General features: G+C 35.3%; 51 protein-coding genes and 1 pseudogene. 43 read left to right on the forward strand and 9 right to left on the reverse strand.

The features are described from left to right. Positions 1-17: 17 nt before the first annotated feature. On the forward strand, positions 18-1,136 hold the full coding sequence (gene dnaN, locus AACZ49_RS11080; RefSeq protein WP_339654615.1) for a DNA polymerase III subunit beta: 1,119 nt from the start codon (positions 18-20) through the stop codon (positions 1,134-1,136). Positions 1,137-1,210: 74 nt separating this feature from the next. Here dnaN and AACZ49_RS11085 read toward each other — a convergent pair whose 3' ends face one another. Further along, entirely contained in the window at positions 1,211-1,576 is a 366-nt protein-coding gene (locus AACZ49_RS11085) for a DUF4870 domain-containing protein (RefSeq protein WP_339654617.1), read from the reverse strand. A 71-nt stretch (positions 1,577-1,647) separates the two neighbouring features. Next, positions 1,648-2,055: a hypothetical protein gene (locus tag AACZ49_RS11090; RefSeq protein WP_339654619.1), complete on the reverse strand. Its 408-nt coding sequence runs from the start codon at positions 2,053-2,055 to the stop codon at positions 1,648-1,650. A gap of 111 nt (positions 2,056-2,166) precedes the next feature. Between AACZ49_RS11090 and mnmE the strand changes: the two genes are divergently transcribed. The 11 genes from mnmE (at position 2,167) to AACZ49_RS11145 (ending at position 15,793) form a co-directional block, all read left to right on the forward strand. Continuing rightward, positions 2,167-3,564: a tRNA uridine-5-carboxymethylaminomethyl(34) synthesis GTPase MnmE gene (gene mnmE, locus AACZ49_RS11095; protein ID WP_339654621.1), complete on the forward strand. Its 1,398-nt coding sequence runs from the start codon at positions 2,167-2,169 to the stop codon at positions 3,562-3,564. 162 nt (positions 3,565-3,726) lie between these two features. Further along, positions 3,727-4,881 (forward strand): site-specific integrase, encoded by a 1,155-nt coding sequence (locus AACZ49_RS11100; protein WP_339654752.1) that lies wholly within the window; start codon positions 3,727-3,729, stop codon positions 4,879-4,881. 551 nt (positions 4,882-5,432) lie between these two features. Next, positions 5,433-6,362 (forward strand): transporter, encoded by a 930-nt coding sequence (locus tag AACZ49_RS11105; RefSeq protein WP_339654625.1) that lies wholly within the window; start codon positions 5,433-5,435, stop codon positions 6,360-6,362. After that, positions 6,352-7,893, forward strand: a complete 1,542-nt coding sequence (locus tag AACZ49_RS11110) for a phosphatase PAP2 family protein (protein WP_339654627.1) — start codon at positions 6,352-6,354, stop codon at positions 7,891-7,893. Before AACZ49_RS11105 ends, AACZ49_RS11110 begins: the two co-directional genes overlap by 11 nt. 92 nt (positions 7,894-7,985) lie before the next feature. Further along, entirely contained in the window at positions 7,986-10,637 is a 2,652-nt protein-coding gene (locus AACZ49_RS11115) for a carboxypeptidase-like regulatory domain-containing protein (RefSeq protein WP_339654629.1), read from the forward strand. 843 nt (positions 10,638-11,480) lie between these two features. Next, the gene (locus tag AACZ49_RS11120) at positions 11,481-11,765 is read left to right on the forward strand and encodes a helix-turn-helix domain-containing protein (RefSeq protein WP_339654632.1); all 285 of its coding nucleotides are present in this window, start codon (positions 11,481-11,483) and stop codon (positions 11,763-11,765) included. Then, positions 11,765-12,967 (forward strand): VapE domain-containing protein, encoded by a 1,203-nt coding sequence (locus AACZ49_RS11125; protein WP_339654635.1) that lies wholly within the window; start codon positions 11,765-11,767, stop codon positions 12,965-12,967. Before AACZ49_RS11120 ends, AACZ49_RS11125 begins: the two co-directional genes overlap by 1 nt. 215 nt (positions 12,968-13,182) lie before the next feature. Beyond that, positions 13,183-14,127, forward strand: a complete 945-nt coding sequence (locus AACZ49_RS11130; protein WP_339654638.1) for a toprim domain-containing protein — start codon at positions 13,183-13,185, stop codon at positions 14,125-14,127. A gap of 8 nt (positions 14,128-14,135) precedes the next feature. Beyond that, a complete protein-coding gene (gene mbpA / locus AACZ49_RS11135; protein ID WP_339654640.1) occupies positions 14,136-14,438 on the forward strand; it encodes a mobilization protein MbpA in 303 nt (100 codons plus the stop codon). After that, positions 14,438-15,307 (forward strand): relaxase/mobilization nuclease domain-containing protein, encoded by an 870-nt coding sequence (locus AACZ49_RS11140; RefSeq protein WP_339654641.1) that lies wholly within the window; start codon positions 14,438-14,440, stop codon positions 15,305-15,307. The genes mbpA (AACZ49_RS11135) and AACZ49_RS11140 overlap by 1 nt, the downstream gene beginning before the upstream one ends. Positions 15,308-15,319: 12 nt before the next feature. After that, a complete protein-coding gene (locus AACZ49_RS11145; RefSeq protein ID WP_339654642.1) occupies positions 15,320-15,793 on the forward strand; it encodes a DUF6730 family protein in 474 nt (157 codons plus the stop codon). A 106-nt stretch (positions 15,794-15,899) separates the two neighbouring features. Here AACZ49_RS11145 and AACZ49_RS11150 read toward each other — a convergent pair whose 3' ends face one another. Together AACZ49_RS11150 and AACZ49_RS11155 are read right to left on the reverse strand one after the other, a co-directional pair. Further along, entirely contained in the window at positions 15,900-16,877 is a 978-nt protein-coding gene (locus tag AACZ49_RS11150) for a nucleotidyl transferase AbiEii/AbiGii toxin family protein (protein ID WP_339654644.1), read from the reverse strand. Then, positions 16,874-17,605, reverse strand: coding sequence for a DUF6088 family protein (locus AACZ49_RS11155; protein ID WP_339654647.1), 732 nt, complete (start codon positions 17,603-17,605; stop codon positions 16,874-16,876). Before AACZ49_RS11155 ends, AACZ49_RS11150 begins: the two co-directional genes overlap by 4 nt. Before the next feature lie 499 nt (positions 17,606-18,104). On the opposite strand from AACZ49_RS11155, the gene AACZ49_RS11160 reads away from it, so the two are divergent. The 15 genes from AACZ49_RS11160 (at position 18,105) to AACZ49_RS11230 (ending at position 30,416) form a co-directional block, all read left to right on the forward strand. Further along, positions 18,105-21,074 (forward strand): DEAD/DEAH box helicase family protein, encoded by a 2,970-nt coding sequence (locus tag AACZ49_RS11160; protein ID WP_339654650.1) that lies wholly within the window; start codon positions 18,105-18,107, stop codon positions 21,072-21,074. A 33-nt stretch (positions 21,075-21,107) separates the two neighbouring features. Continuing rightward, a complete protein-coding gene (locus tag AACZ49_RS11165; RefSeq protein ID WP_339654653.1) occupies positions 21,108-21,479 on the forward strand; it encodes a helix-turn-helix domain-containing protein in 372 nt (123 codons plus the stop codon). 8 nt (positions 21,480-21,487) lie between these two features. Beyond that, positions 21,488-21,637: a hypothetical protein gene (locus AACZ49_RS11170; RefSeq protein WP_339654656.1), complete on the forward strand. Its 150-nt coding sequence runs from the start codon at positions 21,488-21,490 to the stop codon at positions 21,635-21,637. A gap of 3 nt (positions 21,638-21,640) precedes the next feature. After that, positions 21,641-21,961, forward strand: a complete 321-nt coding sequence (locus AACZ49_RS11175; protein ID WP_339654659.1) for a hypothetical protein — start codon at positions 21,641-21,643, stop codon at positions 21,959-21,961. Positions 21,962-22,179: 218 nt separating this feature from the next. Next, positions 22,180-23,316 (forward strand): site-specific integrase, encoded by a 1,137-nt coding sequence (locus tag AACZ49_RS11180; protein WP_339654662.1) that lies wholly within the window; start codon positions 22,180-22,182, stop codon positions 23,314-23,316. 204 nt (positions 23,317-23,520) lie between these two features. Further along, complete coding sequence (locus tag AACZ49_RS11185; RefSeq protein WP_339654665.1) at positions 23,521-24,318, forward strand: helix-turn-helix domain-containing protein; 798 nt, start codon at positions 23,521-23,523, stop codon at positions 24,316-24,318. Positions 24,319-24,391: 73 nt separating this feature from the next. After that, positions 24,392-25,342: a nitrilase family protein gene (locus AACZ49_RS11190; RefSeq protein WP_339654668.1), complete on the forward strand. Its 951-nt coding sequence runs from the start codon at positions 24,392-24,394 to the stop codon at positions 25,340-25,342. A gap of 427 nt (positions 25,343-25,769) precedes the next feature. After that, entirely contained in the window at positions 25,770-26,057 is a 288-nt protein-coding gene (locus AACZ49_RS11195) for a helix-turn-helix domain-containing protein (RefSeq protein ID WP_339654671.1), read from the forward strand. Positions 26,058-26,293: 236 nt separating this feature from the next. Next, complete coding sequence (locus AACZ49_RS11200) at positions 26,294-26,911, forward strand: toprim domain-containing protein (RefSeq protein ID WP_339654673.1); 618 nt, start codon at positions 26,294-26,296, stop codon at positions 26,909-26,911. A gap of 159 nt (positions 26,912-27,070) precedes the next feature. Further along, positions 27,071-27,367 (forward strand): mobilization protein MbpA, encoded by a 297-nt coding sequence (mbpA, locus tag AACZ49_RS11205; protein ID WP_339654675.1) that lies wholly within the window; start codon positions 27,071-27,073, stop codon positions 27,365-27,367. Positions 27,368-27,372: 5 nt separating this feature from the next. Next, on the forward strand, positions 27,373-28,233 hold the full coding sequence (locus tag AACZ49_RS11210) for a relaxase/mobilization nuclease domain-containing protein (RefSeq protein WP_339654677.1): 861 nt from the start codon (positions 27,373-27,375) through the stop codon (positions 28,231-28,233). Between the two features lie 4 nt (positions 28,234-28,237). Beyond that, on the forward strand, positions 28,238-28,693 hold the full coding sequence (locus AACZ49_RS11215; RefSeq protein WP_339654680.1) for a DUF6730 family protein: 456 nt from the start codon (positions 28,238-28,240) through the stop codon (positions 28,691-28,693). A 182-nt stretch (positions 28,694-28,875) separates the two neighbouring features. Continuing rightward, positions 28,876-29,172, forward strand: a complete 297-nt coding sequence (locus tag AACZ49_RS11220; protein ID WP_339654683.1) for a type II toxin-antitoxin system HigB family toxin — start codon at positions 28,876-28,878, stop codon at positions 29,170-29,172. 4 nt (positions 29,173-29,176) lie between these two features. Further along, on the forward strand, positions 29,177-29,539 hold the full coding sequence (locus tag AACZ49_RS11225) for a helix-turn-helix domain-containing protein (RefSeq protein ID WP_339654686.1): 363 nt from the start codon (positions 29,177-29,179) through the stop codon (positions 29,537-29,539). Between the two features lie 136 nt (positions 29,540-29,675). Next, positions 29,676-30,416, forward strand: coding sequence for a CpsB/CapC family capsule biosynthesis tyrosine phosphatase (locus AACZ49_RS11230; RefSeq protein ID WP_339654688.1), 741 nt, complete (start codon positions 29,676-29,678; stop codon positions 30,414-30,416). 6 nt (positions 30,417-30,422) lie between these two features. On the opposite strand, the gene AACZ49_RS11235 is transcribed toward AACZ49_RS11230, so the two are convergent. From AACZ49_RS11235 to AACZ49_RS11250, 4 genes are read right to left on the reverse strand one after another with little or no spacing between them, the layout of a single operon-like run. Beyond that, complete coding sequence (locus AACZ49_RS11235; protein WP_339654690.1) at positions 30,423-32,789, reverse strand: polysaccharide biosynthesis tyrosine autokinase; 2,367 nt, start codon at positions 32,787-32,789, stop codon at positions 30,423-30,425. A 35-nt stretch (positions 32,790-32,824) separates the two neighbouring features. Further along, entirely contained in the window at positions 32,825-33,607 is a 783-nt protein-coding gene (locus tag AACZ49_RS11240) for a polysaccharide biosynthesis/export family protein (protein WP_339654693.1), read from the reverse strand. Positions 33,608-33,647: 40 nt separating this feature from the next. Continuing rightward, positions 33,648-35,588 carry a nucleoside-diphosphate sugar epimerase/dehydratase gene (locus AACZ49_RS11245; protein ID WP_339654695.1) on the reverse strand — a complete coding sequence of 647 codons (1,941 nt, stop codon included), beginning with the start codon at positions 35,586-35,588 and terminating at the stop codon, positions 33,648-33,650. Next, a complete protein-coding gene (locus AACZ49_RS11250; protein ID WP_339654755.1) occupies positions 35,585-36,673 on the reverse strand; it encodes a DegT/DnrJ/EryC1/StrS family aminotransferase in 1,089 nt (362 codons plus the stop codon). Before AACZ49_RS11250 ends, AACZ49_RS11245 begins: the two co-directional genes overlap by 4 nt. A 289-nt stretch (positions 36,674-36,962) precedes the next feature. Here AACZ49_RS11250 and AACZ49_RS11255 point away from each other — a divergent pair, with 289 nt between their 5' ends. From AACZ49_RS11255 to AACZ49_RS11330, 16 genes are all read left to right on the forward strand, one after another. Further along, on the forward strand, positions 36,963-38,360 hold the full coding sequence (locus AACZ49_RS11255; protein WP_339654698.1) for a nucleotide sugar dehydrogenase: 1,398 nt from the start codon (positions 36,963-36,965) through the stop codon (positions 38,358-38,360). Next, entirely contained in the window at positions 38,357-39,379 is a 1,023-nt protein-coding gene (locus AACZ49_RS11260; protein ID WP_339654701.1) for an NAD-dependent epimerase, read from the forward strand. Before AACZ49_RS11255 ends, AACZ49_RS11260 begins: the two co-directional genes overlap by 4 nt. Positions 39,380-39,505: 126 nt before the next feature. Next, the gene (locus AACZ49_RS11265; protein ID WP_339654704.1) at positions 39,506-40,498 is read left to right on the forward strand and encodes an SDR family oxidoreductase; all 993 of its coding nucleotides are present in this window, start codon (positions 39,506-39,508) and stop codon (positions 40,496-40,498) included. Positions 40,499-40,589: 91 nt separating this feature from the next. Then, positions 40,590-41,870, forward strand: coding sequence for a nucleotide sugar dehydrogenase (locus tag AACZ49_RS11270; RefSeq protein ID WP_339654706.1), 1,281 nt, complete (start codon positions 40,590-40,592; stop codon positions 41,868-41,870). A 466-nt stretch (positions 41,871-42,336) separates the two neighbouring features. After that, positions 42,337-44,076 (forward strand): hypothetical protein, encoded by a 1,740-nt coding sequence (locus AACZ49_RS11275; protein ID WP_339654708.1) that lies wholly within the window; start codon positions 42,337-42,339, stop codon positions 44,074-44,076. 263 nt (positions 44,077-44,339) lie between these two features. Then, positions 44,340-45,437, forward strand: a complete 1,098-nt coding sequence (locus AACZ49_RS11280; RefSeq protein WP_339654710.1) for a glycosyltransferase family 4 protein — start codon at positions 44,340-44,342, stop codon at positions 45,435-45,437. Next, on the forward strand, positions 45,434-46,762 hold the full coding sequence (locus AACZ49_RS11285; protein ID WP_339654713.1) for a lipid II flippase MurJ: 1,329 nt from the start codon (positions 45,434-45,436) through the stop codon (positions 46,760-46,762). Before AACZ49_RS11280 ends, AACZ49_RS11285 begins: the two co-directional genes overlap by 4 nt. A gap of 25 nt (positions 46,763-46,787) precedes the next feature. Beyond that, entirely contained in the window at positions 46,788-47,723 is a 936-nt protein-coding gene (locus AACZ49_RS11290) for an ATP-grasp fold amidoligase family protein (RefSeq protein ID WP_339654716.1), read from the forward strand. 11 nt (positions 47,724-47,734) lie between these two features. Beyond that, a complete protein-coding gene (locus tag AACZ49_RS11295; protein ID WP_339654719.1) occupies positions 47,735-48,877 on the forward strand; it encodes an O-antigen ligase family protein in 1,143 nt (380 codons plus the stop codon). A 156-nt stretch (positions 48,878-49,033) separates the two neighbouring features. Further along, complete coding sequence (locus tag AACZ49_RS11300) at positions 49,034-50,116, forward strand: glycosyltransferase family 4 protein (RefSeq protein WP_339654722.1); 1,083 nt, start codon at positions 49,034-49,036, stop codon at positions 50,114-50,116. Positions 50,117-50,127: 11 nt separating this feature from the next. Then, the gene (gene asnB, locus AACZ49_RS11305; RefSeq protein ID WP_339654724.1) at positions 50,128-51,978 is read left to right on the forward strand and encodes an asparagine synthase (glutamine-hydrolyzing); all 1,851 of its coding nucleotides are present in this window, start codon (positions 50,128-50,130) and stop codon (positions 51,976-51,978) included. Between the two features lie 6 nt (positions 51,979-51,984). Beyond that, a complete protein-coding gene (locus tag AACZ49_RS11310) occupies positions 51,985-53,121 on the forward strand; it encodes a glycosyltransferase (RefSeq protein ID WP_339654727.1) in 1,137 nt (378 codons plus the stop codon). 3 nt (positions 53,122-53,124) lie between these two features. Beyond that, on the forward strand, positions 53,125-54,303 hold the full coding sequence (locus tag AACZ49_RS11315; protein WP_339654730.1) for a glycosyltransferase family 4 protein: 1,179 nt from the start codon (positions 53,125-53,127) through the stop codon (positions 54,301-54,303). A gap of 109 nt (positions 54,304-54,412) precedes the next feature. Further along, entirely contained in the window at positions 54,413-55,492 is a 1,080-nt protein-coding gene (locus AACZ49_RS11320; RefSeq protein WP_339654732.1) for a hypothetical protein, read from the forward strand. Next, the gene (locus tag AACZ49_RS11325) at positions 55,485-56,135 is read left to right on the forward strand and encodes a sugar transferase (protein ID WP_339654734.1); all 651 of its coding nucleotides are present in this window, start codon (positions 55,485-55,487) and stop codon (positions 56,133-56,135) included. The genes AACZ49_RS11320 and AACZ49_RS11325 overlap by 8 nt, the downstream gene beginning before the upstream one ends. Further along, entirely contained in the window at positions 56,132-57,268 is a 1,137-nt protein-coding gene (locus AACZ49_RS11330; RefSeq protein WP_339654736.1) for a glycosyltransferase family 4 protein, read from the forward strand. The genes AACZ49_RS11325 and AACZ49_RS11330 overlap by 4 nt, the downstream gene beginning before the upstream one ends. 170 nt (positions 57,269-57,438) lie before the next feature. Here the strand turns inward: AACZ49_RS11330 and AACZ49_RS11335 are convergent. Continuing rightward, a pseudogene (locus AACZ49_RS11335) lies at positions 57,439-57,585 on the reverse strand (glycosyltransferase); the annotation flags it as partial. Between the last annotated feature and the right edge of the window lie 86 nt (positions 57,586-57,671).

A 57,671-nucleotide genomic window follows, 5' to 3' on the forward strand; every position in this document is an offset into this window, starting at 1 on the left:
TCAATAAAAATTAAAGAATGAAATTTATAGTTTCAAGTACCTATTTGTTGAAGCAACTTCAAATTTTAGGAGGTGTAATTAACAACAGTAATACATTACCAATCTTAGATAATTTTTTGTTTGATTTAAAAAAGGACAAACTAACTGTTTCTGCTTCTGATCTAGAAACAACCATGAGTTCAATTATTAAAGTAGATTCAGATACTGAAGGCACTATTGCTGTACCGGCTAGACTCCTTCTAGAAATGTTGAAAACTTTCCCTGAGCAACCACTTACTTTTGTGGTTGAAGATAATAATACTGTAGAAATTAGTTCTAATCACGGTAAGTATGCATTAGCATATGCCGATGGAGCTGAATTTCCAAAAGCGGTCGAACTATCAAGTCCAAGTTCAACAACCATACTAGGAGATATATTGGCAACTGCGATAAACAAAACAATTTTCGCAGCAGGTAATGATGATTTAAGACCTGTAATGAGCGGTGTGTTTTTTCAATTTTCAACTGAAAATCTAACTTTCGTTGCTACTGACGCACATAAATTAGTAAAATATCAACGTACTGATGTAACTGCAAGCCAAGTAGCAGAATTTATTATGCCAAAAAAACCATTAACCTTATTAAAAGGAATATTGGCGGGCAGCGAATCTGATGTATTGATTGAATACAATGATAGTAACGCAAAATTTAGTTTCGAAGAAACGGAATTAATCTGTAGATTAATTGATGGTAAATATCCAAATTACGAAGCGGTAATACCAAAAGAGAACCCAAATAAACTTACCATTGCTAGAAATCAATTTTTAAGTTCCGTAAAAAGGGTTTCAATTTTCTCTAATAAGACAACACATCAAATTCGCTTAAAAATAGCTGGCGCAGAATTAAATATATCTGCAGAAGACATTGATTATTCTAATAAGGCGGAGGAAAGATTAACGTGTTCATACCAAGGTGATGATATGCAAATCGGCTTTAATTCAAGGTTCTTAACCGAGATGCTAAATAATTTGAATTCTGATGAAGTTACTTTAGAAATGAGCTTGCCAAATAGAGCTGGTATTCTTACCCCTTCGGATGGTTTAGATGAAGGTGAATATGTTACTATGCTGGTAATGCCGGTTATGCTAAATAACTAATACTAAAGTTTGGATAAAAAAAAGGTGCAGTTGAATATTCAACTGCTCCTTTTTTTTTGCCTTTTTTTGATCTATTACGAGATAAACCTAATTGTACCAAAATAGCTTGGCGACTCACCATTACTTGCTTTTACCGCATTTACGACTGGCATCACTATCGATAAAACACCTGCAAAAATTAATAATAAGATTCCAAGTCCGAATAACAATATCCCAGGAATACCAATAATTACATATAAGATTAAAGTTAGTTGAAAGTTAACGACCGATTTACCGTGCTCTTCCATACCAACAACCGAATCTTTAGTGGTTAACCAGATGACCAAAGGCACTAACAAACCGCCAAACCCTGTAATAAAATCTAAGTATTGTGAGAGATGAGTAATGACCAAAAGATTACGATCCTCACGTAACGCTACACTATTATTTACTAGTTCCATTTTTGATTGATTTTAGATGAATACTATAAATAAGACGCGTAAAAGTCAATTTTGTTACAAATTATGTGCTACTACATTTTTCGTTTAAGCCTTTTAAGTTTCTCTTGATCCTTCATTACCTTCATTTGGATCTTAACAATTTTATCATCCATTTTCTGAATATCCACAGGTGATAAAGTACCTTTTAATTTTCCTTTTTCAAGCTGGTTTTGCAATTTCTCTATTTGCTTTTCTTGTTTTGAAATAGCTTTAGATTTTGAATTAACTTGTTTTTTAATCTTCTCTTGATTTTTTAAATCCTTAGCTTGTTTTTTTTCCTTCTTAGCTTTGGCTTCAGATTTCCCTACCTTCCTTTTAACCTGTTCAAGTTCATTTTGTTGTACAACTGTATTTTCAATAGTTGATTCATTAGAATCATCTTGAGCTTTTCCAATAATACAAGTAAAAGCAAACACTAGCAATACAAATAATTTCTTCATCAAATTTTATAATTTTATAACATGTAAAATTACTATTTAATTGAATACTGCAAGTAATTTGGATTCTAAATAAGGATGTAACACCAGCTAATAAATGATTATTTTTGCGACATGATTCCAACAGATACTATAATAGCGCTTGCAACCCCATCAGGTTCTGGAGCTATTGCTATAATAAGACTTTCTGGACCAAAAGCAATTTCAATTGCATCACAACATTTTGAATCTATTTCAGGAAAAGTATTAGGGAAACAAAAAAGTCATACCATACATTTAGGTTATATAAAAGACAGCTCAGCGGTTTTAGACCAAGTATTGATTTCCATCTTCAAAAATCCACATTCGTATACTGGTGAAGATATCATTGAAATTTCTTGTCATGGATCCCATTATATTCAACAGCAAATAATTCAATTATTTCTTAGAAATGGTTGTAGAACTGCAGATGCCGGTGAATTCACTTTAAGGGCATTTTTGAATGGTAAGATGGATTTAAGTCAGGCCGAAGCCGTTGCCGACCTTATTTCTAGTGATAATGCAGCAAGCCATCAGATTGCTATGCAACAAATGCGTGGTGGATTTAGTAATGAAATTAAAAACCTGCGAACAGAACTTCTCAACTTTGCCTCTCTTATCGAACTTGAACTAGACTTTTCTGAAGAAGATGTAGAATTTGCAGATCGTACACAGTTTAAAGAGTTGCTAACACGTATTCAAAAAGTTTTGAAAAGCCTTATTGATTCGTTCGCTGTAGGAAATGTGATAAAAAACGGAATCCCAGTTGCGATTGTTGGTGAACCTAATGTAGGTAAATCTACGCTACTCAATGCATTTTTGAATGAAGAACGTGCGTTAGTATCAGACATTGCTGGCACTACTCGCGATACTATTGAAGATGAAATAGCAATTGGAGGCATCGGATTTCGATTTATAGACACTGCAGGAATACGTGAAACAGAAGATGTTATAGAAGGCATGGGTATTAAAAGAACATTTGAAAAAATAGAGCAAGCCCAAGTTATCCTATTATTAGTTGATGGTTCAAAGCTTCTTACTGACAATCAAAAACTAAAAAACATTGCAGTAGAGTACGAAAAAATCAAGAATCAAAATCCTCAGAAACCATTAGTTCTGCTAATAAACAAAGCCGATACCCTTTCAGAAGCAGATAAAGAAATTATAGGGCAGCATTTAAACAACATTAATTACCTCTCTGCCAAAACTGGTGAAGGAGTGGAAGCGTTAAAAAATAGCCTTTTAGAATTTGTTAATACCGGTGCACTGCGCAACAATGAAACCATAGTTACGAATACCCGCCACTATAATTCTTTACTTAAAGCTTTGGAAGAAATTGAAAAAGTACAAATTGGCATGAAGGAAGATCTTTCAAGTGATCTCATGGCTATTGATGTACGTGAAGCTTTGTATCACTTAGGAGAAATTACTGGTCAAGTAACCAATGATGAACTGTTAGGCAATATCTTTGCTAATTTCTGTATCGGGAAATAGATTCCAATTTTATTTGGTTTCATTTGTATTCAAATAACTGTAAATCAAATATTTATAAAAAATATAATTTCTTTACTTTTCCTTTTTATTCTAATTTTATTACTTTTATTGTGTCTCATGTGTGTCGCTTAATTAAATGAGACGCAAAAAATGTGTCTCATGATAAAGGTTCATCTTAGGAAGAAAAAACTAAAAACTGGAAATTTTAGTCTGTATATAGAATATTATAAGGGCGTACAGACTCTAGAAAATGGAAAAACAAAGCATTTGAGGGATTATGAATACCTCCAACTTTATTTGAAAGAAAATCCAAAGTCGGCTGCTGAAAAAAAGAAGAATCAAGAACAACTAGAACTTGCGGAGCAAATATTGGCAATACGAAAAGCCGAAGTTTATCAAGGCAGATATAACATTCAAAATGACAAAAAAGGGAAAATAGGTTTTTTAGACTTTTATGAGCAAAAGAAAGAAGAACGCTACCAGACCAAAGGCAACTATGACAACTGGGATGCCGCACAAAAACACTTAGAGGCGTATTGCCCCAAGCACATCACACTCAATGATGTGGATGTCGATTTCATCAAGGGTTTTAAAAAACACCTTGATACAGTGGCTGTAACAAAAAGCCTCAAGAAGCTATCCCAGAATACGAAGCATACCTATTTCAATAAATTCAAAGCTTGCCTTAATGCTGCCTTCGACGAAGGATACCTTCTAGAAAACTTAATGAAAAAGGTTAAGGGTTTCTCTATGGGAGAGTCCACTCGAGAATACCTAACCTCTGACGAGCTACAAAAATTGTCAAACACCCCATGTAAACTCCCTATCCTGAAACGAGCTTTTCTATTTTCAGCATTAACAGGCATTCGATGGTCCGATGTCAATAAATTGAAATGGTCTGAAGTTCGAGAAGAAGGAATTGATGAGAATGGTATTCCCATTCTTCGGATTGTGTTTAAGCAGAAAAAAACGGATGGCGTTGAATATTTATATATTTCTCAACAAGCCAGGGGATTTTTAGGAAAAAGAATGGAGCCTAAGGAAAGAGTTTTCAAAGGACTGCGATATAGTGCACACATGAATCTGCAATTGCTTCGATGGTGCATGGATGCCGGAATAAGTAAGCATATCACCTTCCATTCTGCAAGGCACACCAATGCTGTTTTACTTTTAGAGAATGGTGCGGATATTTATACCGTGTCTAAACGTCTAGGCCATCGAGAAATAAGAACTACAGCAATCTATGCAAAAATCATCGATAAAAAGATGAAGGAGGCTGCGAACCTAATTCCCAAGTTGAATTTAAATATTGATTAATGGATGGGTTAAAACTTTATAATTAACCTAAAGTGTCCCACAAAAGGTAAATTAACAATAATAATAAAAGAGACCAAGAATTAGACTTTTAAAGAAATGGCTATTCGACAATTTGAAAATAAACCATTATATGGCCCTTTTTAGGGTCTAACAAATCTGTTGTCGCCATTAAGTATATCAATAGAAAGATCCTTTAAATTCATAAATAGATAAAGATCCTCATAAGTTACATGGAACTACTTACTAAAGCTACCTAATCGATATTAAGGTTATTATTTAAATCTTAATATTTGATTAAGGTCTTTAACCTTTCATTAATCTTTTTGATTTTTCCTTAATCCCTAGGTAAGATTAATGCCGTTACATTTGCTTTCAAGTTGAGTTTGTTAAGATGTTGTTTAAGTGGCATCGATAATACTAGTAAAATGACCGGCCAACTTTGGTCGGTCATTTACAATAAACAGTCAATCTAAAAACCAATTCCTAAAATGACCGGACAACTACATTTATGCTTCCGTTACAAACGAAAGACTCAGAGGGATTTAAATATCTTGACTTTATTAATATTTACAATTGCCTTCGCGCGTGGACAGACCCCTACCGATGCCCTAATGATGCCATCCAAGAATATATGCATTCTTTTAAATTATGATGCCGGTCAGTTTGATCGTTATTGGGAGGGAGAGAATTTAAGAAGAAACGAGACTATTGCCACGGTCCATCGCACGACCATTTTACCCATGGCCGCTGTAGGCATTTTTGATGATCTCAATTTTTATATCGGGCTACCCTACGTTAAGACAAAATCATCTGAACCTAACGGGGGTCGTTTTGAAGGGGCGAAAGGTTTTCAAGATCTACTGTTTGCCCTAAAATATAGAGCCTTGGAAAAATCAATGGGCTCTGGTAGATTATCCCTTTTCACGACAGTAGGCTATTCCACGCCAGCCACCAATTATCTGTCGGATTATATGCCCTACAGCTTGGGCTTTGGAGCCCCAGAATTTTCCCTTCGTGGCATTGCCCAATATCAACTTGACAATGGCTTCTATGTACGCGGAATGGCAGCTCATTTATGGCGGGGCTACACTGAGGCAGAGCGTGATTATTATTATAATGGCGGCAGTTATTATACCGCGTTAATGGACGTGCCGAACGCATGGAACTTTGAAGCGGTACTTGGTAAATGGTTTATGAACAATACATTAAAAATAGAGTTTAATTATACCGCCCTAAAATCGACAAGTGGTGACAATATAAGGGCCTACAATGCGGCACAACCCACAAACAAGGTGAAATTTGATAGACTTGGGGTTTCTGTCCAATATTATTCCCCCGATCTTAAAGGTCTGGGTATAGTAGGATATTACAATAATGTCGTAAACGGTATGAATACGGCGAAGATCAGCAATGTAGGGTTAGGCCTGACCTATCAATTTAATTTTATCAAAAACACAAACAACGAACAAGATGCGCAATAAACTAGTTATACCATTTATTTTCATTTGTGGCTTGGTTGCATTCGTTTCCTGTGAAAAGGATCTGCCCACCTATCTGGAATATAAGGATTACTCCTTTGCAAGTACCGATGAAAATGGCGGTACATGGAAACCTATTTTGATCGATGAAGGTGCAGCAATTCCCATTGAAGCTCCGGAAGGAATTTCATCGGCAAGCTATCAGGCGGAAATTTTGGACTTAAAGACTTCAATGGCTGAAATCAATGCCCCACAAAGAAAGGCATTGGCCTACTGGGGCAATAATGCCGTGGTTAGATGGAACGAAATTGCCCTGGAACTTATTGCTAAATATAACCTTATTCCCGGTCCAAATGATGACGGCACGTACACGCTACCCAACCCAAACAACCCTAACGGACCGCCAGGTTTTCCATTTGCACATCCGCCCTATGCCTCTAGGGCATTGGCCTATCTTTCCGTAGCACAGTTCGACGGGTTGATATCCGCATGGCATTATAAATATTTGTATAATAGGGCTGCTCCTTATCAACAAGATGGCTCCATTGTCTATGCATATGAGCCAAACGACATTCCTTCATATCCATCCGACGGTGCGGTCTTGGCAAGAGTGTCCAAAAAAGTACTGTCGGCCATGTTTCCCTTGGAGAATGAATATTTACAAAAAATGGAGGAGGAACATTTGCAAAGTCTTTTACTTTCCGGAGGTAATGTTCCCAGTGATATTTCTGCCGGTACCGCCATTGGGGATGAAATTTCCATTTTAGCTTTGGCCCGGGCGGCCGGTGATGGCATGAAAAATGCACAGGCGCCTAAAGCGGTTTCAGACTCTATTAAGGCGGCTGCCTTTGAACGATTTGGCTGGCAGTGGGATAATCTTGAGGTCCCGGTGCGCCCTGTGGGACTTACCCCGTTATTTGGAAAAGTTAGGATGTGGAATGTCGCAAATGTCGAGGATGTACGTCCTATTCCACCTCCGGCACTCGATTCTGAGGCCTATTTAAAAGATGTTGTCATCTTAAAGGAATATGCCGATAATATGACCGAGGAAAAAAGAATAATTGCCAATTTCTGGCAGGATGGTTTGGGCACCTATACACCTCCTGGACATTGGAACCGTTTTGCCAATGAGTTTATGGTAGAAAGCAAAATGAATCCATTACGATCGGCCAGGACTTTGGCCTATATGAACATGGCCATTATGGACTCGGGCATCAGCTGCTGGGATGCCAAATATTATTACCACTATCCCAGGCCCATACAAATGATAGAGGGTTTCAAGACCATTGCGGGTACGCCCAATTTCCCAAGTTATACTTCGGGCCATAGCGTATTCTCCGCAGCTGCATCAGAAGTTCTAGCCTATATCTTTCCTGAAAAGGCAACGTTAGTGCGTGGTTGGGCAGAGGAAGCAGCCATTTCAAGGGTATACGGTGGAATCCACTGGACATTTGACGCAACCGTGGGAACGGACCAAGGCAGGGAAGTCGCCAAATTTACCGTTGATATCGCTAAATTGGACGGAGCCAATTAGATATCATTTGAATTATTAGAAAATTATTTTGAGAAGGATATAATTGATATTGGAAACTGTATTCAGTATTTTTTAAATCAACTTTACATTTTATGAAATTAAGAAGAAGGATACCATTTTTATTTTTTGTTTTACTTTTTATCCAATTACAAGTAGTTGCCCAGATTACGGTTACTGGGAAAGTTATTGAAGAAGGGAATAACGAGCCACTTATGGGGGCACAAATTGTACTGGAGAATGGAAGTGGGGCTATAACCGACAGGAATGGCAACTTTTCATTTAATTTAAAGGCCGGCAACTATGCTGGTACAGTTAATTATTTGGGCTATGAAAAAAAAACGATTACCATCACCATCAATACCCAAAATCTTGAACTAGGCGCTATCCCGCTCCAATTGAGCAATACGACTTTAGATGAGGTCATTGTAAGTGCCTCTCCCAAAAGTTTTAAAGATGAATTCAAGGGAAGTAACTTCCGCATTACTCCAATTGCACTTAAAAATAGTAACCCTCTAAGTACGGAAGAAATGCTCAGAACCGTTCCGGGAGTTAATATCGTTGGGGATATGGGGCTGTCCAACCGTCCCAACATTAGTATCCGGGGTTCATGGGGCAGGCGTTCCAAAAAAGTTTTGCTTATGGAAGATGGCACTCCGTCCGCACCGGCGCCGTATATTGCTCCAGGCGCTTACTACAATCCAGTAAGTGACCGTATTACCGCCATAGAAGTATATAAAGGAGCGGATTTGCTCCGTTATGGCCCCAACAATATGTATGGCGCCATCAACTATATTACCGCCCTGCCTCCTCAGAAGCCTGAGTTGAGAGTAAAGTTGATCGGAGGACAACGCAATTACAGAACAGGTTTGATTTCATATGGTGGTACCTGGAACAATCTTGGGGCATTGGTAGAAGGAGTGTATAAGAAATTTGATGGGTTTACGGATAACTCATCGGTTGAAGTATTGAACTTGAACGCTAAAGTATTTGCCAAACTCTCCGATAACCAATCGCTTTATTTTAAAGTTAGCGCTCAATCGGAAGACAATCAAGCCTCTTTAAGTTCGCAAACCCCTTTTACATTTGATACTGATCCTACCCAAAACCCTTTAGATGCAGACCAGTTTACCATGAGAAGGTATGGGTTGGATATTATCCACAAATGGTTGCCCGTAGAAAATTTAAGCTTTACTTCAAAAGTATATGCAAGTGACTTTGAACGTGATTGGTGGCGACAGACCACCGCCAAAATCAAAGCCTCCGAAGTTCAAAATTATGTTGGCGATGCCATTTTTAACGACCGGTACAGTTATTTGAACGGACGAAACTATGACGAGGAAGATTATGTGATCGTGGGTAGAGTTAACAATGGAAGGGAAAGCACTACGGACAGCCGTTGGACCTATACCGTATCAGGGGTCAAAGAAACCATGGACTACGAATGGAAAGCCTTTGAAAAAGGACAGCATTTGGAAGCTAGTTTTAATCTGCACAGCGAAACGTTCAAGGACCGTTTTCTGGTTGCCGACAGCAGCCGTTGGGCAAGAAGTGGTCGCGCCACTACTGATTTATGGTATCGACTTTGGTCTGCCAATGGGTTTATACGGAACGAATTCAATATTGGAAAATGGGGTATTACCCCAATTCTCCGCTTTGAGCATGTAGACATGTATCGCCAAGATTTGATTGCCGTAGCTCAAGATCCTAATATCAGTAGTACCGAAGAAGGTCGGGAACCAAACGTGTATACCCAATTCCTGCCGGGAATTACGTTGGATTATCAAACAAACTATGGTGAATTCTACGGTAGCATTTATGAAGGAATGATTGCACCCTCCAAAGTTTTTGGATTTTTGGTGGAACAAGACGGTATTGTCACCAATCCGCTTGCCGGGCAAAGTATCAATATTGACCCAGAATTAAGTTGGAACAGGGAAATTGGGTGGCGCGGAGATGTATTCGATAAGCGCGTCGATGGCCAATTCACCTACTTTAACAACACCAGCCGTAATTTCTATGCCGGCGGAAGAAATGAAGTTTTTCAGGAATTGGGAAAAATAAATGTACAAGGCCTGGAAGTGGCTTTGGGTGTTGAATTATTGAACAAAAACCAACATCAGTTCAGACTTGTAGGAAATCTTAATCTCATGCGTTCCAAAGTATTGGCCGGTAAATTAGAGGATAAAGACCTCTTTTCGCAGGTCATCCACAATTCGGCCACCCAAAATGAATATATCAATACCGTAAATGCCAATAGAAACGCTTATGAAATATATGTTTCGGACGGTTTAGGTGGTGAAACCTTGTTAACGGACCAGACCGTTGAACCATCCACATTCCAAAATATCACTAAAAGTGTTATCCAATTTGGTGACCAGGGGATAGTTGATGCAGAGGCTCCCTATACACCCATGAGTACTACCAATGTTGGACTGAATTACGATTATAAAAAATTATCGCTAGGGCTAAGTGGTAATTTTGTGAGTACACAATTTACTGAATTTCACAATTTCAGTAACGAATCCGCTGATGGGGCCATTGGAAAACTTCCTTCGTACCATACATTTGATGCTTTTGTGAACTATGACTTTGTTATTGGTGACAATGTTCATATGAACGCTTTTATCAATGGAAAGAACATCACCAATGAAATTTACAGGGCTTCGCGTTTAAACCGTGCTACTTCGGGCATATTTGGAGGTGGTTTTTGTCAGTTCATTTTTGGGGTTAACATAAGAATATAGCCAAAAAGCCTTGTCTAGAGAAGATATTATAACCTATTGAACCAAAAATTAAATTTTGGGCGTTGGTTCCAATTTAGAAATTTCCGACTTAGCGGATTTGATCATTTATTTAAGTTGTTGATTCTTTTGTCTAAATCTAGCCGTCTTTAGTTCAAATCTTATTCATTTGATCAATCGCTGGCAGTACTCCCGTCTAGTAATAATTGGTAATTGACATATGGCATTAGCGTAGATATCGTCCAAACCAAATAACGGACTACAATTGGACGTTCTAACCTTAAAAAAAAGTAGTTTTTTAATCATGTTAAATACCTATTTGTAGCTTAAAATAAATACCACAATAAGCTTGCCATTATTTGATATACATCAAGTAGTGGATAAGTCTTATGAATAAAGGTATTAGCATCTTAGTTTTAAGAAACCAACCTTTTCCGGGACAATACAATAAAACTACTTTCTGATGAATAGATTTTTACATTTTAAGTAATGGAATACTTAAACAAATGGCACATTTTGGATTAATCCAAATGGGTCATTTGCCTTTTAACAACACTTATTTTCTCGATAATTAAATTTTCAATTGTTGATAACTCAAAATTCTTCTTTTTTTACAAAAATCAAATGGTCTCATTTGAATCGTTTTGAAACCAAATGAAATTATCCAAATTTTATTTGCTTCGATTTGCATTGATTTATCATAAGTAATTGTTTATCAATATTTTGTGAATAAAAACATGTACATAATCGAGTTTTAGCACCTCTCTCCAATTACCTTTATCCAAAGAATTCTACAAAGGAAAACAAAAGCGCTTTTGTTCATTTAATAATCTTAAAAAGAAACAAATGGACATTATTTTAATCTTTGAACGACTTGATCGTTTGGAAAGGCTATTAACGGCCAATAAAGAGGTGCTCACCTTCGAGGAGACCTGTGACTATACCGGAATATCAAGGAGTTATCTTTACAAACTAACGGCCACGGGAAATATCCCGCATTCAAAGCCAAACGGTAAGATGATTTTCTTCGAGAAACGCAAACTCAACGATTGGCTTCTCCAGAACGGCAGAAAGTCGCATGCCGAAATCACCGACGATGCACTTAAGTACACCTTCAAAAATAGAAGGTGATGGACTCGCTAGGTAATGGCGAAAAACTTTACCATGTAAAGGACGCCAAGAAAAAAACGATCTACGACTATACAATGGAATATTTGGAGAGTAAGTACGATATTACATTTAACGAGATTTCGCACGACTTCCAGATTGCCTTCAAGGATTCCACGGAATGGCAGTATCTGAACCTGAATTCCCTGATCATCGAACTGGCGAAAGCGGGCATCGATATCCCCAATGGGAAATTGGAAACTCTTATCCGGTCGGAATGGATCCCAAAATGCAATCCCATCCGGGAATATTTTGAAAAACTCCCTAAATGGGATGGCCAGGATTATATTCTAAAATTAGCCTCTTACGTGCCAACCTATGAGAAGGAAGCCTTTGAATATCATTTCAATAAATGGCTGGTACGGACGATAAAATGTGCGCTGGAGGTACACTATTTCAACAAACAGGCCTTTGTCCTTTCCCATCAGGGACAGAACTCGGGTAAATCGACCTGGTGCCGATTCCTATGTCCCCCTGAGCTGGCAGAATATATGGCCGAGGACATCAGTAACGACAAGGATGCAAGGATACAGCTTTGCCGGAATTTCCTTTATAATCTGGACGAGCTGGCCGTACTTTCGAAAAAGGATGTGAATGCGCTAAAGTCCTTTTTCTCAAAGACCTTTATCAATGAACGATTGCCATATGATCGGAAGAACACCACCCTACCCAGAATTTGTTCTTTTGTAGGTTCTACCAATATGGCGTCATTTTTAAATGATGAAACCGGTTCCGTCAGATGGCTTTGCTTTGAGTTAAAAGGGAAAATAGATTTCGGGTATTCGAAGGAAATAGATATTAATAGGGTTTGGTCACAGGCATACTATCTCGCCTATAACGACCCTAATTTCAATCCTGAATTATCAATAAAGGATATCCAAGAGAACGAGGAGCGGAACAAGAAGTACACGAAGCTTACCACGGAAGAGGAACTGGTTTCCAAATATTTTGAAAAGTCCGACAACATCGAAGATTTCGTTACCGCCTCAGATGTACTGGTCAAACTCAGCTGCCTAAACCTTCGACTGAACCAGATAAACTTGGGACGGGCATTGTCCGGGTTCAACTTTCAAAGGATAAAGCATCCCAAACGACAAGTGTACGGCTACCTGGCGCGGCCGAACTTTATCGATACGCCCTGGGAACTGGAACTGTCGAAAAAGTGAAATTACATCTACCTGGTTACCTAAGGGAAGCGGAACGCCCCACCAGCGGGAGCTACCTTAAGGTAGGATATATAAACAACTAGTTACCTAGGTATTACCTAACCTACCTTATTGGGTAAGATGGGTAAGATCGGATTTATACCCACCTAAGCCCTGAACACGAATAAACACGGGCTTAGGTAGGATGGTAAGCAAAATAATACTAAAAGAGGCTAATGAAAGAAAAAAGAACAAATGGACTGTCGTGTGAAAGAGCCCGAGCTTTTCCCATCGAAAGGGCGCTGGCAAAACTCGGGCACTTTCCGACCAAGGCGAACGAAAAAGAAGCTTGGTTCCTGAGCCCTTTCCGCTCAGAGACCCAAGCCTCTTTCAAGGTGTCCAAGACACTCAATAGATGGTACGACCATGGGGAAGGAACCGGTGGAAATGTTATCGACCTGGTATGTAAAATAAGCCATTGCAATGTAAAGGAAGCTGTAAGAATTATCGGAGAGGATAAGAACTCTTTTTTATTTCAACAGCAGCCCAGTTTTAAAGCGCCAATGGAAGATAAAATCCTTATAAATGAAGTAAAGGAACTTTCCCATTACGCTTTGCGAGGTTATTTAGATTCTAGATTCATTTTGTTTATAACGGCCAAGAAATTTATTAGGGAGGTCCATTATAGTTTTAAGAACGAAGACTATTACGCCGTCGGTTTTAAGAACGATTCCGGGGGATGGGAACTTCGGAACAAATATTATAAGAACTGTAGTTCGCCCAAGGATATCACCCACATCAAAAATGGAAACGGAAAACTTATCGTTACCGAGGGCGTGTTCGATTTACTATCCCTTCTTAGCTGTAATGGAATTTTAGAAGAAGATTATGATTTTCTGGTGCTGAACTCAAATGCCTTGGTTTCGAAAGCAGTCGAAATAATGAAAAGTTATTTGCAAATCGACCTTTACTTGGACAACGATCCGAATGGAAGAAGAACGAACCAAAAATTAATGGCCCATTCCAATAACTGCCTTGACAAATCAAAGTTTTATGAAGGATTCAAGGACATGAACGAATGGCTCATCTATAATGCAAAAAAGGGACTTGGTCAGGAAGCGCGAGATGTGTCTTTGTTGCCACAAAGACAAACTCGCTTTACTCCCGATGGTTGCAAATAAATAAAAAAATGAAACGTACGTACATCAAATTCCGGTGCTCCATCTATGAGAAAAAACTGCTCATGAAAAGAGCGGAACGGGCAGGACTTTCCCTCTCCGAATATTGCCGTAGCTCCGCCTTCGGCAATGCCGTCATCGAACGACTAACGGATGAACAATCGGAACATTATAAAATGCTGGTGAAGTACAAGGGAAATTTTACCCGGATTGGGAACATGTTCAAGAAACACAATCCAAGACTGGCCAGCGAGGTGGAGCAATTGGCGGAGGAAATACGAACGCACCTTTATAATTTTAAAAAAACGAAGTAATGATCGGCAAAGGAACTTCCATAGCGCATACGGGTACAAGTATCGATTACGGTTGGAACCAGGAGAAGGATGCGGAAATCGTATTCAGCCAACATTTGGCCGGTAACAGTCCCCAAGAGATCACCGAGGAGTTCCGGTTGATACAGGAAGAGAACACCCGTTGTCAAAAGAATACCTTGAGCTTTATACTCAGTCCGACACAAGAGGATGGTAGGAACCTTACCAAGGACCGGTTAGGGGAACTGACCCAAAAGTTCATCAAGGAAATGCAATTGAAGGAACGGCAGGCCATCGCCTTTGTCCATAGGGACAAGGCACATACCCATGTCCATTTGTACGTAAACCGTATCGGTTTCGATGGTAATGCCTACAATGACAGTTTTATCGGGAAGCGGAGCCAACTGGCCGCAGAGAGCGTAGCCAAAGAGATGGGATTGACCACGGTGAAGGAGGTACAATTGGAAAAGGAACTGGATACTATAAAAGTGCGGCTAGAAATAAAGGACATCCATCATAAAGTAATGGAAAGCGATAGACCAAAAACATTGGACTCCTACATCAAGGCCATGCAGGAAAGGAACGTGAAAGTCATCCCGACCATCAATAAAGCGAACAAGTTACAAGGATTCCGGTTCCAATATCAAGGTCATAACTTCAAGGCCAGCGAGGTACACCGCTCCCTATCCGGTGGAAGGATCATGGCACAACTTTCCCAGAACAAAGGTATTGTAAAACCAAAAGAGGTCGGCAAATCGGTTCAGCTACTAGGGAAAACCGTGGAAATGAGCACCAATTTGGCCACAAGTATCGCCAAGAACATCATCAAGAAAACGATCAAAAGGGCCATCGATACCGGCATCGGATTTTAAAAACAAGAAATTATGGGATACAAGAAACTGGACGAGGTAATGGAACTGCTCACCGACGAGCTGGACGGGTTCAAGAGGTCTATCGATAGACTGGAACGGTTGACCCAGAATACGGACAACATCAAAGTAATGCCCGATACTTCAGAAATTGAACGATTGCTCCAAGAGCATCTGAATTCAGAGAAGGTGAATACCGAAAGGCTTCAGGAGTCGGTTCAGGATATCAGCAGTCAGATTTCAAAAGCAAGATTGGTTCCAAAGATACAGTTGTGGATTCATTACTCGATTTGGTTCATTTCCTTGGTCATCATCGGCTATTTAAGTTTCAAGGTATCTGGGTTAAATGATGTCCGAGAAAGGGCCTTTACCGAGGGAGAGCAGGAAGTAATATCCAACCTGAGAGGGTATTTTGACCAGAACCCCGCTCATTACGAATCGTACCGGAAATGGTTAACGAAAAAAGATAGTGTTCCAAACCGAAAGTAGGGCGCCCTATGGAATTTTTGCTTTACGCTTATCTGCCGGAACGCTACAAAAATCCCACAGGATCCAGGCGCAGGTAAGTTATGGTAAGGATTTGGGGTACTTTTCTTTAAAAAACTATTTTCCATTTAACATGTACCAGTCGATTTGAAACCTCAATAATAGTAGCCAAAATATCCGCTGTACTTGGCAATTCCCCATATACCAAAAACTTAAATTCATTCTGGTAGGTGTCTTTAAGTTGCTTCCACATTTCTTCAGGTTCTTTGAAAATCAATGCATCTTTAGGGTGGTGCTTTAACCAATCGTTGTTGTTCTTAAAACTTTGTACATCGTCGTGGGCCACTTTTATTAGCATATTATCAAAAGCTTCCGAAGTAAAAAATTCTTGAACCGTTTCATCTTTCAATAGCTGATGAATATCGTACACATGCCTAATTTTAGCATTCAAATCAATAATAGGGGTTTGAGTATTTGAGAATCGAACCAAACTCATTATCTTTTCACAAAGCGTTCTTCGAGAATCCAAAACTAGTGCTTCAAAAGGCAATAGGTTGTATTCCTCCGCCAATGCCTTTTGATTAGTGGCATTCATCATATCATAGATATAAGTATTCAGAATTCTCTTTGTGTGTGGTTCAAAATAGCCTAGCCATGTTGCTTCTATGATAATGGCATCTCTTACCTGCCTATAATTTCCTTTGAAAACTTTAGGGTAGTTATAAGCTATCTTTCGAATCATTCCCATTCTGTTGGTAATACCTTCCATTTCTACTTCCACAAATGGTGCTGTTATTTCCTTGGTTACTTTTTTAAGCTTAGTCTTTAATTGATTTCCTGTCTCTTTTTCTCTTCGTATTACGACTAAATCAATATCCTCGGAAAAGCGTTCGATGAATTTATAACACTTTGATAAGGCTGTGCCGCCCTTAAATATCACTTCATCTTTAATAGCACTATCAAAGATGAGTTTTAGGGCATAGCATACCCAATAGTCCTTTTCGATATAGATATCTAAAATACCCATCCGCTCTGCAGTTACCTGTACCGCTTGTCTAAAAAGTTGTTCGTTCTCGTGCAACTTCATTTTATATTCCAGTATTTAGAATTTGACAGCACCTTTTCAGAAACATCAAAATTATAAACCGTTATCGGGTTTAAACTATCTTGAAGGTCTCTTATTTCAGTCTCTACTTTGCAATCGATTTCCCTTAGCAATACTCCTAATAAAGCTCTGGTTGCGGGAGAATATTTAAAAGCCAATTTTATAAGTTTTATGTGTTCGCTAGTTTTCAATTCGCGCAATAATGCCATCAATCGAATACAACTTTTTTCAACTGTGGTATCCGGTATTTTCTTGATGTAACGTATGGCATCCAACAACCGCAATAGGGGAATATTTTCTTTATTAATGGTATTCTTTTGTTTGATGAACGAAATTCTAAAACGGCCTCTTTTAAAAGAAGGCCTTATCTCCCGTTTGCCTATCTGTATCGTGCTACTTACTTGTGTGGTAAGTCCCAGAGAATTATAAACGCTATACCCTGTAATATACCCTACAAGTTTACCGTCTTCCTCCAACAAGTCTTTTACAATTTGGTGTTGATCTGGTAACAAAGTACCAAATACAGTTTCTTGCGGTTTGAAATATTTACCTTTTGATAGTTTATTTATCTTACCGGAAGTAGCCATTCTATTCAGATGCTTAATGATGGCTTCCCTCCTAGTCACCTCATTCATAAAATCCATATAGGTAAACACATATCCTTTAGGCAATTTATTAATCTTATCTTCAATGTATTCAGAGGTTTTCATTAGAAACTCATTTATACAAAGGTATTTAAAATGTCCAGTTTATTTGTTAAAAAACTGGACATATTTTAATAAGTGCTGATAACTTTAGTTGCATTGTTTCATTGGTTATTGCTTCCTTGCGGGAAGCAAAGTCTCCCGCAAGGAACAATAACCATAGTGCTGTCCTATTTATTCTCAATGAGACCTATTCAATTATTCACCTTCTGATAAGAAGTCCCAACGGCAACAAGTCAAGTTTTTTGCGCAAAAAACTTGACATTTTAGATGACATTCTTAATCTTATTTGAAGGCTATCCCATTATCGTAGTTGAGTACTCCGATAAAGTCAGCTTATGGGCAACAGCTTATTTGACGATTATTTGATGCAAATAATAAAAAGAGCTTTCGTCTTACAATTATCTTGCCTACGAGCAGTTATCGATATAACCACCCAAATTACAGCCACTAATTTATTGCTATTTTTACTTAGAGTGGGAAGTAATCAAAAATAGCATTGGAATTGAAAAATAAAGAAAATATTCAATTTTTTAAGTCCCTATTCAGAGGAAGGGATGATGTTTTTGCCATTCGATGGGAGAAAGGAAACAAAAGTGGCTATATGCCCGCCTACTTTTACGACCCTTACCAATATAGGCTACATAAAATCAATGGGGGAACATTTAAGGATTTTACCGAAAAATCTTTTTTGCCTTTAAACGATAATCAAGTTTTCAAACATTTAGAAGGCGAACAACAAATAGGCATTTACCCAATGCTCAAAGACAATACCTCTTGGTTTATCGCTGCGGATTTTGATAAGGAAAACTGGCAACAGGAATGCAAGGATTTTATCTCAGTTTGTGAGTCCAAAAATATACCGACATATTTGGAGCGTTCCCGTTCCGGAAACGGTGGGCACGTTTGGATATTTTTTGATTCACCCTACCCTGCAGTCAAAAGCAGGGCCATCTTTAAAAAACTACTTGAAGAAAGTGGAACATTTTCAATGTTCGATAAAACTTCAAGTTTTGACAGGTTGTTCCCCAATCAGGATTTCCTTTCAGGAAAGGGTCTGGGCAACCTTATAGCCTTACCCCTACATTATCCAAATGTTGAAAAGGGCAATAGCTGCTTTATCGACCCCAAATCATTCGTTCTCTATGAAAACCAATGGGATTTCTTAAAGCAAATCAAAAGGATAAAAACTGCCGAACTTGATGTATTGTACCGTACAATTGTTAAAAACGATGCGGACGAATTGGAAAACTCTTTTTCCGGGGATACACTTGTCATCCGTTTGGATAACGAAATTCGAATCAATAAGACCGGGTTGACCACGCCGTTGGTTAATTTCATAAAGGATACATTTAACGTGGCCAATCCCGACTATTTCATAAAGAAAAAGATAGGGAGAACAACGTGGAGTACCAATAGATATTTCAATCTTGTTTCCGAATCTAAAAATGAAGTTCTTCTACCGAGAGGGACTATAGGACAATTACTGCGATTTTGTAACAAACAAAAAATCGATTTTGAATTTCAGGACAAAAGAAAAAAATCGAAAGACGTACCGTTTACATTTGGTACTGAATTACTGGAACACCAGAAAACCGTACTATCTGCTATCTCTAAAAAAGATTTTGGCGTAATTACGGCACCTCCCGGATCTGGCAAAACAATAATCGGACTAAAAATAATTGCTGACAAATGCCAAACCGCATTGATAGTTGTTCACAGAAAACAGCTTATGGACCAATGGATGGAGAGTGTTGAAGCTTTTCTAAAAATACCTAAAACCCAAATTGGTAAAATAGGTCAGGGTAAAGCAAAAATAGGAAAGCAAGTTACAATAGCAATGATCCAAAGTCTGGGCAAAAAAATAGATAATCCTGAAATTTCAAAAATATTCAAGACCGTTATCATTGACGAGTGTCATCACATTCCCGCCCAATCCTATGCGGCTACCGTTTCCAGACTTTTCCCATATTACCAGTACGGCCTAACAGCGACCCCTTTCAGAAAAAATAGTGACGGCAAACTTATTTTTGCCCATTTGGGAGAATTGATAGCCGACATCAAACCGCAGGATATAGAAACTTTCAAAAAAGCAAGGGTTATCATCAGGAATACAAATCTGGATGTTCCCTTTAATTCAAAAACAGACACGTTCGAAACCTTGTCTAAAGTTCTGGTACATGATTCGGCTCGTAATAAAAACATCGTCAGCGATATAATTTCAGAGGTGAATACTGGTAAACGAGTCGTCGTAATTACCGAAAGGAAAGAACATATTACCAACCTATATCAGTTTTTAAAACAACAATTTGAGGTTGTCTCATTAAGCGGGGATGATTCAGAAAGCGATAGGAGTTCAAAATGGAAAGTCCTCAACGAGGGAAACTATCAGATCCTTATTACCACGGGACAATTCTTTGGAGAAGGCACTGATCTGAAAAACGCGACTTGTCTGTTTTTGGTCTACCCCTTTTCTTTCAAAGGAAAACTGATTCAATATATAGGAAGGGTACAGCGTTCCGAAATAGCCCCGTTGATCTACGATTACAGGGATTATAAGATTGAATACCTCAATCGGCTTTTTCTCAAAAGAAATACCTACTACCGAAACCTGGATAGACAGGCTACCTTATTTGACGATATCCCCACCGCTATTCCCAAGACACAAGCAAGTAATTCAATGACGGCAACTATAAAAGTACCTATAGAGCAGCTCGATTTTCGTTTCGGTACAATTGCATTTACCCACAAAAGTTCCAATTTACAAAAAGAACTAGAATTCGAAATTGAGAATGATTATATACGCCCGGAGTTTGAGGTGCTTAAGCCGTATTTTGCTAAAATAATGGATTCTAAAACCGTAGAAATAACAGTTTCCTCTGAATTTGAAAATAATGTTTTGGTTGCACAATTGGCAATTTCCAGAGACTTGGAAAGGATAAACCGTGAAGTCTTGGAAGGTGTACGATTCAGACTCGTAAAGAAAAGTTTTTTTGGCAAAAAATCAAACCCAGAAAAGGAATTCGATATTGCACAGCATGAAGAAAGAATTCAAGCACTTTGCCCATCGGAACAAGAATTGTTGGAGGAAATACTTTCCAAGAGAAGTGTAAAACATTTTCGCCAGCTACGCTATCTGGCCGACAATCATGCGCACGCGATTTTAAAACTTCGATTTGTGCTTCATCCTTTTTCCTTTGTTTTCTTGCTATTGGGCAATCACCAATTCCATATAATTTTGGAAACTTTGGATACTGAAGAAGCGACCTACATTTGGCATTTCGAGAAAAATAGCTCGACCTTAAAGGAACATCTAGCTTCTGTAGATTCGTCATTGAATATGATTAGAAATCAGGGTAGGCAGTTTTATTTGGAATCCCGACCCGTGAGCTTTAGCCGAATTATCCACAATTATTCTGATGATAGAAAGGGTTTTATTCAATGGAGGGATTCCTTAGAAGAAAAACTTTACTAAAGCCTATTTGGACAAATTGTATATTTTAGCCAGATGATTTCTAAATTTAACTTAATAACTCACAAACAATACGTCAAAGCAAGCCTTCGTTTAGAAGAAATAATAGATATTGTCGATAACAATACACCAATGGATGATTCCTTGGCAAAAGAGCTCATAAAGATTAGCGACATCATCGAACAATACGAAGAAATCCATTTCCCCATCGGTTTACCTACATTACAAGAAATGATTGAACTACGAATGTTTGAAATGGGTCTTAAAAAAAAAGATTTAGCTGTACTTCTTAATACTAGCACATTTAGGATAAGCGACTATTTGATGGGTAAAGGAGATATTACTTTGAAGGTGGTCAAGGCTATACATCAAAAATTGAATATTGATAGTGATATTATTTTGCAATAATTAAGGTTATGGAGAATAGAAAAGCTACAAATACCGAAACAGAGTCACTTCAAAAACTAAGGGAAGAAATTGAAAAAGGCTGGAAAAGCGGCATTAGTAATAGGTCCATAAAAGATATTATAGCAACTAAGCAATATCCCAGAAACAAGGATAAATAATCAATGGAAGAAAAATTTAAAAACTGGTTGAAACTGAGAAAGGAGAGTAAAGATGAATTTGGAGATGTGTTGTGTTATTGTGGCCATACCGACAAGTGCGACTGTGGGGACCCTACTATTGACCTTTTTAATGATTCTATTGAAAGAGGAGTTTTAGATGTGAACGACGCAAAAAATGGTTGGAAGACTGTAGATTTCTATCAAGGTCAAGAGATACAAAACTCGTTGAAAGTCTTAAAAAGAAGGACTAACTTTGAACAAATTTGCACCTCGTTTTTGGCGTTTGTCTCTTCTTTGTGTCTCAAACCATCAAAACCCCTGTAAACTATGAAGCCGTTACTTACTGTATCGGAAAATAAATAAGTATTTCATTTGGTCTTAAATGGTTTCATTTGGTTTCATATGTCTGTAAATCAATAAGTTGTTTAAAAGTATTTTTATTTTATCTTTCTCATAATCTCCTATTTTCATACATTTATTTCACCTAATTTTCACCTCGGATGATATTTTAGTCCTTGAGGTGAAAAAATTTCACCTTAGTTATGAAAATAAGTCTCAAGAGTAAAAAGATTAAAAACGGAAAACTTAGTCTCTTTTTAGAATTCTACAAGGGACATTACATTGACAAAAACGGTATAAATAAATATGACCGTGATTTTGAATATTTGAAGCTCTATCCCTTACAAGATCCGAGCACGTCAGATGAAAAAAGAAAAAACAAAGAAACCTATGAACTAGCCGAAAAAATCCTTTCTATTCGAAAAGCAGAATTCTACCAAGGAAAATTCAAATTGAGAAATGATAAAAAGGGTAAGATTACTTTTATGGATTATTACAAAAGGCTAAAAGAGGAACGTTTTGAAGCCAAGGCCAATTATGGAAATTGGGATGCCGCTCAAAAACACATTGAAAAATATTGCCCACCTCACAAACAGTTGAAAGATATTGATATCGAATTCGTAAAGGGTTTTAAGACATATTTAAACAATAAGGCAAAAACAAAAAGTGACACTCCCTTATCCCAAAATTCTAAATATACCTATTTCAATAAATTTAAAGCAGCTCTAAGGGAAGCCTATACCGAAAACTTTTTAGGAGAAAATGTACTACGATCAGTTAAAGGTTTTGAGCAAGGCGAATCTACGCGAGAGTACCTTACCTATTCCGAACTACAGGCATTGACAAAAGCAGAGTGTAAGTACCCTATGTTAAAGAACGCTTTTATTTTCAGTTGCCTCACAGGTTTGCGATGGAGCGATATTGATAAATTAAGATGGTCGGAGGTTCGAGATGAAGATACAGGTTCACGAGTTATATTTAGGCAAAAGAAAACTGACGGACTTGAATATCTTTATGTTTCTGAGCAGTCGCGAAAACTTTTAGGCAAAAGAACTAATGAAAGCGACCGGGTTTTCAGAGGACTTAAATATGGAGCAGTCTATAATACCGAAATTCTAAGATGGTGCATGAAAGCTGGAATTACCAAACATATCACTTTCCATAGTGCAAGACATACGAATGCTGTACTGCTGTTAGAAAATGGGGCTGATATTTATACGGTGTCAAAACGATTAGGACATCGCGAAATCCGCACAACCGAAATCTATACCAAGATTATCGATGAAAAAATGAAGGAAGCGGCTAATCTAATTCCTGAATTGAATCTGGAAATTTATTAGAACTGTTCGAAGACTTTTCTACTACCGTCAAATGTCCCATAAAAGATTAATTAACGAGAATACTAAAAAAGACCAGAAATGGGACACTTGGGAAGATGAATTTTCGCTTTACTGAAACCCTCCTGTAAAAAGGCCCTTTTATAGGACAGTTGTAATTCTAAAAATTGATTTAATTTTATTCATATATTTTTATCAGGTCATTAAATGCAAATTACTCCGTCTCCATTTTTATCCAATCACATCAAGCACTATCTTGTTTTGGATATAGAATCTGATATACAGAAAAACTTTAGGCACTTCTCAAATGGTCATAACGGAATTGTTTTCGCAATTAAAAAAACAAACTTCAAGGTTTCAAGTACTAATTCCACATTACCTAATAATTATGTTTTTGGGCAAATTTTAAAGAATCAAGATTTTATAATCGAAGGTGCATTGTGCATTATTATTGTGTTGTTCCAACCATTTGGTCTCTACAGATTTACTGGGATACCCTCAAATGAACTCCAGGGCAAAATAGTGGATGCAAGTTTAATTTTCGACAATGAAGTATTTGAATTGAATGAAAGGCTAAGAAGTGAATGCACTATAAATGCTATTGTAGAAAATTTGAATTCGTTTTTTTTGAATAGATTAAATAAAAACGAGGACTCTTTAGCGCCTTTCCTTAAAAATACCGTCCAACATGTGCTAATTAAAAAAGGTATGGTGTCAGTAAAGCAACTTAGCCTGTACGCTTGCACAAGCGAAAGAAACTTACAAAGAACTTTTGCTGGTCAAATAGGGATTTCTCCAAAAAAATTCATTCAAATTGTTAAACTCCATTCCTTCTTGGGGCTTATGGGCAGAAAATCAAGCCCCGACCTTTTAACAAGAATCAGTCTTCAGGCAGGCTTCTACGATCAAGCCCATCTAATCAGGGAATTCAAAGAACTTACGGGTCTAACACCATCAGCTTACAGGAACGCTGTACCTCTTGCCGTAAATCTCATTACACTTTAATAAATATTTTGTCGGGTTTATACAATTTTCGTGTTTGCCTACACGATATTTTTGTATACAAATTAGATTTTATATGGAGGGAATAAATATCGCTGTAGCACAGTTTCAACCAAAAGATGGAGACAAAACATATAATCTTTCCGTAATCCGTAAACTTACCGAAAGGGCTAAGACAAAAGGTGCGGACGTAATCAGTTTTCATGAGATGTCGATCACTGCTTATACCTACACAAAGGATTTAGACTTTGAAGAGGTTATGGCTTTAGCAGAGGAAGTACCCAATGGTAAGAGCACTCACGAATTAATTAGTATTTCCCAGGAATTCGATATTCCGATTTTAGCCGGTCTTGTCGAGAAGGAGAACGGTAAAATTTTCAACACCTATATCTGCGTTACTAAGGATGGCATGGTGGCAAAATATAGAAAACTTCATCCTTTTATAAACAGACATATGTCCGCAGGACAAGAATATTGTGTTTTTGAACTGTTTGGTTGGAAATGCGGAATCCTTATTTGTTACGATAACAATGTAATCGAAAACGTTAGGGCCACCAGTCTTCTAGGTGCGGAACTTATTTTTGCACCTCATGTAACCGGATGCACTCCTTCGGCAATGCCGGGCAGGGGTTATGTAGAAGATAGATTCTGGCAAAACCGACAAACGGACCCCGTTTCCTTGAGGTTGGAATTCGATGGCCCAAAAGGTAGGCGTTGGCTTATGCGTTGGCTTCCTGCCAGAGCCTATGACAATGGGGTCTACTATGCTTTTACCAACCCCATAGGCTATGATGGAGAACATCTTAAAAATGGTAATTCAATGATTATCGATCCTTATGGAGAAATTTTGTCTGAAATAAGGTCTTTTGAGGATAACATAACCATTTCAAAAATCACTAAAGAAAAAATAAAGCTATCAGGCGGCTGGAGGTACAAAAGTGCCAGAAAGCCCGAACTTTATAAGATGATAATCGGAGCAGAACATGAATCGAATACGACACCAGTCTGGATGTATAAGAAGGATTAAGTTTGTCGCCCAATGATCTTCGTTCCGTAAAAAGAACAATTTAAAGGACAGTATTCATCATAAGAATGGAAATTTTCTTCAAGACGTTTATGTTATGGACTGCGCCTAAAACAATATAATCGACCCTTTTTAGACTGAAATTTATGTGTTTAGCAATTTTAAATTGTTGATAACCCAACATTCTCCCATTTTTGATAAAAACCAAATGGTTTCATTTGAATCCATTTGAGACTAAATTTATTTTTCTATATTTTATTTGGTTAAATATGAATTGATTTGATGTAAGTATTTGTTTATCAGTTTTTTGTGAATAACTAAAAACGAAATATCAAGCTTTACCCCTTCCGTTATTTTACCTTTATCCAAGGAATTCTTCAAAAGAAAACAAAAGCGCTTTTGTTCATTTCGTAACCCTAAAAAGAAACAAATGGACAATTATTTAATCCTCGAACGACTTGATCGTTTGGAACGGCTTTTAATAGCCAATAAGGAAGTACTCACCTTTGAGGAAACCTGCGACTATACCGGAATATCGAGAAGCTATCTATACAAATTGACGGCCTCCGGAAATATACCCCATTCAAAACCCAATGGCAAGATGCTGTTCTTTGAAAAGACCAAACTCAACGCTTGGCTTCTTCAGAATGGTAGAATGTCAAGATCGGAAATCGAGAACGAGGCCCTCAACTACACCTTTAAAAATAAGCGCAGATGAAAAGGGGAGAAATATGCTGGAAAAAAGCCCGTGCCGTCTGCATCGTGAAAACGATGGCAAAGGCAGGGCACTTTCCCCGCAGGGAAACGAAGAAAGAAGCTTGGTTCCTAAGCCCGTTCCGGCCAGAGACCCAAGCCTCTTTCAAAGTATCGAAAATCAAGAACCTTTGGTTCGACCATGGGTCGGGCTTCGGTGGGAACACCCTCGATCTGGTCGTCCGGTTTTACGACTGCCGTTTGACGGATGCGCTCGACTTCCTTTCGGACATTCCGCCCTCTTTTTCTTTTCACCCGCAACCATTTGAACCACCTAAGAACGATGGCATCATTATAAAAAGTACCCGCCCTATTTGGCACTACGGGTTGAAAGCTTACCTAAACGAGCGGAACATAACGCTGGAAACCGCCAATAAATATTGTAAGGAAGTCCATTACTCCCGCAAAGGAAACCATTATTTCGGTATCGGACTACGGAACGATTCCGGTGGTTGGGAACTTCGCAATAGGTACTATAAGAATTCCTCTTCCCCAAAGGACATTACCTATTTTTCAAACGGATGTATGCAGCTAGTGGTAACGGAAGGATTGTTCGATTTTTTGACGGTCACCAACTTCCGTCACGAGAACATGTCTTTCCTGATTTTAAACTCTATTTCCTTTCTAAAAAGAGCCATGAAATTTATCGAACGGTTCAAACATATTGAACTGTATCTCGACAACGATAAGGCAGGAACAGAAGCTACAGAATGGTTAATACAAAATCATAGAGGATGTATCGATAAATCCTATTTATATAAAGATTACAAAGATATAAATGAGATGTGGAAAGGGAGAAATGGACGAAACGGAAGGTAGGCGTAAAAATGCTTCTGAGTAAGAATTCAAGATGTGTCATTGTCATGACAAATCTTGCTTTTGCTCCCGTTGGTCGCAAAAGAGTGGGAACTGTTGACCGGTTTTCGATATATGATTTATCAAAGTAACCTTCGATAGAAAAAGATAAAAAAACCTAAAGTGAAAAAGGAATTTGTACAATTTCGATGTTCCATTTATGAGAAGAAGCTGCTCAAGATCAAGGCAAGAAAGAGCGGACTTTCCATAAGCGAGTATTGTCGCCGAGCCGCTTTTGATATTAGAATTGTCGAACGGTTTTCCGATGAACAGATCGATGTGTACAAATTACTGGTTCAATATCAAGTCAACTTTAAACGTATCGGGAATATGTACCGAAAACGAAATCCCAAACTGGCCGCTGAAGTGGTCCAGTTGGCAAATGAAATACGCAAACATCTTTACAATTTCAAGAAATGATAGGCATGGGAAAATCCATATCGCATACAGGAGCTTCCATGGGTTACGGTTGGAACGAGGAGAAAGATGCCCAGGTGGTCCATCGCAAACATCTGGCAGGGGACAATCCCGAAGAGATCACACAGGAATTCAAGATCATCCAATCCCAGAACCATCTATGTAAAAAGAACACCTTGAGCTTCGTCCTTAGTCCCACGATAGAAGATGGAAAGGGATTGAAAGAAAATGAACTGAAGGAAATTACGGAAAGGTTCATCAAGGAAATGAAACTACAGGAACGCCAGGCGATCGCTTTTGTGCATCAGGATAAAAACCATCGGCATATCCATGTATACGTCAACCGCATCGGTTTTGACGGCAAGGCATACAAGGACAGCTACATCGGAAAACGAAGCCAACAGGCGGCAGAAAAAGTAGCCCAGCAAATGGGATTGACCACGGTAAGGGAAGTACAACAGGAAAAATTGAACGAAGTAAAGAATATACGCCAGGAAATAAAGCAGGTCCATGAGAAGGTTATTACCGAAATGAAGCCCAAGGATTTTGACCAGTATATCAAATACATGAAACAAAATGATGTAAAGGTCATTCCAAGCATCAGTAAATCGAATCAGTTGCGAGGTTTCAGATTTGAACACAAAGGCCAAAACCTAAAAGGAAGTGAAGTACACCGTTCCATGTCAATGGGGCGAATAGCGGAACGAATCCGGTTTGATAAAAATGTAGCCCAAAAAATTGCCAAGGAAAATACGTTAACGATGTTTGGCAAGGCGGTAGGGGTATCGCCCAACTTGGCAGTTACAATCGCTAAAAAAGCAATTACAACGGCCGTTAAGAAAACGATAGGATTAGGAATGGAAATATAGAACTATGGCAAAATTGGACGAAATAGCGGAATTGTTGACCGAAGAAATAAAGGAATTCGAAAACTCGATCAGCCGCATGGAGGAGATACAAACTTTTTTGATGAACTACAAGATCAAGCCCGACACCAAGGACATTGATTTTATCTTAAGACGATACAATGAAGATCAACGGAAAGTGATCGAAGACCAACACAAACTGATGGCGAACGTAGTCTACTACATTAAAAAGTCCATGACCATTCCGAAATGGGCGATAAAGTTGTTCGTGGGGTTATTGGTCTGCATTATTTTGGTTTTGGGCTTCTCTATTTATAAGGTTTCACGAATCTCCGATATAAAGCAGGAAGCGTATGGACAGGGAGAAGAAAATATGGTCGGGCATTTCAGGGCTTTCTTCGAGGCCAGCCCAGAGGCAGGCGAGCTTTACCAAAAATGGCGAGAACCCAAAAGCAAAAAGTAGGGTGCGCCCTATCCGGTTTTTGCTTAACGCTTATCTGCCGGAATACTACAAAAACCGGACAGGATCCACACGCAGTTAAGTTTTTGGTAAGATATGGGGCAGTAAATTACAATTTTTGAAAATAAATAACCATATGTGTAATTTCTATATTATCTTTACGTTCTAATTAATCATCAGAGCTAGTGCATGTCATTTCATTTAAAAAGCTAAGGGAGTATTTTTCGAAAGAAACCAATGCTAGAGTGGCCTTGCAAGATTGGTATAAAAAAGCAAACAAGGCAGAATGGGATAATTTCGCTGATTTGAGGAACACCTTCAATACAGCAGATAGTGTTGGCAATGGTCGATTTGTTTTTAACGTCAAGGGAAACCATTACCGCGTTGTTGCCATAGTTCGCTTTAAGTTTAAGAAAGTCCTGATTAGGTGGGTTGGCAATCACCGAGATTATGACAAAATAAAGGATATAGATAAGTTATAGGATTATGGAAAAAACAATAACACACGAGGAATATGTCAAAGCAAATCTTCGCTTGGAAGAATTGATAGATGTTGTTAATGACACTACACCAACGGAGGACCCTTTAGCTCGAGAGTTTATAGAGATTAGCGATATCATCGAACAATATGAAGAAGTCCATTTTCCAATAGGATTGCCTACCTTACATGAGATGATTGAATTACGTATGTTCGAAATGGGACTTAAGCGAAAGGATTTGGCTGCACTATTAAATACAAGCGCATCAAGAATCAGTGATTATCTAAATGGAAAGCGGGAAATTACCTTGAATGTTGCCAAAGCTTTACATCAAAAATTAAATATCGATAGTGATATTATTCTGCAATAAAAACAGGAAGTAAAGCATGATACTATCAAAAGAAAACAAAAGGGTTCACCTATTTTCCACCTCGAACGCCCCTACCCTAGTGTTTTCGGGGGAAAGAAGATACTGTATCGGTAAATAATAAAATCACACAAACTTTATGTTCAGTTTTTTTAGTAAAAAACATTTTTTAATTGACCATCTAAATGGTTTCATTGATATTCATAATCATATATTACCCGGTATAGATGATGGTGCAAAAACCGTTGATGAGTCTATCGAACTTATAAAAGGTTTCGGTGAATTTGGAGTTACTGATTTTATATGTACGCCGCATATCATGGAAAATTACTATCCCAATAATCCTACAACAATAAATAGTTCTCTGAGTTTACTAAAAAAAGGTCTTAAAATGAATACGTTAGACCATGTAAACATTGATATTGCAGCGGAGCATATGATAGATTCTGGCTTCGAGAAACTTCTTGAAGATCATAAATTTATGCCGCTTTCCAAAAGCTACCTCCTTATAGAAATGTCTTATTTACAAGCTTCGATTAATTTCAACGAGTCTGTAAAATTAATTTCAGAAAATTCGCTATTCCCTATTTTTGCCCATCCTGAAAGATATGCCTATTTACATAATCACTGGAAACAATATAAGAAACTAAAAGGCAAGGGATTACTATTTCAATTAAACATGTTGTCTTTAAGTGATTATTACGGTAAAGAAGTAAATCAAGCAGCCAATTGGTTGTTAAAGAACAATTTAATAGATTTTATCGCTAGTGATGTTCATAAAATTTCTCAGCTGAATTCTTTAAAAAAAATAAGCATCAATGAAAAAACACTGATGCTTATTAAGCCTATAATCGAAAAGACTATTTATAATTTCAAATAAGTTGGTTTAAAATTTCCACCATTTTTTACTGGTTTTACTGTAGCCATAACCGTATTTCCCTCCATAACCTAAATTATCCAAACTTACATCATTCACAACAAATGACACGCCTTTTAATTTACCTTCATCACGAAGATTCAATGGGAATTTAACAGCAGTTTCATCGGTTACACCAGCCCTAGTTACGTATATGATATGATCGGCATAAGGTGCAATTAATAGCGTATCACTAACCACCATCATTGGTGCTGTATCTACAATTACATAGTCGTAAAGTTCAGATACCTCATCTAATAAATCCTTAACCTTGGTACTCATTAATAATTCTGAGGGGTTTGGTGGAATCTTACCAGAATAAATAACATCAATGGTATTATGATGTACCAACATTGGTCTAATAATATCTTTAACCAATATTGAATCGTCTAACAAATACTCTGTAAATCCGGCATCTTTATTTCTGGTCGGAGTCTTTAATTTATCTACAGAATCACCTGAAAAGAATGAATATAATTTTGGATTTCGTATATCGGCACCAACCAATAATACCTTTTTATCGGTACTTGCCAATATCATGGACAGATTGGAGGAGACAAATGTTTTACCCTCTCCTGGTGTACTAGATGTAATATAGATTACATTATTTTTATTATTGTCGCTAGCATGTTTGGTTTTTATTAAAAAGTCCAAATTAGCCCTAATAATACGTAAGGCTTCTGCTAGTACTGAACGATCATCATTAATAATAATCTTACTATCTTTTTTTAAAAGCTTAGGCAACTCACCTAATATAGGCACATCTTTTGTATATTTCTCAAGACTATGCTTATTCTGAATTTTGGTATCTAATTGATCCTTACCATAAATTACACCAAAGGGTAATAATAATCCCAATATTAAAGCAGCCAAATAAGTAATTGCCTTCTTAGGTTTAACAGGTGTTGGGCTAGATACATATGCAGTATCAATTATGTTAGATTTTGGTGCTGCCGAAGCAAAGGCTATTTGAGATTCCTCACGCTTTTGTAGTAGATATAAGTATAAAGATTCGGTAGTCTCTTGCTTTCTGGTAATATTCCGTAATTCACGCTGATTTTGTGGTGCGGAATAGATAGTACCCTGAATTCTACCTAATTGACTTTGAAGTGTACTTACGTTCATACCCGCGTTACGCTCCAAAGAGTTTAAACTAGATTGCATGGTACTTTTAATACCATCCAATTGCTCATTCAAGTTTACGATCATAGGGTTTTGCTCATCCGCACTTTTCAACAATCGTTTACGTTCAGACACTATGGTATTATACTGCAAGGTAGCTTGGCTTAAAGCCCCACTGCCTACATCAACAACTGGCATCTCATCGTACCCTGTTTCACCACTAACATAATCTTTCAAACTGCTTACCATTTGTAATTGAACTTTGGCATTCTCTAAATTTTGACGACTACCCGTACTCACCTGCACGGCAGCACCCACTTCAAGACCGGAACCTGTCATTCCTTTTTCCGTCAATAGTTCTTGTGCATCTTTATCAACATTACTTAAGGTACCTGAAATTAACTGTATTCTATTATCAATAAAATCAGAAGTAGTATCCGCTATACGTTTCTTTTCTTCAACAGCATTTCTGTTGTATATCTCTATCAACTTATCAATAATATCCTTCGCCTTTTCAGGAATAGCACTTGTCATAGTAACATCAAGAATATTTGAATATTCAGCTGATACCGCTATTTGGATCGCTGTCTTAAGTGATCTTGCTACATCTTCTATAGGACTCATCTTTATTTGAAACCTCCTTCCTATTAAACCCTTAGGGTCCTTTACATTAGGGGTTATTATCATATCTCCAACAGGTGTTGATATACCATTACCAAAAGAGTAAATTTTTGCTGGATCACCTTCATTTTCTACGTAACCAAAAGTAGTGGCTGATGAAAATTCAATAAAAAAACCAAAATCGGCATTTTTAATAATGGAATCAGGTGCAATAAAATTTATGTTTAATGGCGGATTCTTATAAACTTCAGAATTGATAACATTCCCAAGGGCCATTATCTTTTTATTAATACCTAGTTCTTTAACAACATCGATAAAATTTGACCTAGAAGCAATAATTTCAATTTCATCTTCTACCTGCTTAGATGAACCTCCCATAATATTTAAATCCTGAAAAATTCCCATTTCAGGTCCTGCATTTTTTTCTTGTACAATTTGAATTTGTGATTTTACAGCATACTCGGGTACTGTATATCTAATATATACATAAGCAATAATTAATGCCAATAGGCCAAAGAGTACAAACCATTTCCATTGCTTTGTATAAGTAGAAATAACATTTTTAATATCCTCTTTTTTATCGGAAATATTCATAAAAATCTATTGAATTGGGTAATTAAAATAAAACTCTAATTTCTCGTAAGTATTATAATAGCCGAGGTAATAATCAAAGAAGCAATAGAAACTGTTAATCCAGCTCTGTTATCTAAAGTAGATTGTGTTACTGCAGATTGGTTTGGCTCTACATAAACCACATCATTTTGTGTTAAATAGTAAACTGGTGAATTTAAAGAAGCCTTTTTAGTAAGATCTATTCGTGTGTATACTTTGGTACCATTAAAATCTCGTATAACCAAAACATTGTCACGCTTACCTTTTATATTCAAATCGTTAGCAAGACCAATAGCCTCAAGTACGGTGATTTGCTCCCCATTTACTTGATAGGTACCTGGGCGATTTACTTGGCCCAAAACAGTTACCGTAAAATTTCGTAAACGTATATTAATGATTGGGTCCTTTAAATAAGGTTGCAATTTTTCCTTTAATAATATTTTAGTCTCCTCAGGAGTCAACCCTAGAATTTTAATATTGCCTATAACAGGAAAGTCGATTTCACCATTCTTATCCAAGATATAATCCAACTGCTGTGGTTGATTAAAACTACCTTCTCCTCTTGCACTAGAAAATAAGTTAAATGGTATACTTGCTGTAGGATCTAATGTAGACACATTAATCCCAATAACATCATCTACCTTAAACGTATTCGTATGCGTATTGTCACTGACTATAGTTTCATAATCAGAGGCATCTTGAAAATAAACGACATCCTTTTTTGAACCGCATGAAGCAATGAATATGCCTAAAAATATTAATAATGAGAATTTACTACGATTAGCTTTTAATATATTCATTTTTTAAATAATTAGTTAACATCGGTGAATCCGAAGCTGGTTAGGGTTGAACAATTTTTAATTTGGTGATATTTTGACCATCAGAATTAACGGATGAAGGTTTGTCTAATTCACAAAAATCTGAATTTTTTGAAACATATTCAGGTACGATTTCCTTCATTAGTTTAACGGTATTACCACTGAAAAACATATTAGTAATACATAACTCATCGATTTTAGAGCGTACTTTTGAATATTCAACATCACGAACCTTACTGATCTTTATTTTTTGATGGTAGGTCGGTAGGGTATTCTCACCGTTCGCCAAAAGCTCTTCATACAATTTCTCCCCAGGCCTTAATCCAGTAATTTTAATATCAATATCCTCCGGATAACGTAATCCAGAAAGCTTGATCATATTTTTAGCTAAATCAAAAATTTTCACAGACTCACCCATATCAAATATAAATATCTCACCACCTTCACCCATTGCACCTGCTTCCAACACTAATTGTGAAGCTTCTGGTATCGTCATAAAATAGCGCGTAATATCTTTGTGGGTCAATGTTAATGGCCCTCCTTTTTCAATCTGTTTTCTAAACAATGGTATTACAGATCCGTTCGACCCTAAAACATTACCAAAACGCGTAGTAATAAATTTAGTTTTATTTTCCTTTTGCATACAGCTAATATACATTTCAGCAATGCGTTTTGTTGCCCCCATAACATTGGTAGGGTTTACGGCCTTGTCCGTAGAGACAAAAACAAATTTTTCTATACCATGCAATACAGATAAATCAGCAACATTTTTGGTTCCTCCAATATTAATTTTAATAGCCTCATATGAATTATATTCCATTAGAGGTACATGTTTATAAGCAGCTGCATGAAAAACAATATTTGGGCGATGTTCTCCAAATAATGCATTCATACGATTTTTGTCTCTTATATCAGCAACTATAGGAATAAAGTTATGAAAGCCATTTTGTTTTAACTCTTGTTGTAAATCATATAATGCCGATTCGGCAGAATCGATTATGATTAAAGATTTATAAGAGTAATTACATATTTGCCGTACAATTTCACTACCAATAGAACCTGCACCTCCTGTTACGATGATAGTTTTGTTCATCAATTCCAAGGCAATCTTACTGTTCTTGATTTTAATCGGCGCACGATCAAGCAAGTCTTCAATTTGAACTTGTTTAATTTGCGAAACTTTCAACTCCCCATTAATCCAATCTTCTATAGGAGGCACAATTTTCACAACTATAGGGTAATCTACTAACCCTTCTACGGTCTTTCTTAATTTTTTAGAATCTATATTTTGAATAGAAAAAATTATTTCTGAAATATTATTCTTCAAAATAAAAGATTCCGTCAATGATTTTCTACCAAAAACAGGTACACCATTTATATTTTTCCCAATTTTCTTAACATCCCTATCAATATAGCCAAGTACCTTATATCTACTATTCGCATGGTTGGTTATTGCACCATGTGTTAATACTCCAGAATCACCTGCACCATAAATTAATACATTTTTATAGGATTTTTTACTACTGTTCATATTACTATAAACCGATTTAAAAACAAACCTAGAAGCTGTAAGGGCAATAAATGTGATAAGACTATTGATGATGATGATGGACAACGGAATCGTAAATTGATTAAGAATCTCAAGTTGTCTATTGGCTAAAACTATAAAAATAACTAGTATACTTGAAAAGCAGACCGTGTTAAAAATATTATAGACATCACGAACCCCTGTATGTCGAACAACTCCTTTATATGAACCAACAATTAAAAAAGCTACTAATGAAGTTATAAGCACCAGCGGAAGTTGTAACAATAAATTCTCAACTTCAAAATCTAAGGTTAAATTAAATCGTATTAAATACGACAAAATAAATGCACACGCTATCGTTACCAAATCAATGGCGAGCACTAACCATTTAGAGGCATATTTCTCTGTATTATACGCTAAATATTTCTGTATCATGCTAAAACGTTTTTAATGGTTGTAACTACGCGTTCCAAATCTTCTTGTTGTAAATTGGAGCCACTGGGCAAACAAAGACCTTTTTCGAAAAGGGCTTCAGAGGTTCCATCCATAAACTGTTTATGTTTACTAAATATTGGTTGTAAATGTAAAGGTTTCCATAATGGTCTAGATTCAATATTCCCATCCAAAAGAGCTAACCTTAGTTTTTCTCTCATTTCATAAGTAGATGTTAAGATACAACTTAACCATCTATTCGAAAAATAACCTGCTGGTTCCTCTAAAAAAGAGATTTCCTGAAAATCGTTAAGGGCATCTTTATAAAATTTATGATTTGCTCTTCTAGCATCTACCCTATCGCTCAACACTTCCATTTGTCCTCGTCCAATACCTGCAAGAACATTACTCATTCTATAATTATAGCCTATATGGGAATGTTGATAATGGGGTGCTTCGTCTCTCGCTTGGGTTGCCAAAAATATGGCCTTTTCAGCATAACTCTTATTATTGGACACCAAAGCTCCACCACCAGAAGTGGTTATGATTTTATTACCATTAAATGACAAAATACCAATATCGCCAAAAGCACCACAAGACTCCCCATTAAAAGTACTCCCCAACGCCTCAGCGCTGTCTTCTAAAACGGGAATTTGAAATTCATTCGCTATCGCTTTTATTTCGGCAACTTTATAAGGCATACCATATAAATGCACAGCTATAATTGCTTTTGGTTTTTTATGGGCCGCTATTCTATTTTCAATAGCCTCTCTTAATAATACAGGAGACATATTCCAGGTATCGGTTTCACTATCGACAAAAACAGGCTCAGCTCCTAAATAAAGTATTGGATTAGCAGAGGCTGAAAATGTAAAACTTTGACAAAGTACTTCATCACCCTTACCTACACCTAGTATTTCAAGTCCTAAATGAATAGCTGCGGTTCCTGAACTTAAGGCAGCAACATGAACTGAATTTCCTAGTTTTGTTTTAATCGAATGTTCAAAGGCGTTTACATTAGGCCCTAATGGAGCAATCCAATTGGTATCAAAAGCCTCATCAACATAATTTTTCTCCGTACCTCCCATATGTGGAGAGGACAGCCATATTTTAGTAGGTATAGAAATGGTTTTCAATGGTTGATCATTTTGGGTTACAAATATTACATTCAAAATTACTGATACATTTGCTCAAACGAGTGAATTATGAACTTAATTCGTTTAATATGTGGAAATTATCGGTCAAAAGAATTAACTTTTACTTTTTCTTGTATCAAGAGACCTTTAAACCTCAGAAATAAAGAGTTCATCGAAAATATATTTTCTATTCGGGCGTTATTTTCTAATCTTTGCTTTTTTAATCCCTATAAATATATTAATGAAAAAGATTACAAAAATATGCTGTATTGGTGCTGGTTATGTTGGCGGCCCAACAATGTCCGTTATCGCAAAACAATGCCCTGAAATACAAGTAACCGTTGTAGACATTAATAAAGACCGTATCGACCAATGGAATACTAAAGATCTCGATAATCTACCGATATATGAACCTGGATTAAAAGAAATTGTAGGAGAGAGAAGAGGTAAAAACCTATTTTTCTCTACAGAGGTAGATAACGCGATTGATGAAGCTCAAATGATATTCATCTCGGTAAATACGCCAACCAAAACCTATGGTAAAGGCAAGGGACAAGCGGCAGATTTAAAATTTATAGAATTGTGCGCTCGTAATATTGCCAAAGTAGCTAAAGACGATAAAATTGTTGTTGAAAAATCTACCTTACCGGTAAGAACTGCCCAGGCTATACAGAATATATTAGATAATACAGGCAATGCTGTTAAATTCGAGATTCTTTCCAATCCAGAGTTTTTGGCAGAAGGTACTGCTATAGAAGACTTACTACATGCCGATCGTGTTTTAATTGGTGGCAACGATACGCCAAGCGGTCAAGAAGCAAAAGATGCCTTAAGTGCGGTTTATGAACATTGGCTACCAAAAGAACGTATTTTACAAACCAATGTTTGGTCATCAGAATTATCTAAACTTGTGGCTAACGCCTTTTTAGCGCAACGTGTATCTTCTATAAATACCATTTCGGCCCTTTGTGAAAAAACAGATGCCAATATTCAAGAAATTTCCAGGGCAATTGGTTTTGATAGCCGCATTGGACCTAAATTTTTAAATGCCTCTGTTGGTTTTGGTGGCTCTTGTTTTCAAAAAGATATATTAAACTTGGTATATATCGCAAGATCTTATGGTTTAACAGAAGTGGCCAATTATTGGGAGCAGGTTATTATTGCCAACGACTACCAAAAGAGCCGTTTTGCAGAAAACATCATATCTACTTTATACAACACCATTTCAGGTAAAAAGATTGTAATATACGGCTGGGCTTTTAAAAAGGATACGAATGACACTAGAGAATCGGCAGCAATAGCCGTAGTAGATGCTTTATTGGAAGAAAGAGCTGAAATTATCGTGTATGATCCAAAAGTAACCAAAGAGCGAATATTTGCCGACCTCGATTATTTAAACACACGGTCGCCAGAAGAAAACAGAGCCCTATTAACGGTAACCAAAGACCCCATTAATGCTACCGAAGCTGCACATGCCATTGCAATTTTAACGGAATGGGATGAATTTAAAACCTATGACTGGAAAACAATTTATAAGCAAATGCTTAAACCAGCCTTTGTATTTGATGGTAGACGTTTATTAGATAATGACACCATGCAAGAAATAGGATTTAATTACTACAAAATAGGGCAATCATGAAAATTTTAGTAACCGGTGCCGCCGGTTTTATCGGCTTTTTTGTTTCTAAAAGTTTACTCGAAAAAGGTCATGACGTAATTGGTTTAGACAACATCAATGACTACTATGATGTGAATCTTAAGTACGCACGGTTAAACGAACTTGGTATAAAAAGAGAGCATGCCGAACAATTTAATGCGCTAACAAAAAGCACTACCAATGCAGCTTTTTCATTTATAAGACTGGCTCTTGAAGATCGCGAAAACCTACCAAATTTATTTAAAGAGCAAAATTTTGATGTGGTTTGCAATTTAGCGGCACAAGCAGGGGTTCGCTATAGTCTTGAAAATCCGGAAGCTTATGTTGATAGTAATTTGGTCGGTTTTCTGAATATATTAGAATGCTGCCGTAATTATAAGATCAAACATTTGGTATACGCCAGTAGTTCTAGTGTATATGGCTTAAATGAAAAAATACCATTTGAAACTACCGATGCCGTAGATCACCCAGTAAGCCTGTATGCCGCTACTAAGAAAAGTAATGAATTAATGGCGCACTCGTATAGTCACTTATACGGTTTTAAAACAACTGGTCTACGCTTCTTTACCGTCTACGGCCCTTGGGGAAGGCCCGATATGGCCATGTTTTTGTTTACCGATGCTATTGTTAATGATAAACCCATAAAAGTTTTCAATAATGGAAAGCTAGAGCGCGACTTCACCTATATCGATGATATCACCGAAGGCGTGGTTCGTATTATACAAAAACCGGTTTTAGCGCAATCGGAAAAGAAAGGTGAATTTAAAATATACAATATAGGAAATAGCAAGTCTGTTAAATTAATGGATTTCATTACCGCTATAGAAGAAAGCTTAGGTACAGTCGCAAAAAAGGAAATGTTACCCATGCAACCCGGCGATGTTGAAAAAACTTGGGCCAATGTAGATGATTTGATTGCTGATTATGAGTATCGACCGAATACACCTATAAAATTAGGGGTACAAAAGTTTATAGAATGGTACAAGGAGTATTATAAATAATACTCCTATATTAATTACTTAAATTTCCATTGTCGAATACCTTTTTTAGCAATGATGAACATATTTTTTTTATCCAAAATAGAACCCCCTGAGGATTCGCAATTTTTACAATCACAATTCTAATTCATGAGTTTATACCATCTTAATTCCAATTTTCACATTCTTGTCACAGGCGGCGCCGGCTTTATCGGTTCCAATCTTTGTAATGCTTTATTAGAAAATGGTAACCAAGTAACCTGCCTTGATAATTTTGCAACGGGAAAGCGTGAGAATTTAGCGCCGATTTTACCTAATCCAAAATTCACTTTGATAGAGGGTGATATACGAAACTTAAAAGATTGTCAAAAGGCCTGTGAAGGGGTGGATTATATCTTACACCAAGCAGCCTTGGGTTCGGTACCACGCTCTATCAATGACCCTATTACCAGTAATGACGTAAATGTTTCTGGATTTTTAAATATGTTGGTCGCCGCACGCGATGCCAAGGTAAAACGCTTTGTGTATGCCGCAAGCTCGTCTACCTATGGCGATTCGACAAACATGCCTAAAGTAGAGGATGTTATTGGAAAACCCCTTTCCCCCTACGCCATCACTAAATATGTAAACGAATTATATGCCGATGTGTTTAGCAAAACCTATGGCATAGAAACTATAGGCCTACGCTATTTTAATGTATTTGGCAGAAAACAGGATCCCGATGGAGCCTATGCTGCAGTGATTCCTAAGTTTGTAATGCAACTAATGAAACATGAATCTCCCGTAATTAATGGCGATGGTTCCTTTTCAAGAGACTTCACCTATATCGATAATGTGATACAAATGAATGTACGTGCCTTGGTTACGGAAAACCAAGCGGCCTTAAATACCGTATATAACACAGCTTTTGGTGAACGAACCGATTTAAATGAACTCACCCAATTGTTAAAAGAGTATCTAAGTGAATTTGATCCGGAAATAAAGAATATTAAAAACAGCTATGGTCCAACGCGCGCAGGAGATGTTCCTCATTCTTTGGCATCAATTGACAAAGCGAAGCAACTTTTAAGGTATGACCCGCAGTATGATATAAAATCGGGACTTAAAGAAGCTGTACAATGGTATTGGGAAAATTTGAACTAAATTTAGTAGTTGAATAATACACTAATGGTTACTGAGCGTAGCCGTTGTAAAATAGAATTGCTGAGGGAAACCGAGGTAACAAATAAAAATTATGAAAGACATTAAAATTGCCATCATTGGATTGGGTTATGTAGGATTACCTCTAGCCCGTTTATTTGCAACCAAATACCCTGTTGTAGGATTTGATATTAATCAGGGGCGTATCGATGAGCTTCGAAAAGGACATGACAGTACGTTAGAGGTGGAAGATGATATTCTTCAAGCAGTTTTAAAAGAATCACCTCAAATGAAAACAGGGCTGTATTGTTCCAATCAATTGGATGATATCGCAGACTGTACTTATTATATTGTTACGGTACCTACACCCGTAGACCGTACCAATCGCCCTATATTAACACCTTTATACAAGGCCAGTGAAACTGTTGGCCAAGTCTTAAAAAAAGGAGACACTGTTGTCTATGAATCTACCGTATACCCAGGCGTAACAGAAGATGAATGTATTCCTGTTTTGGAAAAAATAAGCGGCCTTACCTTTAATGTCGATTTCTTTGCGGGCTATTCCCCAGAACGTATTAACCCAGGGGATAAGGAACATACCGTTGAAAAAATATTAAAAGTAACATCGGGTTCTACGCCCGAAGTTGGTAAAAAAGTAGATGCGCTATATGCCTCTGTTATTACGGCAGGTACGCACTTAGCACCCAGTATAAAAGTAGCCGAGGCAGCCAAGGTCATCGAAAATTCGCAACGCGATATAAATATTGCTTTTGTCAATGAATTGGCTAAAATTTTCAACCTTATGGGTATCGACACCCATCAAGTATTGGAAGCAGCGGGTACCAAATGGAACTTTCTTCCTTTTAAACCAGGTTTAGTGGGCGGTCATTGTATAGGGGTCGATCCTTATTATTTGGCTCAGAAAGCCCAAGAATATGGCTACCACCCAGAAATTATCTTGGCGGGTAGACGTATGAACGACACCATGGGCAAGTATGTAGCATCTGAAGTGGTAAAACTTATGGTGCAGCGTGATATTAAAATAAAAGGGAGCAATATATTGGTCTTAGGTATCACCTTTAAAGAAAATTGCCCCGATGTTCGTAATACGAAAGCTGTAGATGTGATAAACAACTTAAAAACCTACGGTACAAATGTTACTATATATGATCCCTGGGCCTCTTCGAAAGAAGTGGAGCATGAATACAACATGAAGGTCATAAAAAATGTCCCTACCGAAAAATTTGATGCTATTGTTCTAACGGTAGCTCACAAAGAATTTTTAGAAATGGAGCTTAAAAAAATGCTTAAACCAGATGGTATTCTTTATGATGTAAAGGGCATTCTTAAAAAAGATGTGGACGGTAGATTGTAAAAATCATTAAGTACAGAATAAAAAAGCGTGTAAGAAATAAATTATTTCTTACACGATTTTTTATTCTAATTAAATTAAGATTCTTCAGCATTTGATATTAAACAATTAATTTATTTTTAAATATTTTAAAGTAAAAATTCTTAAAATTGTTAAGGGTTTACGTAGTTCATCGATTTTATTGAAATATTAGTGTATTTCATCGATTTAAAACATCCATTTAACAGATTCTCCCCGTATAGAAATGGTTATTACAAAGTAAGACTATACCTAATTAAAGTAATAACATTTAATTATTTAACATCTATTAAAAAATAATCTATAAAGCAAAACGTTGAACTAATAGGCATTCCAACAAAATTATGCAGTTCATCGAAAATATTGGTTATTTCATCGAAGATGCTAAATATTAAACTATAATTGTAACCCAAGTAAAATTGTTTTAAATTTTTAAAAAAAATACCTACTTATGCACAAATCCCTTAATCTAACCTACAAATTGAGCCTATCAATTTGTACCTTCTTTTTGTTGTTTTCCTGCAGCAAAGATGCCGACCTATTATCAGAATATGTAATCACTAAAAATGATGATCCACAAAGTATAACCTTATTGGCTGATGATAGTTTCTATATGGCCCCTGGTCAAAATTCCATTTTAATGGATGTTTTAAATAATGATAATTTGGGTTCTAATAGTAATGCCACTATTATAGGGACCTCAAATCCCATTAATGGTGTGGTAACCATTAATGATGATAATACTTTAACGTATAAAACTGGAACAGATTCTGCTACTGAAGAAGAAACAACCCCAACAGAGGAAACGACACCAACCGAAGAAACAACACCTGAAGAGGATAGTTTCACCTATACTGCTGAAGTAGTTAATGAAGAAACCGGAACGGTAACTCAAGAACAAGCTACTGTTTCCATCTCGGTTACGAATTCAGAAATGGGAGAATTGAAAGCATTCCCAGGCGCAGAAGGATACGGAAAATACACAACGGGAGGTAGAGGTGGATATGTTTATCATGTTACCAATTTGAATGATAGTGGTAGCGGTAGTTTACGTTATGGTTTAGAAACATTAAAAGGTAAAAGAACGATAATCTTTAATGTAAGCGGGTCTATAAAACTTCAATCATATTTAAAAATTGAGAACGAACATGGTGACGTAACTATTGCAGGGCAAACAGCTCCAGGGAATGGAATTTCAATTGAAGGAGCATCATTCTGGATTTCTGATTCTAACGTTATTTTACGATATTTGCGCATTAGACCTGGCTATGACTGGAATATGGTAAGTGGAACCCAACAAGACGATGCACTAAGGATTATTTCTTGGGACGAAGAAGTTTCAAATGTAATAGTAGATCATTGTTCAATTAGCTGGGGGAAAGATGAAAATATAGAAATTGGTGCAATTGGTGGTATTGGCGTTAGCGACGTAAGCATTCAAAATTCAATTATTTCTGAAAATATATCTACTGGTTATGGATTCATTTTATGGAAAAATGCAAATAATATTAGTATCTACAATAATCTTTTTGCCCATAATTCGGGAAGAAATATTGAATCTACTACTCCAAATTCTAGTTTTGAAATGATAAATAATATAGTTTATGGTTATAGATCAGGAACAAGGTTAGCATATCAAAATAAAATGAACTTAATAGGAAATTCATACATTACCAGACCTGGTTTAAATATAGAGTATGAGAATGTCAGATTAGAAAAAGGTACATCTGGTATTGGAATAGAAAATACACAAGCATTTATAGCTGATAATATCTCAGATAATGTACCTATTACTATTTCAAATATCGGAGAGACCAATTTACTTCCCTATTTAAAGGATTCAAAATTGTTAAGCTCTAATATTAACAATATATTGACACCTTTTATATTAAAGGATGAGTTGTTGCCAAATGTTGGTGCCTCATTAAATAGAGATTTAGTCGATCAAAGAGTCATTAATGATGTTTTAAATCTATCAGGAAAAATTATCAAAAATGAAAATGAAGTAGGTGGATTTCCTTTCATAGATCAGATTCAAAGACCAAATAATTTTGATAGTGATAGTGATGGTATGTCTGATGAATGGGAAATGAATTTATTCGGAAATTTAAGTCAAAAAAACAATGATGACAATAATAATAATGGTTTTACTAATCTTGAAGAATACTTACACTATTTGACAATAAATTAAAAAATTAATTTATTTGTACAAAAAAGGGTTGAAACTTAAGTTTCAACCCTTTTTTTTGTGTAATCTTTTTTTGGATAAAACTTAAAAAAAAATTAATATTCCACATCATAAATAATATATAATATAATTTTTAGTTATTAAGTTTTAAATTTCCTTTAAAAAATTTTAGCTGAACTTTACATTTTAACCAGATACATTGTCATAACTCAAATATTTATACTTTTTATAAATATTTGCCATTATAATTTTACTGTAATTTCAAAATGAAAATAAACATTGCCTTTGTAATTTACTCTTTAAGTTCAGGTGGAGCAGAAAGAGTTGTTTCTACATTATCAAATGGTTTGATTGAAAAATACAATGTTTTTATAATTACATTAGTTGAGTCTAAACCTTTCTACATAATTGACGATAGAATAAAATTGATTCATTTAGAAAATAAAATTCCTCCAAGTACTAATATTATAAATTCAATCCTTCTTAACAAAAGGCTATACAAAAAATTGGCAGAGAATTTTAAAATATTTCAAATAAAACTCGCGATTGGTTTTATGACCAATACTAATATTATAACAGTATTTGCTAGTAAAAAGGCTCATATACCAGTCCTTATAAGTGAAAGAAACAACCCAAAATTAGAGAAAACATCCATGTTTTGGAAGATTCTAAGACGCATAGCTTATCCCTTATCTAATAAGTTAATAGTGCAAACCAATCCAATTAGAGATCATTATCTAAATTACATCAAGTATGATGATATTTCTATTTTACCGAATCCAATTTCAACAGAACATCAAAAAATTCGTAAGAGTCACAAAATAATAAAAGAAAATATTATCCTTAATGTAGGTAGACTAGCCCCGCAAAAAGGACAGGATATTATTATAAATGCATTTTCAGAATTAAATCCGAAAAATTGGGAATTACATTTAATAGGTGATGGACCTAAAAGGATAGAGTACCAAGAACTTATAAATAGTCTGAATATGCAATCCAAAATTAAAATAATTGGAAAAATTAGTGATATTACAGAGTATTACCTTCGTTCTAAAATTTTTGTTTTTCCTTCAAGATATGAAGGCTTTCCAAATGCATTGACCGAGGCAATGTTTTTAGGCTTACCTGTAGTTTCTTCGAATTGCCCGACCGGCCCTTCGGAATTAATAATTGACTCCGAAAATGGCTATTTAGTACCAGTAGATGATATTAGATTATTTAAAGACAAAATGAAGCTTTTAATTAACGATGAACCACTAAGAGAATCTATAGGGTTTAATGCATCAAATAGCTTAAATCATTTGATTGCCGATAACGTAGTAGCACAGTGGACAATAATTATTGAAGAAAACTTAAAATCGTGAACTTAAAACAAATTCAATCATATTTACTTCAACATTTAAAAAAAGATGTGCTTAGAAATATTATACTAGTTAGCTCATTAACTTTTATTACTAGTTTATTAGGTTTTTTCAAGGAAGCTGTTGTAGCCTCAAACTACGGACTTTCTCTAGAATTAGACACGTTTTTTGTTGCCCTTCTAATACCAGGATTGATAAGTACTGTTTTCCTAGGATCTTACAAAAGTGTATTTATACCTAACTACATAAACGAAATACATAATAATGGCAATATTAAAAGCTTTCAAACAGCTGGTCTTACATTAACCATTTTCATCAGTATTATTTTCATAATTATCGCAATTATAGGATCAGACTTATATTTAGACTTTTTATTTCCCAACAAAAGTTTAGAATTTTATGGTATGGTAAAAAAGCAATTTTATATAATTCTACCTTCAATTTTGTTTTGGGGCATAGCTTCAATTCTTGGTGCATTATTATATGTGAATAATGAATTTAAATTTAGTTCCTTATCTGGAATATTTACTCCTATAGTCATACTTATATTAATTTATAATTTTAAATCGGAATTTGATGACACTCTTTTGTCATGGGGTACAACAATTGGAGCAATCATAAGCTGTCTTTATTTATTCATTATTACTAAAAGTAAAAAAATTCTTTCTCTAGGAAATATTGAACTAAACAATGCAAATATCATAATAACCCTCAAACAATTACCTGCAAAAATTTCTTCAGGATTACTAACTGCATTAAATGATGTAGTCGATCAATTTTTTGCTGCCCAACTTATACTTGGATCAATTACAGCTCTAAATTATGGTATGAAAATTCCTGCTTTTTTAGCGAGCCTCTTACTTGTAGCTTTCTCAAACGTTTTACTCCCTTATTTTTCAAAATCAGTAATAGCTGATAAGGTAAATTCATTTCGAATATTATTTAAAAACGTTAATTGGGTGTTTATAGCATTAATATTAGTTTCCTTAATTGGTATTTTTTGCTCTGATATGGTGGTAAGTTTATTATTTGAAAGAAAGGAATTCACAACTGCAGATACTAAAATAGTATCTACAATTCAAAAGATTTTTTTGACTTATATTCCTTTTAAAATTACAGGAATGATTATGGTTAATTTTGCAACTAGCATAAATGAAAATAAAATCATGGCAATAATTTCTTTAGTTGCAGTTGTTTTAAATGTTGTATTAGACTTTTATTTTATGGAAATTTATGGAGTTTTTGGAATCGCCATTTGCACAACAATAATTGTAGTTTTCAAATCATTGTCAATATATATTTACCTTAAAAAAATAAGTGAAAAATGAAACTATTATTATTAAATGTAATTAAATGAAACAAAAATTAAAAATCATATATCATAAAACTTTATTTGGAAAAGTTATTCAGTATCTATTCCATAGCTCTAAGAACAAAATTTGGGCAGATAGTTGGGTGATTAAATACAATTATTGGAAAAGTACAGGTTTAAAATTGAATTTAAAGAACCCAAAAACATTAAATGAAAAAATTAATTGGTTAAAAATAAATGACAGAACCGCATTACATACTATTTGCGCTGATAAATTTAAAGTTAGAGATTACATTTCAAATGAAATCGGCTCAGAGTATTTGATACCGTTATTATTTGAAACAAAGAACGCTGCTGAAATTAATGAATCAACTATTCCTGATACCCCTAATATAATTAAAACTAATCATGATAGTGGAGGTGTCATTATAGTTTTTGATAAGCGAAAAGTGAATTACGCTGAAATACAAAAGAGACTGCAGTCAAGATTAAATAAAAATTATTACTATAATCAAAAAGAATGGCAATACAAAAATATAAAACCTAGAATAATAATTGAAAAGCTATTATTGACTAGAGAAAACGAAATACCTATGGATTATAAAATCCATTGTTTGAATGGAAACCCACACATGATTCAAGTTGATATTGGTCGTAATTCTCAAAATCATTATAGAAATTGGTATTATCCAAATTGGAAAAGATGTCCTTTTAAATGGACTGCATTAAAAGATAACGGCAAAACAACAGAGCCGGCTGATTTTGACATAAAACCACCTGCAAGGTTAGATAAAATGTTAGAATTATCCAAAAAGCTTGCTAGTCCTTTTGATTACGCCAGAATTGATTGGTATGATGTTAATGATAAAATTTATTTTGGTGAAATAACATTCCATCATGATAGTGGAACAAGATTAATAGAACCAATCGAATGGGACTATAAATTAGGTGAGATACTAAAACTTAGAACTATTTAAAAAAAAATACATTGACAAAAAAAATTTTAAAATATGTTATTCTACTATTAGTTCTTTGTAACATGCCAGGTTTTGTACTATTATATTTTGGACCAGTATTTGGATCTGCGGCAAGTTATTTAACCACAATATTATTAATAATATATTTTTTCATTTCCAAACCATGGCAGAAACCTGTGGTGCCAATTATCATTTTTACTTTACTATACTTTTTATTAAGTAGTCTAAACTACAATGGAGATGAAATTTATTTTCTAAAGGAATTTTTAAGATTTTTCATCTTAATTATTTGCATTACTCAAGTCATGTATGATTCAAGCTATAGAGACATCTTTTATATTTTATTAATAGGTGGTATTAGTGTTATCATAAATGGTTTAGTATTCCCTGAAACAAATGTTATTTATCACCTTGTAAGAGGTCGATATGCTGGTTTCTTACTTAATCCAAATACAGCAGGAATAGTATGTTTATTAGGAATGGCTTTAAGTTATTCCATAAATAACAAATTATTCAAACTACTTGGACAGGCTATTTTTACTTTTGCAGGCATTTTAACATTATCAAGAACTTTCATTGCTGTATGGGTAGTAATAAATCTATTTGCCATTTTTAAAGATAGAAAAAATTTACTAGCTCCAATTATAGGTACCATAGCCGTTACGGTGATGATTACATTTACAAATAGTAAAAACTTTGCCTCAGATAGATTTGATGCTTTTACAAGCTTTTTTGTTGAGGGTGAAGTTAAAACTAAAACATTAAACAATGATACTAGAGATAAAACTTGGGCCTTATATTACGATTTAATTTTTAAAAAGCCAATTTTAGGCCATGGTTATAATTCATTTCAATTACAAAGGCAAAACTTACCTGGAGTTCATAATAGTTACTTAATGGTTATTGGTGAAAGTGGAATTTTACCGTTTATACTATTTATCGGTTTTTATCTATATCTGCTAAAAAACTCAATAGGGCATTTTTACAAAGAACCATATTTAACATATACGATTTTAGTAATATTATTAAATTTAATGGTAAGTCACACTTTTTTCACAAATTATCAAAGTTTAGCTTTGTCAATTTTTGTTTTTTTAAGAATAAGAGAAATTAAAGACAAGAAGAATAATTTAGAGCATATTAAGTCTAATTGATTACGTTAACCATCTACTATTAAAAAATAGTTATAGAATTTTTTTAAAAAAAAATTCGTTATAATATTTAAATTTCTTCTTGAAGATTTTGATATTTCATGAAAATAATGTAGAAAATCTCTAATGCTTTTTTAAATAAAATATAATACCCTTTAAATGAAAATTGATTTTATAATTGGAAGTCTAAATGCTGGGGGTGCCGAGCGTGTTGTTAGTAGATTAGCCAATCATTTTGCTGAAAAAGGCTACATTGTTAGAGTTATTACCTTTAGAGATGGTGATGGATATTCTCTTCACCCAAGTGTAAGTAGAATACGTTTACATAATGATTTAAAATTTTTCAACTATACAATATTCAAAGCTTTCATTTATCTATTTAAATTTTACTGGTACAAACAGAATAGACCAAAAATCATTAGCTCACATATTGATTTACTAGGACTAGCAACAATACCAGTTGCCAAATTTCTAAATATTAAAATTGTTGTGACAGAACATTTTAATCATTTTAATCAAGAAATAAACTTTTCAAAAAGAATACTTTGGAATTACTTTTATAAATTACCAGATGCAATTACAGTTCTTACAAATTTTGACAAGCCATACTTTGAACAAAGGAATAAAAGAGTCAGAGTTATTTTAAATCCATGTTCGTTTGAACCTATTGAAAACCTAAATACGCTAAGAAAAAAAGAAATCTTGGCGATAGGTGATTTAAATAGGCTTAATCATAAAGGATTTGACAATTTGATAGATATTGCAATATCAGTATTGCCATATCATAGTGATTGGAAATTAAAGATTATTGGACAAGGCGATGAAGGTCTGAAGTTTTTAAAAAACAAATTAAACAATTCCCCAATTGAAAATCAGGTGATTTTTACAGGATATCGAAACGATATTAACGAACTAATGAGGAGTGCAGAAATTTTTATATTAACCTCAAGACACGAAGGCTTACCTTTAGTTTTAATTGAAGCCATGTCACAAGGTATGGCATGCATTTCCTATAATTGTATTTCTGGACCTTCAGATATAATAACCAATAACATTGATGGTGTCTTAATCCAAGACCAGGACATTAAGGAAATGTGTCTAAAATTGAACCAATTAATTGGGGATAGCTCGCAAAGAAAATTTCTTAGAAACAATACCCCAAAATCATTAAATAAATTTTCAATAGAAGAAATAGGTTCGCAATGGGAAAACTTATTTAAAGAAATCATTGAAAACAATTAGAAAATATTACTATGTGTGGAATATACGGTAGCACAATACCCTACTCAAACGAACAAGTAACTGCGAAACTAAAGAGAACTAATTTTAGAGGACCAGACAGCTCTAAAAACATTCAACTAAAAACTAATAATGGTACATTACATTTGGGTCATAACCGTCTCTCGATTATAGATTTAGATATACGTTCTAATCAGCCTTTTACATATCAAAACCATATACATATTGTATTTAATGGGGAAATATTTAATTTTCTAGAAATCAAAGATAGTCTAAGTTTAAAAGGCTATAGTTTTCATACAACAAGTGACACTGAAGTGATTTGTGCTGCTTACTTAGAATATGGTATTGATTGTGTAAAGTATTTTAATGGCATGTTTGCTTTTGTAATTTACGACGAAAAAAAACAAAAACTTTTTGGAGCACTAGATCGTTTAGCTCAAAAGCCATTTTATTACTTTTTAAATGGCAAAGATTTTGAGTTTGCAAGTCAGATTTCTAGTATAAAATTATATAATAAAGAATTAAGTATTTCAGAAAAAGCAATTGACGGCTATTTTTCTTGGGGCTATATACCTTCAACAAATAGTATATATAACGAAGTTCACAAATTGGCAGCAGGTCATCAATTTGAATTTGACCTAAATTCAGGTCATTTTGAAACCAAACAGTATTGGGACATAGCTTACAAAGCTAAACAAGATACTAGTCTAACCTACATTAAAGCTAAAGAAGTACTTGAAGAGTTAATATTAGATGCTACAAAAATTCGACTTTTTGCTGATGTTCCCGTTGGTGTATTTTTATCAGGCGGTATTGACTCTTCTTTAATTACAGCTTTAGCGACAAAAAGTACCTCAGAAAAAGTAAAAACATTTTCAATTAAGTTTAATGATGACGGTTTTGATGAAAGTGGATATGCTCAATTAGTAGCAGACCACTTACAAACCGATCATAATACTATACTTTGCGATAAAAATGATGGATTGGATTTAATAGAAAATTTGAATCATTATTATGATGAACCATTTGCTGACTCTTCAGCTATACCGTCTATGCTTTTAGCAAAGCACACTAGAAAACATGTTACTGTCGCATTATCTGGCGATGCTGGTGATGAGAATTTTTTAGGTTATCACAGATATGACTGGTTAAGAATAATAAACTATTTTATGGCTTTACCATATCCTGTAAGAAAATTAGTAGCCAAAGGTATTTCTGCAGTTCCCAATTATAGATATAAAATAGTTGGAATGGTAATAGATAGTAAAACTGTTGAAGAGGCGTATGTAAAAAGTGTTAAAGGGGCCAATCCTGATTGGAGAAATAAAGAGTTAAATTCTCAAGAGTTAGATGAGCTTAAGTATTTAGTAGGTAACAATGTTGATATTTATCAAAAAGCAGGAAACTTTGATTTAAAAACTTATTTACCTTATGATATAAATACTAAGGTAGACCGAGCAACTATGGCATTTTCTTTAGAAGCTAGATCTCCATTATTAGATTATCGTGTAGTTGAATATGCACAAAGACTTCCTACAAATTTTAAATATCAACATGGTAATCAAAAAAGAATATTAAAAGATATTTTATATAATCATGTTCCTAAAGAAATTTTTGACCGTCCAAAGGCAGGGTTTGAAATTCCATTTAAAGAATGGTTTCGTAAAGATTTAAAGGATTTTGTTTTGTCTTCACTAAATGAAAATGAGTTAAAATCAATTCCAGGCATTAAACCTGATAAAGTATCATTCTATATTGATCAACATATGAAGGGTGAAGCAAACAATTATGCTCTGATATGGCGATTATTGGTACTAAGTCAATGGCTATCTGCTAACAAAGAAGGTCTATCAATTAAATAACCTTAAATGAGAATTGCTATATTAATATACTCATTAGCAGGCGGAGGCGCAGAAAGAGTCATATCTTACCTTCTACCCTATTTAAAAAATAAGGGTATCGAAGTACATCTTGTTTTAATGAATAACACTATTAGTTATGACATACCTAGCGACATTCCTATTCACTACATTGAGCAGTCCCAAGGTGATGAGAGTGGTATTTTAAAACTTTTAAAACTGCCTGGACTAGCATACAAATATGCTAAGCTACTTAACAAATTAGAAATTACCCATTCGTTTGCAATGCTTACGAGACCAAGTTACATCAACATTCTTTCAAGATATTTTACTTCTAGAAAATTTAAACTTGTAATTAGCGAAAGATCTCACCCCAGTATGCAATATGGGTATGGTAATTTACAATCAAAAATTAATAATTTTCTAATAAAATTATTATATCCTAAAGCAGACACAATTATATGCAATTCAAGAGGTAATGGCGATGATTTAATTCAAAATTATAATGTTAATGCTAACAAGATTACTATAATTCATAATCCTATTGATATTGATAAAATTAACAAAGTACATAAAATAGAATCAGTTTTTAATTCTGAAAAATTTAACTTAGTAACTATTGGCAGAATGGATGCGGGTAAAAATCATGAATTATTAATTAGATCCATTGAAGGTATTAAAAATGTTCACCTGTATATTCTTGGTAATGGATCTTTAAGAAGTTATTTAGAGGATTTAGTGACTGACAAAAAGCTTCAAGACAATGTAACTTTTTTAGGCTTTGACAATAACCCTTACAAATACTTAAAGGCAGCTGATTTATTTGTATTTGGATCTAACCATGAAGGTTTTCCAAATGTTCTGTTAGAGGCAATGTGTTGTGGTTTACCAATTTTATCAACCAATTGCAAATCGGGTCCTGATGAAATTCTGGAACTTAAAACACCAACTAATAACGATATAATGGTTACCGATTATGGTATACTTACACCTATAAATAACTTAGAATTATTTAAAAAAGGTCTAACTTACTGCTTAGACCACCCTGAATTTCTTAAAAGCTGCAAAATTAATGCTGCCAGCCGCATACTAGATTTTGAAAGAGAACCCATTTTAGAAGCGTACACCTCTCATATTTTGTCTTAAAACATGTCTGAAACAAACAATAATAGTAGTAGAAAAAAAGTAATTAGAACTGCTGCCATACCGGCATCTTTATATGGCTTGCTTAAAGGTCAGCTTCATTTTCTAAATCAATATTATGAAATTGTAGGCGTTGCTTCTGAAGGCGATTTAATGCCTAAAATTGAAGAACGAGAGGGCATAAAAACTAAGTCTATAAATATTGAGCGTAACATAAGCCCGATCAAAGATTTAATTTCTCTATTTCAATTATATCGTTTTTTTAAAAAAGAAAAACCAATTATGGTACATTCCATTACGCCAAAAGCTGGTTTACTAAGCATGTCTGCGGCATACCTAGCAAAAGTTCCTGTTAGAGCTCACACATTTACAGGTTTAATTTTCCCAACCCAAGAAGGTTTTATGAAGAAACTCTTATTATTTTTTGATAAAATAATCTGCAGTTTCGCAACACATATTTATCCTGAAGGCAACGGAGTTAAAAATGACCTTGTAAATTATAAAGTTACCAAAAAGCCTTTAAAAGTGATTGCCAATGGTAACGTTAATGGAAAGGATATGACCTATTTTGACCCCACTCTTTATTCAAAGGAAGAGCTTTTACTAAAAAGAAAAAAATATGGTATTGAATCGAATGATTTTGTATTCATATTCATTGGTAGATTAGTAAATGACAAAGGCGTTAACGAATTAGTTTATGCATTTAAAAAACTATTAATACAAGAAAAAGACGTCAAACTACTTTTAGTAGGTTCTTATGAAGGAGAGACCGATATTTTACCAGAATCTACCCTTAACATGATTAAGGAAGAAGAACATATTATTTGCGCTGGACAACAAAACGATGTAAGACCCTTTTTATGCCTTTCTAATGCCTTAGTTTTTCCAAGTTACCGAGAAGGTTTCCCGAATGTCGTTTTAGAAGCAGGAGCTTTGGGTCTGCCTTCTATTGTTACAGACATTAATGGAAGCAATGAAATTATAAAACAAAATGAAAATGGAGTTATTATTCCATCTAAAAATGAGTTTGCATTATTTGAAGCTATGCTATTATTCATGAATGATAAGGATCTATTAAAAAAAATGCATGGGAATGCAAGACCAATGATCGGAAGTCGTTACGAGCAAAGTTATGTTTGGAATGCTTTGCTTGAGGAGTATAATAGAATTTTAATTACTACCTAATTGAAATTCTATTATAATGAAAATATTTCTTTCTAACCTTTTTAACAATTAAATTAGAAGTTCTTCGAATACAATATTAACTATGGTTTGAAATTGGTTTCTTTGTACTATGCAAAAAGATATTATTGGTTACGGATCCTTTATTGAAGGCACTTATGGTAGAAAACTACCACAATTGAGTGCACCTGATCTTGGTGATACTCTTTTGTTCTATGCCGGTAGATATGCACTTAAATACTTGATCAAACGTATTAGCGCCGAAACCCATATAGATACCATTTGGATGCCACAATACTACTGCCACTTTGTAAAGGAATGGATGCATCATGAATTTGAGACCATAAAATATTATTATGTCGATCCTTTTGAACCTGAATCAAAAATTGATTGGGCGCAATTTAAATCAATAAACGATTTGGTTATGGTCAATAATTACTGGGGCTTAAAAAACACAGATATACCAGATGGTGATAGACCAATTATAATTGAAGACCACTCTCATGGGTGGCTAAGTGAAGGGAGCTTACATAGTAAAGCAGATTTTTGTTTTGCATCGTTACGAAAAACACTACCTATACCTATGGGTGGTATTGCTTGGAAACCTAAAGCCTCTAAAAGCAACATAACACTTTATAAACCAGAGATATTCGACACCTGTACCAGTGAAAACCCAATGAATAAAGCTTGGGACACTATTATAGGTTCTATGCGACTAAAGGAGACTTGTACTGCACACGTTCAAAAAGAACGTTATTTAGAGCAGTACATGAAAGGTGAATTAATGGTACGATCTATTTATGAAGTCTATGAAGTTTCAACAGAACATGCCGCTTTTATTAATCAATATATACATATCAATTTTAATAGTTTTAAGAAAGAAAATGTAGATTACGCACTACCGAAACTTATAACATCGAATGACTTTAAAGTAGTACAACATGCTACAAAAGCATCCTTTGGTTTATTATTGGCTTTTAAAAAAGAAGACGCTCTAAATGATTTAAAAAAGCACTTAGTGGCAAATCAAATTTACCCTGCCTTATTATGGCCTAAAAATGATTTAACAACGACCTATTCCTATTTATTAAATATTCATATGGATTATAGGTTCGATACCACCGATTTAAATTATATAATATCAACAATTAATAATTGGACTACTTCTAATAATCAATTACATCATGTATAAAAAATTCTTTAAAAGACCTTTAGATTTTTTACTTGCCCTATTTGGGTTTCTTTTGGTTTTACCCATAGTTTTTATAACAGCAGTTATATTGGCCATCAGTTTTGGAGAAAGCCCGTTCTTTATTCAAAAAAGACCTGGTAGGCATGAAAAAATATTTTCTATTCTTAAGTTGAAGACCATGAACAACAAACGAGATGCCGATGGCAAATTATTACCTGATAGTGAACGTTTAACACCACTTGGGGTTTTTGTACGCAAAACTTCAATAGACGAACTACCTCAATTATTAAATGTAATAAAAGGCGAAATGAGTTTAATTGGTCCGAGACCCCTTTTAATTAGATACCTACCTTATTATACGACCGAAGAGCGCAAAAGATTTATTGCAAGACCAGGTATTACAGGACTTGCACAAGTTTCGGGAAGAAATTTAATTACATGGGAGAGTAAATTTGAAAACGACGTTACTTATGTTGAAAATTTAACCTTTGCCAATGATTTTAAAATTTTATGGCTAACTTTTCAAAAAGTACTAAAATCTACTGATATCGAAGTAGATCCAAATGCCAACCCAACTACAGAGGCCATGGATCTTATTCGTAAAAGACAACCAGAATTTCAACATATACAGCCCATTTCATGAAAATTCTATTTATTGTAATGCGATTTGGAAAAGATGGATTGGCTACTAATATTTTGGAATTGACCAAAGGTATGGTCAATAAAGGACATGAAGTCCACATTCTTACCAGTGGCTATAAAATAAAATCATCGAATAACACCGAATTCTTTGACAATCTTAAAAGTGAATTTCAGCACCTTGGGGTACACATGCGTTATTTTAAGGAACCTAAGGGGAACCCTATTAAAAAGGGAATACAGACCATTCTTAGCTTTTATAAAGTGATGTTACAGGTAAAAAAAATAAATGCCGATGTTATTCACTGCCATTCTCCAAATATGACATTTGTGCCATGGCTTCTAGGTAAAAAATTTGTATCTACAGTTCATGCAGATACCATAACACCAAATTTCAGGTACAAACACCCTACCTTATTAATTGCAGTAAGTGAAGGTTCTAAAGAATTTACCAAACGTGTTATGCATTCGCCAGAAGAAAGTATACGAATGGTATTCCATGGTATAGATGAGCGATTTTCAATACCTGAAACAAAAGATTCTATTTTATCACTTAAGGAAAAAGATGGCATACCAAAAGACAAATTGATTATTGGAGCAGTTGGAAGAATAACACCAATGAAAGGGCAAGACGTGTTACTTAACGCTATAGGTCAATATCTTTCGCCAGAATTAAAGCATAAAATACATATTGTTCTTGTTGGAGATTATGAATCAAAAAATACAGATTCTTGGCTAGATACTTTTATCAAAGCTAACCAGATAGAAAACCAAATTACAATATTACCTTTTAGAGACCCTAAACCGTACTACCAAATGTTCGACATATTTGTGCTTGCTTCTCGATCAGATACTTTTGGTTTAGTGGCCGTTGAAGCTATGATGAGTGGTTGTTGCACTATTCGTTCTAACGCTAACGGAGCATATGACCAAATAAAGCATGGCGAAGATGGTTTCATTTTTGAAATGGATGACGCGAAAGGTTTAGCCAGTTACTTAGATAGGCTTCTAAACAATGAAAAATTAAGGAATAAACTTTCTGTAAACGGTAAACAAAAAGCACTTACCCAATTTACTCAGAAAGCAATGGTAGACAACACACTCAAGGTTTATGATGAACTATTAAACATGAACTAATGAATTCTAATCTTTTCATAAATATCTAAAGTATTTTTGGTCATTTTAGAAATTTTAAATCTGGCAATGGCATTTTCCTTTGCATTTTTCTGAAATGTTTGCCTTAAATTATCATCTAAAATTACTTTTTCAAAAGCATCTCTAAGTCCAAGAACATCCTTATTTTGAAATCACAATCCATTCTTTCCATGATCAATTTGTTCGAAAGAACCCTCAGTATTACTTCTTATAGGGTAGCAGCCACTTATCATAGCTTCTAACGCTACCAAAGGAAATGACTCTTGCCTAGATGGTAGTACAAATACATCCATAATATCATAAAAAGGTTTTGGATTTTAAAATGGTATATGCGTGGTTCTAGATTCAATTTTCGCAATTTTTATCATTTCATGTAAAGCTTTTG

Origin of the sequence: uncultured Maribacter sp. (assembly GCF_963975365.1) — a bacterium.
GTDB lineage: Bacteria > Bacteroidota > Bacteroidia > Flavobacteriales > Flavobacteriaceae > Maribacter.

What these genes read in the sequence shown, in the direction of transcription:
- dnaN (WP_339654615.1), top strand. Translation starts at nt 18, where the DNA reads ATGAAATTTATAGTTTCAAGTACCTATTTGTTGAAGCAACTTCAAATT.
- AACZ49_RS11085 (WP_339654617.1), bottom strand. Translation starts at nt 1,576, where the DNA reads ATGGAACTAGTAAATAATAGTGTAGCGTTACGTGAGGATCGTAATCTT.
- AACZ49_RS11090 (WP_339654619.1), bottom strand. Translation starts at nt 2,055, where the DNA reads ATGAAGAAATTATTTGTATTGCTAGTGTTTGCTTTTACTTGTATTATT.
- mnmE (WP_339654621.1), top strand. Translation starts at nt 2,167, where the DNA reads ATGATTCCAACAGATACTATAATAGCGCTTGCAACCCCATCAGGTTCT.
- AACZ49_RS11110 (WP_339654627.1), top strand. Translation starts at nt 6,352, where the DNA reads ATGCGCAATAAACTAGTTATACCATTTATTTTCATTTGTGGCTTGGTT.
- AACZ49_RS11115 (WP_339654629.1), top strand. Translation starts at nt 7,986, where the DNA reads ATGAAATTAAGAAGAAGGATACCATTTTTATTTTTTGTTTTACTTTTT.
- AACZ49_RS11120 (WP_339654632.1), top strand. Translation starts at nt 11,481, where the DNA reads ATGGACATTATTTTAATCTTTGAACGACTTGATCGTTTGGAAAGGCTA.
- AACZ49_RS11125 (WP_339654635.1), top strand. Translation starts at nt 11,765, where the DNA reads ATGGACTCGCTAGGTAATGGCGAAAAACTTTACCATGTAAAGGACGCC.
- AACZ49_RS11130 (WP_339654638.1), top strand. Translation starts at nt 13,183, where the DNA reads ATGAAAGAAAAAAGAACAAATGGACTGTCGTGTGAAAGAGCCCGAGCT.
- mbpA (WP_339654640.1), top strand. Translation starts at nt 14,136, where the DNA reads ATGAAACGTACGTACATCAAATTCCGGTGCTCCATCTATGAGAAAAAA.
- AACZ49_RS11140 (WP_339654641.1), top strand. Translation starts at nt 14,438, where the DNA reads ATGATCGGCAAAGGAACTTCCATAGCGCATACGGGTACAAGTATCGAT.
- AACZ49_RS11145 (WP_339654642.1), top strand. Translation starts at nt 15,320, where the DNA reads ATGGGATACAAGAAACTGGACGAGGTAATGGAACTGCTCACCGACGAG.
- AACZ49_RS11150 (WP_339654644.1), bottom strand. Translation starts at nt 16,877, where the DNA reads ATGAAGTTGCACGAGAACGAACAACTTTTTAGACAAGCGGTACAGGTA.
- AACZ49_RS11155 (WP_339654647.1), bottom strand. Translation starts at nt 17,605, where the DNA reads ATGAAAACCTCTGAATACATTGAAGATAAGATTAATAAATTGCCTAAA.
- AACZ49_RS11165 (WP_339654653.1), top strand. Translation starts at nt 21,108, where the DNA reads ATGATTTCTAAATTTAACTTAATAACTCACAAACAATACGTCAAAGCA.
- AACZ49_RS11170 (WP_339654656.1), top strand. Translation starts at nt 21,488, where the DNA reads ATGGAGAATAGAAAAGCTACAAATACCGAAACAGAGTCACTTCAAAAA.
- AACZ49_RS11175 (WP_339654659.1), top strand. Translation starts at nt 21,641, where the DNA reads ATGGAAGAAAAATTTAAAAACTGGTTGAAACTGAGAAAGGAGAGTAAA.
- AACZ49_RS11180 (WP_339654662.1), top strand. Translation starts at nt 22,180, where the DNA reads ATGAAAATAAGTCTCAAGAGTAAAAAGATTAAAAACGGAAAACTTAGT.
- AACZ49_RS11185 (WP_339654665.1), top strand. Translation starts at nt 23,521, where the DNA reads ATGCAAATTACTCCGTCTCCATTTTTATCCAATCACATCAAGCACTAT.
- AACZ49_RS11190 (WP_339654668.1), top strand. Translation starts at nt 24,392, where the DNA reads ATGGAGGGAATAAATATCGCTGTAGCACAGTTTCAACCAAAAGATGGA.
- AACZ49_RS11195 (WP_339654671.1), top strand. Translation starts at nt 25,770, where the DNA reads ATGGACAATTATTTAATCCTCGAACGACTTGATCGTTTGGAACGGCTT.
- AACZ49_RS11210 (WP_339654677.1), top strand. Translation starts at nt 27,373, where the DNA reads ATGGGAAAATCCATATCGCATACAGGAGCTTCCATGGGTTACGGTTGG.
- AACZ49_RS11215 (WP_339654680.1), top strand. Translation starts at nt 28,238, where the DNA reads ATGGCAAAATTGGACGAAATAGCGGAATTGTTGACCGAAGAAATAAAG.
- AACZ49_RS11225 (WP_339654686.1), top strand. Translation starts at nt 29,177, where the DNA reads ATGGAAAAAACAATAACACACGAGGAATATGTCAAAGCAAATCTTCGC.
- AACZ49_RS11230 (WP_339654688.1), top strand. Translation starts at nt 29,676, where the DNA reads ATGTTCAGTTTTTTTAGTAAAAAACATTTTTTAATTGACCATCTAAAT.
- AACZ49_RS11235 (WP_339654690.1), bottom strand. Translation starts at nt 32,789, where the DNA reads ATGAATATTTCCGATAAAAAAGAGGATATTAAAAATGTTATTTCTACT.
- AACZ49_RS11240 (WP_339654693.1), bottom strand. Translation starts at nt 33,607, where the DNA reads ATGAATATATTAAAAGCTAATCGTAGTAAATTCTCATTATTAATATTT.
- AACZ49_RS11245 (WP_339654695.1), bottom strand. Translation starts at nt 35,588, where the DNA reads ATGATACAGAAATATTTAGCGTATAATACAGAGAAATATGCCTCTAAA.
- AACZ49_RS11250 (WP_339654755.1), bottom strand. Translation starts at nt 36,673, where the DNA reads ATGGGAGGTACGGAGAAAAATTATGTTGATGAGGCTTTTGATACCAAT.
- AACZ49_RS11255 (WP_339654698.1), top strand. Translation starts at nt 36,963, where the DNA reads ATGAAAAAGATTACAAAAATATGCTGTATTGGTGCTGGTTATGTTGGC.
- AACZ49_RS11260 (WP_339654701.1), top strand. Translation starts at nt 38,357, where the DNA reads ATGAAAATTTTAGTAACCGGTGCCGCCGGTTTTATCGGCTTTTTTGTT.
- AACZ49_RS11265 (WP_339654704.1), top strand. Translation starts at nt 39,506, where the DNA reads ATGAGTTTATACCATCTTAATTCCAATTTTCACATTCTTGTCACAGGC.
- AACZ49_RS11270 (WP_339654706.1), top strand. Translation starts at nt 40,590, where the DNA reads ATGAAAGACATTAAAATTGCCATCATTGGATTGGGTTATGTAGGATTA.
- AACZ49_RS11275 (WP_339654708.1), top strand. Translation starts at nt 42,337, where the DNA reads ATGCACAAATCCCTTAATCTAACCTACAAATTGAGCCTATCAATTTGT.
- AACZ49_RS11280 (WP_339654710.1), top strand. Translation starts at nt 44,340, where the DNA reads ATGAAAATAAACATTGCCTTTGTAATTTACTCTTTAAGTTCAGGTGGA.
- AACZ49_RS11290 (WP_339654716.1), top strand. Translation starts at nt 46,788, where the DNA reads ATGAAACAAAAATTAAAAATCATATATCATAAAACTTTATTTGGAAAA.
- AACZ49_RS11300 (WP_339654722.1), top strand. Translation starts at nt 49,034, where the DNA reads ATGAAAATTGATTTTATAATTGGAAGTCTAAATGCTGGGGGTGCCGAG.
- asnB (WP_339654724.1), top strand. Translation starts at nt 50,128, where the DNA reads ATGTGTGGAATATACGGTAGCACAATACCCTACTCAAACGAACAAGTA.
- AACZ49_RS11310 (WP_339654727.1), top strand. Translation starts at nt 51,985, where the DNA reads ATGAGAATTGCTATATTAATATACTCATTAGCAGGCGGAGGCGCAGAA.
- AACZ49_RS11315 (WP_339654730.1), top strand. Translation starts at nt 53,125, where the DNA reads ATGTCTGAAACAAACAATAATAGTAGTAGAAAAAAAGTAATTAGAACT.
- AACZ49_RS11320 (WP_339654732.1), top strand. Translation starts at nt 54,413, where the DNA reads ATGCAAAAAGATATTATTGGTTACGGATCCTTTATTGAAGGCACTTAT.
- AACZ49_RS11325 (WP_339654734.1), top strand. Translation starts at nt 55,485, where the DNA reads ATGTATAAAAAATTCTTTAAAAGACCTTTAGATTTTTTACTTGCCCTA.
- AACZ49_RS11330 (WP_339654736.1), top strand. Translation starts at nt 56,132, where the DNA reads ATGAAAATTCTATTTATTGTAATGCGATTTGGAAAAGATGGATTGGCT.